Annotated in this window: 51 protein-coding genes, 3 tRNA genes and 1 rRNA gene (1 of these 55 cut by a window edge); 14 read left to right on the forward strand and 41 right to left on the reverse strand. The window is 40.2% G+C overall.

What is annotated here, in order from left to right:
- On the reverse strand, positions 1 to 452 hold the 5' portion of the coding sequence (locus tag DPV92_RS05610; protein ID WP_111354039.1) for a phosphoribosyltransferase family protein. The gene continues 232 nt to the left of window position 1, outside the view; 452 of the gene's 684 nt are visible here — the first part of the coding sequence; its start codon is at positions 450 to 452; its stop codon lies beyond the left edge, outside the window.
- Between the two features lie 75 nt (positions 453 to 527).
- Positions 528 to 1,625 (reverse strand): molybdenum cofactor guanylyltransferase MobA, encoded by a 1,098-nt coding sequence (gene mobA, locus DPV92_RS05615; protein ID WP_111354040.1) that lies wholly within the window; start codon positions 1,623 to 1,625, stop codon positions 528 to 530.
- Between the two features lie 84 nt (positions 1,626 to 1,709).
- Here mobA and DPV92_RS05620 point away from each other — a divergent pair, with 84 nt between their 5' ends.
- From DPV92_RS05620 to DPV92_RS05635, 4 genes are all read left to right on the forward strand, one after another.
- Complete coding sequence (locus DPV92_RS05620) at positions 1,710 to 1,979, forward strand: YihD family protein (RefSeq protein ID WP_111354041.1); 270 nt, start codon at positions 1,710 to 1,712, stop codon at positions 1,977 to 1,979.
- Between the two features lie 41 nt (positions 1,980 to 2,020).
- Positions 2,021 to 2,659 carry a thiol:disulfide interchange protein DsbA gene (gene dsbA, locus DPV92_RS05625; protein ID WP_111354042.1) on the forward strand — a complete coding sequence of 213 codons (639 nt, stop codon included), beginning with the start codon at positions 2,021 to 2,023 and terminating at the stop codon, positions 2,657 to 2,659.
- Between the two features lie 68 nt (positions 2,660 to 2,727).
- Positions 2,728 to 4,191: a surface lipoprotein assembly modifier gene (locus DPV92_RS05630; RefSeq protein WP_111354043.1), complete on the forward strand. Its 1,464-nt coding sequence runs from the start codon at positions 2,728 to 2,730 to the stop codon at positions 4,189 to 4,191.
- A gap of 10 nt (positions 4,192 to 4,201) precedes the next feature.
- The gene (locus DPV92_RS05635; protein ID WP_005708310.1) at positions 4,202 to 4,939 is read left to right on the forward strand and encodes an ABC transporter ATP-binding protein; all 738 of its coding nucleotides are present in this window, start codon (positions 4,202 to 4,204) and stop codon (positions 4,937 to 4,939) included.
- Positions 4,940 to 5,049: 110 nt separating this feature from the next.
- On the opposite strand, the gene metG is transcribed toward DPV92_RS05635, so the two are convergent.
- On the reverse strand, positions 5,050 to 7,107 hold the full coding sequence (gene metG, locus DPV92_RS05640; protein WP_111354044.1) for a methionine--tRNA ligase: 2,058 nt from the start codon (positions 7,105 to 7,107) through the stop codon (positions 5,050 to 5,052).
- Positions 7,108 to 7,452: 345 nt separating this feature from the next.
- On the opposite strand from metG, the gene adhE reads away from it, so the two are divergent.
- A complete protein-coding gene (adhE, locus tag DPV92_RS05645; protein WP_111354045.1) occupies positions 7,453 to 10,068 on the forward strand; it encodes a bifunctional acetaldehyde-CoA/alcohol dehydrogenase in 2,616 nt (871 codons plus the stop codon).
- Between the two features lie 387 nt (positions 10,069 to 10,455).
- On the opposite strand, the gene ssb is transcribed toward adhE, so the two are convergent.
- The 6 genes from ssb to DPV92_RS05675 all read right to left on the reverse strand — a co-directional run bounded on the left by ssb (position 10,456) and on the right by DPV92_RS05675 (position 13,716).
- Positions 10,456 to 10,758, reverse strand: coding sequence for a single-stranded DNA-binding protein (ssb, locus tag DPV92_RS05650; RefSeq protein WP_225791966.1), 303 nt, complete (start codon positions 10,756 to 10,758; stop codon positions 10,456 to 10,458).
- Between the two features lie 139 nt (positions 10,759 to 10,897).
- On the reverse strand, positions 10,898 to 11,140 hold the full coding sequence (locus tag DPV92_RS05655; RefSeq protein WP_111354046.1) for a hypothetical protein: 243 nt from the start codon (positions 11,138 to 11,140) through the stop codon (positions 10,898 to 10,900).
- Between the two features lie 66 nt (positions 11,141 to 11,206).
- On the reverse strand, positions 11,207 to 11,431 hold the full coding sequence (locus tag DPV92_RS05660) for a hypothetical protein (RefSeq protein WP_111354047.1): 225 nt from the start codon (positions 11,429 to 11,431) through the stop codon (positions 11,207 to 11,209).
- Between the two features lie 38 nt (positions 11,432 to 11,469).
- Positions 11,470 to 12,114 (reverse strand): adenylate kinase, encoded by a 645-nt coding sequence (gene adk, locus DPV92_RS05665; RefSeq protein WP_005709021.1) that lies wholly within the window; start codon positions 12,112 to 12,114, stop codon positions 11,470 to 11,472.
- Between the two features lie 56 nt (positions 12,115 to 12,170).
- Positions 12,171 to 12,767 carry an aminotransferase class IV family protein gene (locus DPV92_RS05670; RefSeq protein ID WP_111354048.1) on the reverse strand — a complete coding sequence of 199 codons (597 nt, stop codon included), beginning with the start codon at positions 12,765 to 12,767 and terminating at the stop codon, positions 12,171 to 12,173.
- Entirely contained in the window at positions 12,745 to 13,716 is a 972-nt protein-coding gene (locus DPV92_RS05675) for an aminodeoxychorismate synthase component I (RefSeq protein WP_111354049.1), read from the reverse strand. The genes DPV92_RS05670 and DPV92_RS05675 overlap by 23 nt, the downstream gene beginning before the upstream one ends.
- Before the next feature lie 385 nt (positions 13,717 to 14,101).
- Here DPV92_RS05675 and DPV92_RS05680 point away from each other — a divergent pair, with 385 nt between their 5' ends.
- A complete protein-coding gene (locus tag DPV92_RS05680; RefSeq protein ID WP_111354050.1) occupies positions 14,102 to 14,989 on the forward strand; it encodes a transcriptional regulator GcvA in 888 nt (295 codons plus the stop codon).
- A gap of 8 nt (positions 14,990 to 14,997) precedes the next feature.
- Complete coding sequence (gene yjjG / locus DPV92_RS05685; protein ID WP_111354051.1) at positions 14,998 to 15,672, forward strand: pyrimidine 5'-nucleotidase; 675 nt, start codon at positions 14,998 to 15,000, stop codon at positions 15,670 to 15,672.
- Positions 15,673 to 15,726: 54 nt separating this feature from the next.
- Here yjjG and dnaQ read toward each other — a convergent pair whose 3' ends face one another.
- The 12 genes from dnaQ to mglB form a co-directional block, all read right to left on the reverse strand.
- Positions 15,727 to 16,491 carry a DNA polymerase III subunit epsilon gene (gene dnaQ, locus DPV92_RS05690; protein WP_111354052.1) on the reverse strand — a complete coding sequence of 255 codons (765 nt, stop codon included), beginning with the start codon at positions 16,489 to 16,491 and terminating at the stop codon, positions 15,727 to 15,729.
- Positions 16,492 to 16,497: 6 nt separating this feature from the next.
- Positions 16,498 to 16,998 carry a recombination regulator RecX gene (recX, locus tag DPV92_RS05695; RefSeq protein WP_111354053.1) on the reverse strand — a complete coding sequence of 167 codons (501 nt, stop codon included), beginning with the start codon at positions 16,996 to 16,998 and terminating at the stop codon, positions 16,498 to 16,500.
- Positions 16,999 to 17,055: 57 nt separating this feature from the next.
- Positions 17,056 to 18,231, reverse strand: a complete 1,176-nt coding sequence (recA, locus tag DPV92_RS05700) for a recombinase RecA (RefSeq protein ID WP_111354054.1) — start codon at positions 18,229 to 18,231, stop codon at positions 17,056 to 17,058.
- Positions 18,232 to 18,498: 267 nt separating this feature from the next.
- On the reverse strand, positions 18,499 to 19,749 hold the full coding sequence (gene lolE / locus DPV92_RS05705; RefSeq protein ID WP_111354055.1) for a lipoprotein-releasing ABC transporter permease subunit LolE: 1,251 nt from the start codon (positions 19,747 to 19,749) through the stop codon (positions 18,499 to 18,501).
- Positions 19,749 to 20,429 (reverse strand): lipoprotein-releasing ABC transporter ATP-binding protein LolD, encoded by a 681-nt coding sequence (gene lolD / locus DPV92_RS05710; protein ID WP_111354056.1) that lies wholly within the window; start codon positions 20,427 to 20,429, stop codon positions 19,749 to 19,751. Before lolD ends, lolE begins: the two co-directional genes overlap by 1 nt.
- Positions 20,429 to 21,157: a hypothetical protein gene (locus tag DPV92_RS05715; RefSeq protein ID WP_111354057.1), complete on the reverse strand. Its 729-nt coding sequence runs from the start codon at positions 21,155 to 21,157 to the stop codon at positions 20,429 to 20,431. The genes lolD and DPV92_RS05715 overlap by 1 nt, the downstream gene beginning before the upstream one ends.
- On the reverse strand, positions 21,132 to 22,739 hold the full coding sequence (locus DPV92_RS05720; protein WP_111354058.1) for a TaqI-like C-terminal specificity domain-containing protein: 1,608 nt from the start codon (positions 22,737 to 22,739) through the stop codon (positions 21,132 to 21,134). Before DPV92_RS05720 ends, DPV92_RS05715 begins: the two co-directional genes overlap by 26 nt.
- Complete coding sequence (locus DPV92_RS05725; RefSeq protein ID WP_111354059.1) at positions 22,732 to 23,904, reverse strand: lipoprotein-releasing ABC transporter permease subunit; 1,173 nt, start codon at positions 23,902 to 23,904, stop codon at positions 22,732 to 22,734. Before DPV92_RS05725 ends, DPV92_RS05720 begins: the two co-directional genes overlap by 8 nt.
- A gap of 274 nt (positions 23,905 to 24,178) precedes the next feature.
- Positions 24,179 to 25,126: a 2-hydroxyacid dehydrogenase gene (locus tag DPV92_RS05730; protein ID WP_111354060.1), complete on the reverse strand. Its 948-nt coding sequence runs from the start codon at positions 25,124 to 25,126 to the stop codon at positions 24,179 to 24,181.
- A 126-nt stretch (positions 25,127 to 25,252) separates the two neighbouring features.
- On the reverse strand, positions 25,253 to 26,263 hold the full coding sequence (gene mglC / locus DPV92_RS05735) for a galactose/methyl galactoside ABC transporter permease MglC (RefSeq protein WP_111354061.1): 1,011 nt from the start codon (positions 26,261 to 26,263) through the stop codon (positions 25,253 to 25,255).
- Positions 26,264 to 26,277: 14 nt separating this feature from the next.
- On the reverse strand, positions 26,278 to 27,777 hold the full coding sequence (gene mglA / locus DPV92_RS05740) for a galactose/methyl galactoside ABC transporter ATP-binding protein MglA (protein WP_111312551.1): 1,500 nt from the start codon (positions 27,775 to 27,777) through the stop codon (positions 26,278 to 26,280).
- 62 nt (positions 27,778 to 27,839) lie between these two features.
- The gene (gene mglB, locus DPV92_RS05745; RefSeq protein WP_005709023.1) at positions 27,840 to 28,832 is read right to left on the reverse strand and encodes a galactose/glucose ABC transporter substrate-binding protein MglB; all 993 of its coding nucleotides are present in this window, start codon (positions 28,830 to 28,832) and stop codon (positions 27,840 to 27,842) included.
- 244 nt (positions 28,833 to 29,076) lie between these two features.
- On the opposite strand from mglB, the gene DPV92_RS05750 reads away from it, so the two are divergent.
- The 3 genes from DPV92_RS05750 (at position 29,077) to DPV92_RS05760 (ending at position 31,898) form a co-directional block, all read left to right on the forward strand.
- Positions 29,077 to 29,775 carry a ribonuclease T2 family protein gene (locus DPV92_RS05750; RefSeq protein ID WP_111354087.1) on the forward strand — a complete coding sequence of 233 codons (699 nt, stop codon included), beginning with the start codon at positions 29,077 to 29,079 and terminating at the stop codon, positions 29,773 to 29,775.
- A gap of 228 nt (positions 29,776 to 30,003) precedes the next feature.
- Positions 30,004 to 30,495 carry a SprT family zinc-dependent metalloprotease gene (locus DPV92_RS05755; protein ID WP_111354062.1) on the forward strand — a complete coding sequence of 164 codons (492 nt, stop codon included), beginning with the start codon at positions 30,004 to 30,006 and terminating at the stop codon, positions 30,493 to 30,495.
- Positions 30,496 to 30,617: 122 nt separating this feature from the next.
- The gene (locus DPV92_RS05760) at positions 30,618 to 31,898 is read left to right on the forward strand and encodes an NAD(P)/FAD-dependent oxidoreductase (protein WP_111354063.1); all 1,281 of its coding nucleotides are present in this window, start codon (positions 30,618 to 30,620) and stop codon (positions 31,896 to 31,898) included.
- Positions 31,899 to 31,952: 54 nt separating this feature from the next.
- On the opposite strand, the gene tyrS is transcribed toward DPV92_RS05760, so the two are convergent.
- Positions 31,953 to 33,143 carry a tyrosine--tRNA ligase gene (gene tyrS / locus DPV92_RS05765; RefSeq protein WP_111354064.1) on the reverse strand — a complete coding sequence of 397 codons (1,191 nt, stop codon included), beginning with the start codon at positions 33,141 to 33,143 and terminating at the stop codon, positions 31,953 to 31,955.
- Between the two features lie 357 nt (positions 33,144 to 33,500).
- Here tyrS and cpdA point away from each other — a divergent pair, with 357 nt between their 5' ends.
- Positions 33,501 to 34,340, forward strand: coding sequence for a 3',5'-cyclic-AMP phosphodiesterase (gene cpdA / locus DPV92_RS05770; protein WP_111354065.1), 840 nt, complete (start codon positions 33,501 to 33,503; stop codon positions 34,338 to 34,340).
- 14 nt (positions 34,341 to 34,354) lie between these two features.
- Here cpdA and nudF read toward each other — a convergent pair whose 3' ends face one another.
- The 3 genes from nudF to DPV92_RS05785 are packed head-to-tail and all read right to left on the reverse strand — an operon-like array spanning position 34,355 to position 36,132.
- Positions 34,355 to 34,975, reverse strand: coding sequence for an ADP-ribose diphosphatase (nudF, locus tag DPV92_RS05775; RefSeq protein ID WP_111354066.1), 621 nt, complete (start codon positions 34,973 to 34,975; stop codon positions 34,355 to 34,357).
- Entirely contained in the window at positions 34,968 to 35,699 is a 732-nt protein-coding gene (locus tag DPV92_RS05780) for a 4'-phosphopantetheinyl transferase family protein (protein ID WP_111354088.1), read from the reverse strand. The genes nudF and DPV92_RS05780 overlap by 8 nt, the downstream gene beginning before the upstream one ends.
- A gap of 4 nt (positions 35,700 to 35,703) precedes the next feature.
- Positions 35,704 to 36,132, reverse strand: coding sequence for an EamA family transporter (locus DPV92_RS05785; protein ID WP_111354067.1), 429 nt, complete (start codon positions 36,130 to 36,132; stop codon positions 35,704 to 35,706).
- 186 nt (positions 36,133 to 36,318) lie between these two features.
- Here DPV92_RS05785 and nhaA point away from each other — a divergent pair, with 186 nt between their 5' ends.
- Both nhaA and DPV92_RS05795 read left to right on the forward strand, forming a co-directional pair.
- Entirely contained in the window at positions 36,319 to 37,500 is a 1,182-nt protein-coding gene (gene nhaA, locus DPV92_RS05790; RefSeq protein WP_111354068.1) for a Na+/H+ antiporter NhaA, read from the forward strand.
- Positions 37,501 to 37,687: 187 nt separating this feature from the next.
- Positions 37,688 to 39,238, forward strand: coding sequence for a phosphoethanolamine transferase (locus DPV92_RS05795; protein WP_111354069.1), 1,551 nt, complete (start codon positions 37,688 to 37,690; stop codon positions 39,236 to 39,238).
- A 64-nt stretch (positions 39,239 to 39,302) separates the two neighbouring features.
- Here DPV92_RS05795 and DPV92_RS09855 read toward each other — a convergent pair whose 3' ends face one another.
- The 8 genes from DPV92_RS09855 to DPV92_RS10070 form a co-directional block, all read right to left on the reverse strand.
- The gene (locus tag DPV92_RS09855; RefSeq protein ID WP_005709024.1) at positions 39,303 to 39,440 is read right to left on the reverse strand and encodes a hypothetical protein; all 138 of its coding nucleotides are present in this window, start codon (positions 39,438 to 39,440) and stop codon (positions 39,303 to 39,305) included.
- Positions 39,441 to 39,471: 31 nt separating this feature from the next.
- Positions 39,472 to 40,881, reverse strand: a complete 1,410-nt coding sequence (gene mltF, locus DPV92_RS05800) for a membrane-bound lytic murein transglycosylase MltF (protein ID WP_111354070.1) — start codon at positions 40,879 to 40,881, stop codon at positions 39,472 to 39,474.
- Between the two features lie 81 nt (positions 40,882 to 40,962).
- Positions 40,963 to 42,261: an NAD(P)/FAD-dependent oxidoreductase gene (locus DPV92_RS05805; RefSeq protein WP_111354071.1), complete on the reverse strand. Its 1,299-nt coding sequence runs from the start codon at positions 42,259 to 42,261 to the stop codon at positions 40,963 to 40,965.
- Positions 42,262 to 42,375: 114 nt separating this feature from the next.
- A tRNA-Arg gene (locus DPV92_RS05810) sits at positions 42,376 to 42,452 on the reverse strand.
- Positions 42,453 to 42,520: 68 nt separating this feature from the next.
- Positions 42,521 to 42,597, reverse strand: a tRNA-Arg gene (locus tag DPV92_RS05815).
- Positions 42,598 to 42,610: 13 nt separating this feature from the next.
- A tRNA-Ser gene (locus tag DPV92_RS05820) sits at positions 42,611 to 42,705 on the reverse strand.
- 206 nt (positions 42,706 to 42,911) lie between these two features.
- Positions 42,912 to 43,337 carry a YidB family protein gene (locus DPV92_RS05825; RefSeq protein ID WP_111354072.1) on the reverse strand — a complete coding sequence of 142 codons (426 nt, stop codon included), beginning with the start codon at positions 43,335 to 43,337 and terminating at the stop codon, positions 42,912 to 42,914.
- A 109-nt stretch (positions 43,338 to 43,446) separates the two neighbouring features.
- Positions 43,447 to 43,644 (reverse strand): helix-turn-helix domain-containing protein, encoded by a 198-nt coding sequence (locus DPV92_RS10070; RefSeq protein WP_404810741.1) that lies wholly within the window; start codon positions 43,642 to 43,644, stop codon positions 43,447 to 43,449.
- A 157-nt stretch (positions 43,645 to 43,801) separates the two neighbouring features.
- On the opposite strand from DPV92_RS10070, the gene DPV92_RS05835 reads away from it, so the two are divergent.
- Positions 43,802 to 44,317: a hypothetical protein gene (locus tag DPV92_RS05835; protein WP_111354074.1), complete on the forward strand. Its 516-nt coding sequence runs from the start codon at positions 43,802 to 43,804 to the stop codon at positions 44,315 to 44,317.
- Between the two features lie 114 nt (positions 44,318 to 44,431).
- Here the strand turns inward: DPV92_RS05835 and DPV92_RS05840 are convergent, their stop codons facing one another.
- The 8 genes from DPV92_RS05840 to rrf all read right to left on the reverse strand — a co-directional run bounded on the left by DPV92_RS05840 (position 44,432) and on the right by rrf (position 50,460).
- Complete coding sequence (locus DPV92_RS05840; RefSeq protein ID WP_111354075.1) at positions 44,432 to 46,372, reverse strand: heme lyase CcmF/NrfE family subunit; 1,941 nt, start codon at positions 46,370 to 46,372, stop codon at positions 44,432 to 44,434.
- Positions 46,369 to 46,914: a cytochrome c maturation protein CcmE gene (ccmE, locus tag DPV92_RS05845; RefSeq protein ID WP_111354076.1), complete on the reverse strand. Its 546-nt coding sequence runs from the start codon at positions 46,912 to 46,914 to the stop codon at positions 46,369 to 46,371. The genes DPV92_RS05840 and ccmE overlap by 4 nt, the downstream gene beginning before the upstream one ends.
- 61 nt (positions 46,915 to 46,975) lie before the next feature.
- Positions 46,976 to 47,170 (reverse strand): heme exporter protein CcmD, encoded by a 195-nt coding sequence (gene ccmD / locus DPV92_RS05850; RefSeq protein ID WP_111354077.1) that lies wholly within the window; start codon positions 47,168 to 47,170, stop codon positions 46,976 to 46,978.
- Positions 47,171 to 47,181: 11 nt separating this feature from the next.
- The gene (locus DPV92_RS05855; RefSeq protein ID WP_111354078.1) at positions 47,182 to 47,922 is read right to left on the reverse strand and encodes a heme ABC transporter permease; all 741 of its coding nucleotides are present in this window, start codon (positions 47,920 to 47,922) and stop codon (positions 47,182 to 47,184) included.
- A 47-nt stretch (positions 47,923 to 47,969) separates the two neighbouring features.
- Positions 47,970 to 48,632, reverse strand: coding sequence for a heme exporter protein CcmB (gene ccmB, locus DPV92_RS05860; RefSeq protein ID WP_111354079.1), 663 nt, complete (start codon positions 48,630 to 48,632; stop codon positions 47,970 to 47,972).
- Positions 48,629 to 49,255 (reverse strand): cytochrome c biogenesis heme-transporting ATPase CcmA, encoded by a 627-nt coding sequence (gene ccmA / locus DPV92_RS05865; protein WP_111354080.1) that lies wholly within the window; start codon positions 49,253 to 49,255, stop codon positions 48,629 to 48,631. The genes ccmB and ccmA overlap by 4 nt, the downstream gene beginning before the upstream one ends.
- Positions 49,256 to 49,376: 121 nt before the next feature.
- Positions 49,377 to 50,093, reverse strand: coding sequence for a DnaA regulatory inactivator Hda (hda, locus tag DPV92_RS05870; RefSeq protein ID WP_111354081.1), 717 nt, complete (start codon positions 50,091 to 50,093; stop codon positions 49,377 to 49,379).
- A gap of 251 nt (positions 50,094 to 50,344) precedes the next feature.
- Positions 50,345 to 50,460 (reverse strand): 5S ribosomal RNA (gene rrf, locus DPV92_RS05875).
- Positions 50,461 to 50,464: the final 4 nt, after the last annotated feature.

A 50,464-nucleotide genomic window follows, 5' to 3' on the forward strand; every position in this document is an offset into this window, starting at 1 on the left:
TGCGTATCAAGTGGAATATCCAACCATTGAGAAAGATGCCGAGCGATCAACTCCGATTGATTATAGCCTCGCCGCCAATGGCGCTGCCAAAAAAGTGGCACGGGCAAAATGGCCTCTGGGAGAGCCAAACCATGCTCCCGTTGAGCCTGTTTTACGGCTAATAACAACAGCCTTGCTAATGGTTGATCCAACCAATATTGCTGATGAAATTTAAAGCGATGAATCCAATCTGTAAGCGGTTTTTTATAGACAGAAATTTGCACCATTCGCTGCCATTTGGGCTCATTTTGCAGACATTCGCCGCAAGATAGTGCATTTTCCGCCAACAAGCTGCCACAATGCCCGCAATAAGGCGAACGTGCTAAAAGCTTGACGCAGCGGCTACAAAAGCCGTGATGCACTATCGCCAGCGGCTTATCACAATGAAAACAGCGGAAATCTAATCTATTCATATGCCCTCCGCTATTTACTTTACCAAATTGGCAAAAATGATTTTTCGAGCACGTTCGAAAAATGAGGAAATATTTTTATTTTAACCAGCTTTTCACAAACTCTGCCACTTCATCCACATCATTGATATCCAATCGATTTTCCCGTTCAATCGGGTAATCAGTGGCAGTGGCAATCGTCCATTTATCGAGCTCTGGCAATGGCTTTTCAATCCCTTTTCGATGAAGCTGAATTTTTGGTAAGGCTTCGTGTTTAAAGCCTTCAACCAGCACCAAATCCACATCTTTGAAATTGGCAATAATTTGCTGAAAATCGACCGCTTGTTCGGGCGTTTCGGTCATTAATGCCCAACGTTCATCGCAGGCAATTGCTGTTGGATTCGCTCCTGCTAAACGCAAGCGGTGGCTATCTTTGCCTGGTTTATCTACATCAATATTATGGTGCGAATGCTTGATTAAACCGACTCTGAGGTTGCAAGCGGTCAATTTTGGGATCAGTTTTTCCAACAACGTGGTTTTGCCCGTGCCACTGTAGCCAGTGATAGCAAGCACGGCGGTTTTTGTGCGAGGTACTTCTGCCGTGGCTAATTCGGCTAATGTATTGAAATTTCGGAATGCCACTTTTTGATCGGAAAAGTCTACGGCAATACTTTTTTGTTGTCGGAAGAACTGGTATAAGCGGCGTTCGCCCGTTTGCAGGTAATCATTCAGCGCTTTTACGACATTGCGATGGATTAACGCAAAAGTCGGGTGCGGTCGTTCACCATCGTGGGCGTAGGCAATCTCGACTTGGTTAATTTGCAAAGCCGTAAGTAGTTTTTTTAGCAGATTTTCAGGCAAAAATGGAGAATCGCAAGGTACGAATAGCAGATAGTCACTTTCAATCTGATGAAAGCCTGTGAGCATTCCGCTCAACGCCCCTTGGAAATCAGGCATTTCATCTTGGTAAAAAGGTAGGTGAGGGAAAAGCTGCTGATATTCCGCCTGTGAGCGGTTGATATTCAAATAAACTTTGCCATTTACTGCTGATAATTGCGGGCTAAGACGTTGCAAAATATGTGCGATAAGCGGGCGATGTTGTAGCTTTTGTAAGCCTTTTTCTACGCCATTCATTCGGCGAGCTAAACCGCCTGCGAGAATTACAGCATGAATTTGAGGTGAAATTTTTTCTGTCATAAATGAGGGCTTTTCTTTGCAAAAAGAGTACTAAAAGTATATGATCCGAGCCAATTTTCAACAAGATTTTTTAAGGATTTTCCAATGAAATGCAAACGTTTAGAAGAGTTATTAGAGCTATTAGGCGTCCACTGGCGTAAAAATCCAGATTTACACTTAATGGATATTTTACAACAGCTTTCGGTAGAAGTAGGTGAGCCAGATAACTACCCAGCGTTACGCGATGAGGTGTTGATTTATCAATTAAAAATGCGTAATGCTGATAAACACGATCCCATCCCTGGCTTGAAAAAAGATTACGAAGATGATTTCAAAACTGCATTATTACGTGCTCGCGGAATTTTAAAAGACTAATGTGGTCGAACGGAAACCATTATTTTTACAAGGAACACAAAATGAAAAAAATGTTATTAAAGACCACATTCATTGCATTTTCTGCACTTTTCGCGGTAAATTCGACCACTTTCGCAACAAATCCTGTTGAAGGTAAAGAGTACAATATTATTCGCCAAGCACCATCAGCTCAAAAAGAAGTGTTAGAATTTTTCTCATTCTATTGCCCACACTGCTACGATTTTGAATTGAACTACAAAATCCCTGCTCAAATCAAAGCAAACTTACCTGAGGGCACAAAATTAGTGCAATATCACGTGAATTTCTTGGGTCGTCAATCTGAAAACTTAACGCGTGCGTGGGCATTTGCTATGGCTCAAGGTGTGGAAGATAAAGTGAAAACCGCATTATTTGAAGGTGCTCAAAAAAATGCATTTAAGTCAATGGACGACATCAAGGCAGTATTCGTGGCAAATGGCGTGAGTGCAGCAGATTTCGATAACGGCATTAACAGCTTTGTGGTAAATGGCTTGGTAAACAAACAAGTGCAAGCAGCAGAAGAGTTTAAAATTCGTGGCGTACCCGCTTTCTTTGTAAACGAGCAATATGAAATCAATTTAAGCGGTTTCTCAGATTCAACTTCAACCAATGATTTCATCAAACATTATGTCGATGCAGTCACTTTCTTAATTAAAAAATAAATCTGAAATATGATCATAAGGGGCATTTGCCCCTTTTTTGCAATATTCCCCCTAAGAGAGAAAGAAAAATGAAACTTTCCCCCGCTGTTCTATTTGCAATCTTTGGCTTAAATCTGACCGCTTTTGCGCAGGCAAAAGTGGCACAACCGCAAGAAAAGAAAATTGCCGAGCCTAAAAATGATTTAACTGAACATTTCCAGGTGGCTCAACCCAAGCCAAAAGCCCAGCCTGCCACTGAACCAGCAGAGAAATCTGGCACGGTGTCGATGACCAAAGAAGAGTTGGCTCAGCACCCCGATTTAATTGTGCGCGGGTTAATTCCAGCTGTGTTGCAAAACAACGAACAAGCGGTTGAATTATTACTGCCGATGTACAAAAACTTGCCGAATCAAGATCCATTCTTGCGTGACTGGGCAGAGGCGATTTCAGCCAAATCACAGGGCAATTTTGCGGATGCTGTAGCACGCTATCGTTCTCTTTTTGCACAAAAATCAGATATTCCTGCCTTGCGTTATCAACTCGCTCAAGCCCTTTTTTTAAATAACAATAATGAGGCGGCTAAAGATCAATTCCAAAAATTGCGTGCAGAAAATTTATCGCCCGATTCAGTTGCAATTATCGACCAATATTTGACCGCTTTAAATAAACGCGATCAGTGGAAATTTAGCGGTGGAATGAGCTTCCTTAATGAAACGAACATCAATAACGCACCGAAAGCGGGTACAAAAGTAGGCAGTTGGGAAGCCTGGAAAAAAGAGAGTGCACAAGGTTTTTCTTACTACTTCAATACTGAGAAAAAATGGTCGTTACCAAATCAATTTTTCACCAAAATGGAACTGGATGCTTCGGGTAAATATTATTGGAATAACAAAAAATATAATGAACTCAATGTACGTGCAGGTGCAGGCTTAGGATATCAAACTGCACGTTTTGAAATTGCCCTCACTCCATTTACCGAAAAACGTTGGTATGCGGGTGGTTCATCCGGTAGTGAATCGCTTAAACAATATTCAAAAAACTCAGGCGTTCAGCTTGAAAGCAGTTACTGGTTGAATGAAAAATGGCAACTTTCAAGCGTGTTGGAATATGGCGAACAGCGTTATGATTGGCGTAAGCACTTAAACGGCAACAACTATTTGTGGTCAAACACGCTCTTATATGTACCAAAAAGCGGGCAATATTGGTTTGTTGGCGTAGATTACAACCGAGAAAATACCCGCGATAAAGACAACGCTTACCAACGCACCAGTGCTCGTTTAGGCTGGGGGCAAGAGTGGGGCTGGGGCATCTCAAGCCGTGTTTCCCTTTCTTATGCGAAACGGACTTATCAGGCTCATCCTGCACCCGATTTAATCGGTAAAATACAAAAAAATGATGAATATTCAACTGCTTTAACCTTTTGGCATCGTGATTTACACTTCTTTAGTGTGACGCCAAAAGTGACTTGGCAATATCAGAAAGTAAGCAGTAACCACCCGTTTTATAGCTATGACAAAAATCGGGTTTATTTTGAGATGAGTAAAACGTTCTAGGGTTGATGCGATGTTAAAGATAGAGAATCTTTCTCAGCCTTACGGACTAAAAAAGATAACCTGCTCTTTTCCTGAAGGAAAGTTGATCGGCATTATGGGAGCGAATGGTGCAGGCAAATCGACCTTGCTTAAAACGATAGCGGGTATTTTACCCATTACAAGCGGTGAAGTTTGGCTCAAAAATACCCAATTGAGCCAAATGAATGCTCTTCAGAGAAGTCAGCAAATAGCTTATTTGGCTCAAAATACCAATATTCATTGGGATCTTTGTGTTTATGATGTAATTGCACTAGGTTTAGAGGTGCCGCATTCTTTTACTAAAGGGCAGTCACTCATTTATCGCATTGCACAAAAATTTTCTGTTGAGCATCTGTTAGATAAATCATTTCAGAAACTTTCGGGCGGCGAAAAAGCACGAGTGCAGCTCGCCCGCTGTTGTATAAAAAACGCCCCATTGTTACTTGTGGATGAACCGATCGCTCCGCTCGATCCTTATTACCAAATCGATATTATGGAGCAACTAAAATCCCTTACGCCAAATCAAACTTGTGTAGTTGCCATTCATCACTTATCGCTTGCCTATCAATTTTGTGATGAAATCATTTTGCTTAATAAAGGCAGAATTATTGCAAGTGGCGAAACACAAGCGGTTTTAAATGCAGAAAATTTAGCAGTTGCGTTTAATGTGAAAGCAGAATTTGATACAGAGAAAAGAGAGATTCTGGGGATAAGAAAATTAGAGAAGTAATAGTAAAAAAGCTAAGTCCTATAAATTACAAGACCTAGCTCTTATATTGAAAATGCTTTTGGGATTAGATCATAACAACTATTTTCTATTTCCCACCATCTTTCAAAAACCTATTTCACCTGCATACCAGGGCGAATACCTTCATCGCCTGAAAGTAAGAATAGATCCGCACCGCCAGTGCCTGCCGATAAAATCATCCCTTCTGATACGCCGAATTTCATTTTGCGAGGGGCAAGGTTTGCGACCATAATTACAAAACGCCCGTTCAGCTCTTCAGGGTTGTTGTAGGCAGCTTTAATGCCTGACAACACTTGGCGTTGATGGTCGCCTAAGTCTAATTGGAATTTTAACAATTTATTCGACTCTGGCACGGCTTCGCAGCTGATCACTTTCGCTACGCGTAAATCTAATTTCGCGAAATCATCAATGGTGATTTCTGGAGCAATCGGTTCGATTGCAGAATTTTCTTGATTTTCCACCGCTTGTTTTCCTTTTTTAGGTTCATTTTTAGTTTGTTCGGCAAAAAGCTGTTTCGTTTCTTCAATCACCGCATCAATCTGTTTTTTCTCAAGACGAGAGAACAATGATTTAAATGGTGCAACTGTTTTGCCTAATAATGGTTGGGCAATGGTTTCCCAGCTTAATTCTGTTTGTAAGAACGCTTCAGCTCGTTCTGCAAGCTGTGGTAAAACGGGTTTTAAATAACTCATTAACACACGGAATAATTCAATACCCATTGAACAAACCGCTTGTAATTCCGCTTCACGCCCTTCTTCTTTAGCAATAACCCAAGGCGCTTTATCGTCCACATATTTATTTGCACGGTCAGCTAAATCCATAATTAAACGGATTGCTTTATTATATTCACGTGCTTCAAAATGTGCTGCAACTTGCTCTGATTGTGCAACAAATTCTGCGAAAAGCACTTCATCTTCAAGTTTATCCGCTAATTTTCCTTCAAAACGTTTTGCAATAAAACTTGCATTACGAGAAGCTAAGTTCACTAATTTGTTTACGATATCGCTGTTTACACGTTGGACAAAATCATCCAAGCTTAAGTCTAAATCTTCAATACGCTCGTTTAATTTTGCCGCATAATAGTAACGTAAACATTCAGGATCGATATGTTTTAAATAGGTGCTAGCTTGAATAAAGGTTCCTCGAGATTTCGACATTTTCACGCCATCCACCGTCACATAACCGTGAGCAAACACATTGGTTGGTTTACGTTGTTCGCAGCCATCTAACATCGCTGGCCAAAATAAGCTATGGAAGTAAACAATATCTTTACCAATAAAATGATAAAGCTCTGTTGTTGAATCTTTTTTCCAGAACTCGTTGTAATCAATATCTGTGCGGTCGCAAAGATTTTTGAATGATGCCATGTAGCCAATAGGCGCATCTAACCACACATAGAAGAATTTGTTCTCTGCACCTGGAATTGGGAAACCAAAGTAAGGTGCATCACGGCTGATGTCCCATTGTTGTAATCCGCTTTCAAACCACTCTTGCATTTTGTTTGCAATTTCAGGTTGAAGTGAACCAGAACGTGTCCATTCTTTCAGCATACTTTCAAAACTTGGTAAATCGAAGAAGAAATGTTCTGATTCTTTCACAATAGGGGTTGCGCCTGAAACGGCAGAGCGTGGATTAATTAAATCCATTGGGCTGTAAGTAGAGGCACACACTTCACAATTATCGCCATATTGATCTTCTGCTTTACATTTCGGGCAAGTCCCTTTTACAAAGCGATCTGGTAAGAACATCTCTTTTTCTGGATCGAAAAGCTGTGAAATCACAAGACTTTTAATAAAACCTCTCTCTTTCAGCTTTAAATACATTGCAGTCGTAATTTCACGGTTTTCTTCGCTGTGGGTCGAGTGGTAGTTATCAAAACTGATGTTAAAACCTTTGAAATCAGCAACGTGATCGGTTTTTGCTTTTTCAATCAATTGCTCAGGGGTGATGCCTTGTTTTGCTGCGTTCAACATAATCGGTGTGCCGTGTGCATCATCTGCACAAACAAAATGCACTTCGTTGCCACGCATACGTTGGAAACGCACCCAAATATCCGCTTGAATATGCTCAAGCATATGACCTAAGTGAATTGCCCCATTCGCATAAGGTAGGGCACAAGTGACCAACATTTTTCGTTTTTGATTTGACATTGTTCTTCTCATAAATCTAGTAAAAAATCGTTCGGATTGTAGCTCAAAAAGGGCGTTTTTTCTAGGTGGAAGAAGGAATAAGCGGTCTTTTTTCTGTAAAAATTTACGAAATTACGACCGCTTGAAAATGGCAGTTGGCATGCTGAATTGCTCGTTTGCTTTTTCCTAAAAGTTATCTAATTGTAAATTTTTAGTTTCAGTTTTTTTACCACTTGAAACCTTCTTGATTAAGATCAAAAATACCTCTTGTGAGTGAGTAAATTTAGGTGCAAATCTTTTACAGTTGGATAATAATTTCATCAGTTAAAGAATTTTAGATTTTTAATTTTTAGAGGAAACCAAACTATGGCTAAAGCAACTCAAACTGCTCAACCTTATGATGCTCAAGCGGAAGTGAATGTACTTGTCGAAAAAGGCTTGAAAGCCCTTGATGAGTTCCGTCATTTAAACCAAGAGCAAGTCGATTACATTGTCGCAAAAGCGTCTGTAGCAGCATTAGATAAACACGGTGTGTTGGCAATGCACGCATATGAAGAGACGGGGCGCGGCGTATTCGAAGATAAAGCCACTAAAAACTTGTTTGCCTGTGAATATGTCGTGAACAATATGCGTCACTTAAAAACAGCTGGCGTAATCAGTGAAGATGATGTCACAGGTATCACTGAAATTGCTGATCCAGTCGGCGTTATCTGCGGTATCACACCAACCACTAACCCAACTTCAACCACTATCTTCAAAGCGTTAATCGCCCTTAAAACACGTAACCCTATCGTTTTTGCTTTCCACCCATCTGCTCAACAATCTTCAGCTCATGCGGCACAAGTTGTACGTGATGCGGCTGTCGCTGCGGGTGCACCAGAAAACTGCGTGCAATGGATTACCGTTCCATCTATGGAAGGCACCTCAGCATTAATGAAACATCCAGGCATTGCAACCATTCTTGCAACTGGCGGTAATGCAATGGTGGAAGCAGCATATTCCTGCGGCAAACCAGCATTAGGCGTAGGGGCAGGTAACGTGCCAGCTTATGTGGAAAAAACCGCAAAACTTAAACAAGCAGTTTACGACATTGTGATGTCAAAATCATTCGACAACGGGATGATTTGTGCTTCAGAGCAAGCAGCAATCGTGGATAAAGAAATCTATGCGGATTTCATCAAAGAGATGCAATCTTACGGCGTGTATTTAGTAAACAAAAAAGAGAAAGCCTTACTTGAAAAATTCATTTTTGGCGTGGATAAAGCTCACGATGAAAACTGTGCTGGTGCGAAATTAAATGCGGCTGTGGTAGGTAAACCTGCAGCGTGGATTGCAGAACAAGCGGGCTTTACCGTTCCACCAAAAACCAACATTCTTTTAGCAGAATGTGCTTTCGTGGGAGAGGGCGAGCCGCTTACTCGTGAAAAACTTTCTCCAGTGCTTGCGTTATTAAAATCTAACAGCACAGAACAAGGCTTGGAATTAGCCGAAGCGATGGTGAACTTCCACGGTTTAGGTCACTCTGCAGCAATTCACACGCAAAATGCAGAATTAGCAAAAACTTTCGGTGAACGCGTTAAAGCGATTCGTGTAATTTGGAACTCACCATCAACATTTGGTGGTATCGGTGATGTGTATAACTCCTTCTTGCCTTCATTAACGCTTGGTTGTGGCTCATACGGTAAAAACTCTGTGGGCAACAACGTGAGTGCAGTGAACTTAATTAACATCAAACGTGTAGGCAGACGGAGAAATAATATGCAATGGTTTAAAGTGCCATCAAAAATCTACTTTGAGCGTGACTCAATTCAATACCTCAAATCTATGAACGACGTTCACAAAGTGATGATCGTAACCGACCGTTCAATGGTAGATTTAGGCTTTGTGGATCGTATTACCGAACAATTACGCCTACGCCGTAACAAAGTGATGATCCAGCTTTTCACTGATGTTGAACCAAACCCAAGCTTGCAAACTGTACAACGCGGTACTGAATTAATGCGTAGCTTCCAACCTGACACCATCATCGCATTAGGTGGTGGCTCACCAATGGATGCAGCGAAAATTATGTGGTTATTCTATGAACAACCAGAAGTAGATTTCCGCGATTTAGTGCAAAAATTTATGGATATTCGCAAACGTGCGTTCAAATTCCCACAATTAGGTCGCAAAGCGAAATTCGTGGGCATTCCAACCACATCAGGTACAGGTTCTGAAGTGACTCCATTTGCAGTAATTACGGATGGCGACATTAAATATCCATTAGCGGACTACTCATTAACCCCAACAATCGCGATTGTTGACCCAGCGTTAGTGATGTCTGTGCCTTCACATGTTGCCGCTGACACAGGTTTAGACGTATTAACCCACGCAACAGAGGCTTACACCTCAATCCTTGCGAACGATTATACCGATGGCTTAGCATTACAAGCGATTAAATTAGTTTTCGAAAACCTAGAAAAATCGGTGAAAGAGTTTGACGAACACGCACGCGAAAAAATGCACAACGCTTCAACAATGGCAGGTATGGCTTTCGCCAATGCGTTCTTGGGTATTTGTCACTCAATGGCACATAAAATCGGCGGTAAATTCCATACCATTCACGGTCGTACCAATGCGATTTTACTTCCGCACGTAATCCGCTACAACGGCACACGCCCAACCAAAGTGGCAACCTGGCCGAAATATACCAACTATGTAGCAGATATTCGCTTCCAAGATATTGCACGTATGCTTGGCTTACCCGCTTCAACTCCAGAAGAAGCAGTAGAATCTTACGCAAAAGCAGTACACGACCTAGCTATTCGTTGTGGCGTGAAAATGTCTTTACGCGATCAAGGCGTAGATGAAAAAGAATTCATCGGCTCACTTCGTGAATTGGCATTAAATGCATTTGAAGACCAATGTACGCCAGCGAACCCACGTTTAGCAATGGTTGAAGATATGGAAGAGTTAATGCGTAAAGCGTATTATGGGGAATAATAGACCTTAATAATTTAACTTGATAACAAGCGGTTAAATTTCTTTTGTAATTTGCAAAAATCTGAAGGAATTTGACCGCTTGTGGTTTTAATTATTATCATCCAAAATATATTAAAATAACTATAAAAAGGAGATTTTATGGCTATTTTAAGGATTAGCGGTAATGTAAGAATTGGCTGTATCTATGAATATGATTTCAGGTTATATAAATCATTCCTTATTAAATCAATTGTACAAGACGAAGCAAATAAGCTAAATGCCCTCGCTTCGCTTTCGTTGTTCAAATTTTTAGTCAAAGGCAAAAAGACGGGATAATCCCACATAGAGAAACATCAACATCTTCTGGCCCATATCCGGAGCTTTTTGCCTTCGCCTAAAAATTTCAGATTAAAACTCTATATCATCAAAATTGTTTGGCTGTCCTTGATATGGAGGATATTCACCAGGCTCATTATTTTGAGCAGTAGGCTTCGATTGAGAACTTGTATTAGACAACATGAGCAGATTACGCCCTTGAATGTCTGTCACATAACGCTTAATATTTTGTTTGTCGGTATATTCTTTATTACACAACTTTCCTTCAACGTAAATCAGTCCACCTTTCTTAAGGTATTGCCTATCAATCTCAGCTAAACGACCATAGAAAACAATACGATACCATTCTGTTTTCTCTTTTTTCTCTCCGCTGATTTTATCAGACTAACTTTCACTTGTTGCAACGGAAAGCGTTGTAATTGCTTCACAGTTAGGCACTGCACGCAGCTCTGGGTCATTACCAATTACAACCAATAAGCTCAACTTTATTTAAACTCAACATAAAACCATCCTTTTAGTAGGTAATAAAAAAGTATATCCACGCAGACACATTAACAATAATCAAGAATAGGAAAACCCAAAGACCAAAGTTTCCTTCTCCCCCTTCGGCAAATTCTTTTTTAGAATCAGAAAATCCATTTGTCATATCCTGTATAGAGCCTGAACCATATCCATTCCCTCCTACATCGACGCTAGAACTATTTATCATTGGCAATCCTGTCGCAGGGTTTATATCATAATTATTATATTCATCCATATATCCTCCTATTATCTATGGTTTATATTCCTGATTATTTTTCTTTGTATTTTCTACCTGTTCATTCTATATCATATTATTTTGATTTTTCCGATCTTGATGCAAATTCTCAAATTCTTGAGAATCTAGATTGTGTTTATCCCTTAGCTCTTTTGATTTTTGCGTTGGATCTTTCACGCCTTGTTCTTGGGCCATTTTTTCAATACGAGCTGAGTCAGCTTTATCAGCCCTGTGCCGTAAAACTCCGTCCTTCAGGGCGGAGATATAAGGCACAGGGCTGAAAAAAAGCATAGTAAATGGTTTTACTATGCCTCAAATGTAAGATTAAATTAGCCTAAAATTTTTGCTAATTCAGCACTTACTTCTTCAACTGGTTTTGTACCATCTAAACGCTCATAGCGGGTATTGCCTGCTTCGGCTTCAGCGGTGTAGTAAGCAATAAGCGGTTTGGTTTGTTTGTGGTAAATCGCTAAACGCTCTAACACGGTTTCAGCTTTATCATCTGGACGAATGATTAAATCTTCGCCAGTTACATCATCTTTACCTTCCACTTTTGGTGGATTGTAAACCACGTGGTAAGTACGGCCAGATGGTTGGTGTACGCGGCGACCGCTCATACGTTCTACGATCACTTCATCAGCCACATCAAACTCTAATACTAAGTCAATTTTAACGCCTGATTCTTTTAATGCGTCTGCCTGTGGAATGGTACGCGGGAAGCCATCTAATAAAAAGCCATTTGCACAGTCTGGTTGAGCAATGCGGTCTTTCACTAATGCAACGGTTAATTCATCTGGTACTAATTTACCTTCGTCCATCAACGCTTTGGCTTGTTTGCCAAGCTCCGTGCCTTCTTTGATTGCAGCACGGAACATATCGCCTGTTGAGATTTGTGGGATACCAAATTTGTTCATAATGAACTGTGCTTGCGTGCCTTTGCCTGCACCTGGTGCACCTAAAAGAATAATTTTCATAAAAACCTCTTTGTGATTAAAAACGTCTCTATTTTATAAGGGAATGGCACATTAGTCTATAAAGTAATATGCTGAGTAGATATCGCTCGGCTCTCGTCAAATGGGTTCATAGCGTTAATCATCATCACTTTTTCATATTGATGAATTTCATCGGTGTAGATCTCTTTTAATTGAACTTGATTTTCACTTAATAATCGGCTTAATTGTGTGCCTTTTAAAAGATAATTTTTCGGGCCATACCAAATTCCATCTTTTAAAAAAATCAGATTACCAATTCGGCAATCAGTAACTTTTTTATCTTGAATAATAACTGCCTCATCTTTTGTCACCTTTATACATTCAAATATTGTTCTGTTAGTATATTTGAAAGTATAATCTAAGTCATCCAAATAAACACATTGATAGTTTCTTATTTCTCTTCTTTGGTAAGCCGAAAAAATAATATTAAAATCTTGTTGATTATAATCAATTCGGCATTTTATCAATCCATTCTGATATTCTGTTGGCACCTGTATAATTTCTTCTAAATTAAATACCGACATTTTCTGAAATAATTTCTCTATCGTATTATCCATTCTTGCCTGATGGAAAGCTAAATTTTGCGGAATGCCATCTATAATTGCAATGGTTTCAAACACAGGAAATAGGGACATACACTTTCTCCAAAATTTCTTGATACTCTTCTTCTAGGCTACTTTGTGAAGTAATGCCACCGCCGCTGCGGAATTGCATTTCACCTTGCTCGTTCTTTTCAATGTAGCGAATTGCCACCGCACTTTCTAAACTTTCGCCATCAAAATAACCAAAAATACCCGTGTAGTAGCCTCGTTTTTCACCTTCGGCTTGTTGAATAATCCGCATAGTTTTCTCTTTAGGAGCACCGCTAATAGAACCTGCGGGCAAGAGCTTACTCAAAAGTGAGCCTATTTCTATCTGCCAATTTTCATCTAATTCGCCACAAATTTCAGAACTCGTTTGATAAATTGCCCCACGGTGGGTTTCAATTCTTTCAACATAGCGATATTTTGTCACTTGAATATTTTGGGAAACAATAGCTAAATCATTTCGAATTAAATCAACAATGGTGTTATGTTCTTCAAATTCTTTTTTTGAATCTAATAATTTTTGTTTTGCATTTTCTTCACTTTCATTAATTGTGCCTTTCATTGGGTAAGAATAGATTTTATTATCTTTAATATGAATAAAAGTTTCAGGCGAAAAGCAGACAAATTTATCTTGATAGAGTAATTTATATTTTGCTTGGCTTTTAATAAAAATCTCTTTAAGCGAATAATTTGTTTGAATTTGGGTAGGGAAGGCAAGATTTAATAAATAACTATTACCTTTTTGAATTTCATTTTTTACCAATTCAAAGGCAGTTTGATAGCGGTCGAATTTTAATGGTCTTCTGCTAAATTCAAATTGCTTATCAAAATCAGAGAATGAAACGTTATTGCAGGTCGGAAATTGAAAAAATATTTGATGTGAGGAGCATTCTGCTAATGGCAGCAAAACGGGCTGCTTTTGTTCAAAATCAATCAAGAAGAAAAACGGTTTTCTGGCTGAACTAAAGGCATTAGCTTGTTTAATAAAGGATTGCATAGATAAAACCTAAATTGATACCATAAAAAAAGCCCCTCAAAGTGAGGGGCATAAAACCAAAAGGGTTAAAAAAATATACAGGAAGTGAAACGAGTAAAAATCAAAGATTTTCACTCTAGTCTAGTTTCCTAGACCAATATGCAAACACAACATCATACTTAAAATTAGAAATAGTAAAATCACTATCACTATCCGTCTAAGTACGGCAATGATTATAGAGATATCGGAGCAGTTAAACAAGCGAGAATTTTTTATTTAGACTATTAGAAAAAATAATGCAATAATAGCAGGGATAATAAAGAAACGCTATTTTATTAGGAATAGCAAAAACGAGTTTGATTATGCGCCTTTATAAGTGGCGTTTCAAGCTGAAAAAGGAAATTTTATGAATAAAAAACTCCCACCACTCAATGCATTAAAAGCCTTTGAAGCGGCAGCACGCCACCTTAACTTTACAAAAGCAGCGGAAGATCTTTTTGTAACTCAAGCTGCGGTGAGTCATCAAATTAAAATTTTGGAAGATTTTTTAGGCGTGAAACTCTTTCATCGTAAAAATCGTTTACTTGAACTTACTGAACTAGGTTCGCAATATTTTGCTGAAATTCAACCGCTTTTAGAGAAAATCGCGATAGCAACGGAAAAGGTTAAACTTAAAACTGCTCGCCAAATTTTGGCAATCAGCACCACGCCTTCATTTGGTATGCACTGGCTTGTACCACGTTTAAATGATTTCCACCAACGCTATCCAGATATTGAAGTACGTTTAACCACAATGCCACAAGATGAAGGCTTATTCGGCAAAGATACCGATGTTGCAATTTATTACGGCAACGGTAATTGGAACAATTTAGAAGCGATTGAGCTGGTAAAAGCACGCATTATGTTACTCGCTTCGCCAGAATATTTGAAAGATAACCCTATTGAAAAACCAGAAGATCTGGCGGGTAAAAACTTGATCCACGTTTGCTCTTCAACCAAATGGAAACAGATGGTAGAGCATCTCAAGCTCGATATGGACATAGAAACAGGTCCCATGTTCGGCACAACCTCAATGGGCATCCAAGCAGCAAAACACGGGCAGGGCGTCGTGGTCGCAAACCGAATGCTTGCTCAAGATGAGATCGAAGAAGGTTCAGTGGTTGAGCCGTTAATGACCAATGTTTACGATGAAAAAGCATTCTACGTGGTTTATCCTCCACAAATGGCGGAAAGCACCAAAGTGAAATGCTTTGTTGATTGGATTACTGAAGAGATTAAAAATAGCTATAAATAAGGAAAATAATGAGATATAACTGGGTTCTTTTTGACGCGGATGAAACGCTCTTTTCGTTCAACTCCTACTTAGGCTTAACCGCAATGCTCAAGCGCTATGGCATTGATTTTACGCGTGAAGATTACGATGCTTTTCAAGCGGTCAATAAATTGCTTTGGGTTGCATACCAAAATAATGAAATCACCGCAGAAGATATTCAAATGCGTCGTTTTGCCAAATTAGCTGAGCAAACAGGCGTGCACCAAATTCAGCTTAACCAGGAATTGATGGCAGAAATGGCAAAAGTCAGCAAGCCGCTTGATGGCGTTATGGAAATGCTGGAAGCACTTTATCCTGAAGTTAAAATGGGTATTATTACTAATGGTTTTACCGAACTACAACAGCAACGTTTGCAAAACACCCAAACCGAAAAATTCTTCGAAATTGTCGTCGTTTCTGAACAAATTGGCGTGGCAAAACCAGACCGAAAAGTGTTTGATTATGCCTTTTCGCAAATGGATGAGCTAGATAAAACCAAGATTCTTATGGTGGGTGATACCCTCGCTTCCGACATTCTAGGCGGCTACAATTCCGGCATTGATACTTGCTGGTTTAATCATGCGAATCTTGTAAATGACACAAAAATCCAACCAACTTATGAGGTTAAAGATATTCGTGAGTTGGTGGGGATTGTGAAGGGGTAAATTCCAAGCATATAAAAAATGGCTTAGTACTTTAAGTTCTAAGCCATTTTTAGTTTACTGTATGCTTTCCGTTTCCATTCGTTTCAGCCAAATGCAATTCTCTTTTGACTTTTTATTGATCAACGCCATAAAAGCCTCGTGGGCTTCAAGCTCAGAAGAGGTGGCTTGGAAAACAATAGTTCCGCTGGAATCCACGTCTTCTCTTGCAATTTCTTCTTGAGATTCAACCGCTTGTGCGTTCTCTTCTGTTTCATCTGCTAGCAAGGCAATTTGACCGCCTGTCATCATTAGGAATACATCAGCCAGAATTTCCGCATCCAGTAATGCCCCGTGGAGGACACGCTTGCTATTGTCGATGCCTAAGCGATCGCAAAGTGCATCCAAGTTGTTTCGTTTACCAGGGTACATTTTACGAGCCATTGCAAGGCTGTCGGTAACGGTGCACATCTCAGCTGTTTTTGGTGGCGGATTTTTCAAGAATGAAAATTCATGATCCATAAAGCCCACGTCGAAGGGCGCATTATGAATAACAAGTTCTGCACCTTTAATAAAATCCACGAACTCGTGAGCAATTTCGGCGAAAGAGGGCTTATCTTGCAAGAACTCGTTAGTAATGCCGTGAACTTTAATCGCCTCTTCTTCAACTTCGCGAGGTGGCTTGATATAAACGTGATAGGTTCGCCCTGTTAAGCGGCGATTGATGACCTCAACTGCTCCAATTTCGATAATATTGTGCCCAATGTGCGGTGCACCGTTAAAGTTCATCCCCGTGGTTTCGGTATCTAGCACCACTTGTCTGTGTATTTCTTGTTCTTGCATTATTCTTTATTCATCGAATTCATCATCGTTGTCATTATAATCTATTTCCATCAAATGACTAAAATGATCCTGATAAAATCCGCGGCTGACCATAAATCGCCACATTTTCTGCTTTGCTTTGATGTCCCAAACATGTGGGCGTTTTCGCTCAAAAACTTGCTCGGCAATTTTATAAAAATCAATCTCTTCTTCGGCTTCGTCCATCGCAGCTGCAATTAAGTATTCTGGCACGCCCTTCATTTTCAGTTCTTGCTTTAAGCGACGCGGTCCAATTCCTTGTTGGGAACGATAGCGAATAAAAGAGGTACAAAAACGTTCATCGCTTTGCCAGTTGTGCTCTTGTGCTTTTGTAATGGCTTCATCAATTTCAACCGTGTCATACTCTTTAAGTTTGAGCTTTGAACGGAGCTGCTTCTCGGTGTAATCTCGTTTCGAAAGAAGATAAAGCGTATAGTTTAAAGCACTGTATTTATGTACTTTTTTATCGGTAATTTTTTGTTCTGTCATTATTGATTTGGTATAGAAAAAATGCGACATTTCTGTCGCATTTGATCATGACTATGATTAAAGCTCTTCTTCGTTGAATTCTTCTTCGATTTCTTCAATATTTTCTAATTCTTCGATATCAGTATCTACTTCTTCAACATCATCTGCACCTTTGTCTTTTTTGCCTTTTTTCGGACTAGGAGCTAATGCAGTGTTTGGATTTTTCATAAATAATTCGCGAAGATCTGCTTCAATTTTCGCCGCCACTTCAGGATGCTCGGCTAACCATTTAATTGCATTATTTTTACCTTGACCGATTTTCTCGCCTTCGTAAGAGAACCAAGCACCAGATTTATTGATGAAGCCTTGTTTTTCAGCCAAGATAAGTAATTCATTGGTGCGTGCAATACCTTCGCCATACATAATATCAAAGTTTACTTCACGGAATGGCGGAGCCACTTTATTTTTCACCACTTTTACTTTCGTTTCGCTACCAATGATGTTATCGCCATCTTTCACCACACCTGAACGACGAATATCTAAACGCACAGAAGAGTAGAATTTCAACGCATTACCACCTGTCGTGGTTTCTGGGTTACCAAACATCACGCCAATTTTCATACGGATTTGGTTGATGAAGATTACCAAGCAGTTAGTGGTTTTGATGTTAGCCGTTAATTTACGTAATGCTTGAGACATCAAACGAGCTTGTAACCCCATATGTGAGTCGCCCATATCGCCTTCAATTTCTGCTTTTGGTGTTAATGCCGCTACAGAGTCCACGATAATCACATCCACTGCGCCAGAACGTACTAATGCATCACAAATTTCTAATGCTTGCTCACCGTTATCTGGCTGAGAAATCAATAAATCATCGGTGTTTACGCCTAATTTCTGTGCATAAACTGGATCAAGTGCGTGCTCCGCATCAATAAAGGCACAAGTTTTACCCGCTTTTTGTGCTTGAGCAATGGTTGATAACGTTAAGGTTGTTTTACCTGACGATTCTGGCCCGAAGATCTCAACGATACGCCCCATCGGTAAACCGCCAATCCCTAACGCCATATCTAAACCAAGTGAACCAGTTGAAACCGCTTCAATATCCAAGTTCTCTGTTTGACCCAATTTCATAATTGAGCCTTTACCAAATTGCTTTTCAATTTGCGCTAATGCCGCTGCAAGGGCTTTCTCACGTTGTGCTGGATCTGTCTGCTTTACTACAACGTTTTTATTGCTTTTTTTCTCTGCTGCCATAGGTTAATCCTTGTATCATAAATTAGTTTAAAAATGGTTATATTCTGTTCAATTTTGAACAACTTAACTGGATGCCAGTATAGTGGTTTACTATACAGTTTCAAGTTTTTTTGAAGAAAAAACTAGAAAATGGAGAGTGTTTGATTAGATAACAGGCAAAATAGTGGATAAAATGATTAAATTTCAATCTTTTTATGTTCGGAAATTTATCATATTTTAAATAAATCCCCTCTCCCTTAATCGGAGAGGGGTAAGGATAGGGGGAAATCAATACCCACTCAACACCTTCGCAGGCTCTAATTTTGCTGCGCGTGATGCAGGGTAGAGGCTTGCGCATAAGCTCAAGACAATGGTGGCAAGCAACACATAAGCAATATCTTGCCAATGCAATTCGCTTGGTAGGAAATTGACAAAATAAACGCCTTCAGAAAGCACCTGAATGCCAAATAGGTTTTCCAGCCCCTTGATAATACTGGTTAAATTTAAAGCTAACCCCACACCAAGCAGAATGCCTAATACCGCCCCTTTCATGCCTGAAAGTAAGCCATACCAGAGGAAAATCCGTTTAATAAAACCGTTATTTGCCCCAAGTGTTCGCATAATCGCGATATCACCTTGCTTATCTTTTACCGCCATCACCAGCGTTGAAATAATGTTGAAACACGCTACACCTATGACAAGCACCATTGCAATATACATCACTGTGCGAACTAGCTGGATGTCGTTATACATATAGCCAAATTTATTGACCCAAGTGTTCAAATAAAGCGGTTGATTAAAGTGATTTAATTGCGAAAGATCCAACTGCTGCACATCAAAGGGAGAACGCAAAGCCAACTCCACGCCCGTCACTTCGCCTTGTTCGTAATCTAACAATTCTCGTGCTTTTTCAATCGGTAGCAAGGCATAGCTGTAATCCAACTGCCCCTCTAATTTCAAAATGCCTGTAATTGGTAAGTTAAAACGCAACGGCTGAGCCAAGCGGTCGTTTTCACTTGCTTGTGGCAGCAACAAAGTCACCTCATCGCCTACATCTACTTCGAGTGCTTTCGCGATGCCTGCTCCTAAAATCAAACCGCCTTCTTTTTTAAAAACATCCCATTGATTACCTTGCACAAAATGCCCAAGCTGGCTCACGCTCTCTTGCTTTTGCGGATCAACACCTCGCACTTGAGCAATTTTGAGCTGCGTGCCGTTTTCAATCAAAGCTGTAAAGGTAATAAATGGGGCGGTGGCAAGCACGTTTTCACTCTGTTTAACCAATTTTTCGAGCTGAACAGGATCTCTAATTACGCCCTCTTTATTGCCATCGTACGCATAAACTTCCGCGTGTGGCACAACGGAAAGCACACGCTGATTAAGCTCACGCTCAAAGCCATTCATTGCACTTAAACCAATAATCAACACTGCCACGCCCAAGGCAATTCCTATTGTAGAAAACCACGAAATCAGAGATACAAGGCGATTTTTCTGCTTACCTTTTTGATAACGCCAACTAATAAAAAACGGAGTGTTCATCAGCCTTCCTCACGCAATACACCATCTCGCATCACGAAACGACGCGAGAGTTTTTGGGCCAAATTTAGATCGTGGGTCACCAATAAAAACGCGATATTTTGTTCTGCATTGAGCTGTTTAATCAGATCAAAAATGCTCTCGGTGGTTTTTTGATCCAAGTTCCCTGTTGGCTCATCTGCAAGTACTAAATCAGGATTATTCACTAAAGCACGAGCAATTGCCACACGCTGACGCTCACCGCCTGAAAGCTCTGATGGACGATGAGTAATTCGGTGAGATAATCCGACCGCCTGCAACATCTTTTCAGCAAGATCTTTTGCTTCCGATTTGTTCTGTTTTCCAATTAACATCGGCATCATCACGTTTTCCAATGCAGTGAAATCCGCCATCAAATGATGGAACTGATACACAAAGCCTAAATGCTGATTTCGTAAGCTCGCAAGTTTATTCGCACTCAGTTTTTGCAAGGATTGATCTTGAATCCACACCTTGCCCGAACTCGGTTGGTCTAATCCGCCAAGCATATGTAAAAGCGTACTTTTGCCCGAACCTGAACTCCCTACAATTGCCACCAGCTCGCCACCATTCATTGAAAAAGAAACCTCTTTCAATACCTGAACTTTGTGATCGCCCTCGTCATAAAATTTACTTATGTTTTCACAGCGGAGTAATGTTGTCATTACGATTTACCTTTTCTTGCTACAGCATCTTTAATCGCTTTTTCGATATCATTGTCACTTAATTTATATTCATCAAACAGATTTATATTGTCATTTTTTATATGTAACTGACCTTCATTACCATAATTTCCGCGATGATGTCCTTTTGAAAAGGACTTATGAGAGGCAACTTCATCTGAATTTAAAACCCATAGAATAATTTCATCACGAAATACCGCTAGCCAAATAAACACATCACAACATTGAGGCTTTAATTGTTGAAAATTCATTAAAAAGCGTTTATGAGTATTACTTGATAATGCTTTAATATATAAAGGTCCATCGCTATCAGAATCTACAGCTCTTGAAGCCTTAACTTCAATTTTGATTCCATCTAGCCATAAATCATATTCACCTTTAAAATCAGCATCTAATTTTTTAGATGGAGAAAGCAATTTATTACTTTTCCCTTTTACATAAGTTTGTGCAAATTTCTCGCCAAAATCTCGAGGTGCTGAGATTTCAAATATCCATAAGTTTGGATTTGAATTGATATATTCTGTTCTAATATCAATGTATTGCTCGTAAGTTAAACCTTTCTTTTCAATAAGAGAAATAATAAGATGCTCATACTCATTGAAAGGATAGACTGCTCCATCATCTTCTATCATTTGTAAAACATCCATAAGATCTTTTTCACTACCAGAGAAAGAAGAGATAATTCTATTTTTTAATTCTGAAAGTTCCATTTTTTTCCTTAACTAAACCTAATAATGATAAATATTCAATTTCATTAAATAAGTTATCCTTTATAAATTGAGGGTAGATAGGCAATTGCTCTAAATCACCTCTTAATACTTTATGGGTATTAAATAACTTATTAAAGACCCAATTCATAAAACTGCTATTAAATAAATCAGATAATACTTGCATAGAAACAGGAAAACCTTTCTCAACTATTATCATATTAGCGCTATTCAATACATAATACTTGTCTTTATCATAGTAGAAACATAAGTTAGAAGAAATAAATTTATAAATTAACTTTTGTTCTGCTTCAAATATTTCTCTAGGTGCAACCTGCTGATATTGTGAGAAATCCTTTGATAAAAAATTGGTTGCAGATTTTAATCCTTCTTTCGTAATATCAGACCCTTTAAACACAGGAATAGAATCAGTAAATGGTTGTTTTTTCAGGAATTTTGCATTATTTCCAGTTACAATACCTAATCCCCATTTAGCTCTATGTTCTAATGTTTCATATGGTAAACTGAATAAATATTCAATAACCTTGGATTCTTGAGCATCACAATTTAAATTAAAAATTAATTTTGGATTAGAAATAAACGATTTTGCACTTCTATTAAAGATATTGCCTTTATAATTACAGATAATATCTTTATCTGAATTTGATTTTCTTTTATTCAAAACAAAAGAAACTGCCCCAGTTTGTAAACCTTTAAATGCTTTACCATAATCTGTTAGGTTTAAAATATCATACTTTAACATTTCTTGTCTGGCTGCTTCGAATGCCGCAACATTGAAAAATGCTTCTGGTAAAATCAATCCTAAATTACCATTTTTCTTTAGCAGAGAAAGAGATGCGAAAAAGAATAAAGAGCAAGTGTCATTACTTGTTCCTGCATTTAATAAATTTGCATAAAACTCTTTATCTTTCTTATCTATTTTTTTACCCCATGGAGGATTAGTATAAATAAGGTCATATTCTTCTAAACCATTTTCTTTATACTTTTCTAAGAAATCAGCACAAATAATATTTTCTGAAATATACCCTGTCTTTTCTTTTATACGTTTCTTAGTAATTTCTACTGCAAGTGGATCAATATCTATGCCATAAATATTTTCTGGCTTCACACCTAGTTCTATAGCACGCATAATAAAGTTTCCAGAACCACAACAAGGATCTAGAAATGTTTTTTTTGATAAATCACCTTTTATATTGAGTAAATCATTAACTATTTCTTCAGGAGTGTAGTAAATTCCTTCTTTATTTCTATAAGAATCAGATAAACTTTCTTCATATCTCTTACCAAGATAGGCAATATTATTACTCTCTATCTCTTGAAGAATAAATTTGGTAAGTTCTTGATGGTTATGGCTATCCTTCTGGGATTTGTTTGCCCGAGAAGTTAATTTCTCTTTTCCTAATTTATTCGCTTTAAATTCAAATACAGATTGTTTATCAATTTTCCCTTTTTCGATTAAAGATAGATAGCCAGTTTTAACCCAATTTCGAATTGTTGCAGTTGATACAGAAAAAAATTCAGCGGTTTCTGCAATAGTAAAAGCATTATTCTGCATTTTATTCATACCTCAACGCCTGAGCTGGCTCAATTTTCGATGCGCTAAATGCGGGATAAAGCGTACATGCGAGCGATAATAAAATCGATACCACCGCAATCACCGTAATTTGCGTTGGAGAAACCAAAGTTGGCAACACAATCGCAGGGTTAATTATTGCGATCAAGACATCTAAATTCATCGCAGCAACTACGCCTAATATTACGCCTAAAATTGAGCCGATAATTCCCACAATCGAGCCTTGGAAAATAAAGATTTGCATCACTTGCGGTTTTGTTAAGCCTTGAGTTTGCAAAATCGCAATTTCTCCCTGCTTATCCACCACCATTAAGCTTAACGAGGTAATAATGTTAGAAATTGCGACCACGATAATGAGACTTACCAACAAACCCATCATATTTTTTTCCATTTTCACCGCTTGGAAAAACTCGCCTTTCTGCTCACGCCAATCGTGGATTTGGTATTGTTCTTCAGGGAAGTAACGTCTTAATTCGGTAACTTGGAACGGATCGTTTAAATACAAGCGTATGCCTTGAATATGCTCGTTATCGATCCTGAGCAGTCGCCCCACATCTGCTAAATTCGCAAACAGCGTATATTCGCTGCCATTACTATTCGCATAATAGAACCCTGAAATATGAAACAGACGTTGCATCGGTACGCGTCCCATCGGTGTGTATTGGCTGTTTTCAGTAATCATAATGCGGATTTTTTCGCCTACATTCAGATTCAATTTTTGAGCCAATTGCCAGTTAATTAGCACGTTAAATTCGCCTTCGGGCAGAAGCTGCGCCACATTTTCGCCATTTAAAAGCGGATCATCTTGGGCGTTTTCCACGCCAATTAGCGAGCCTGCTTCAATCCCTTGCTGACTTTGAATAATGATATTCGTGCTGTTAATTGGGTTGGCTTGAATCACAAAATTTGGTTGGGGCAGTTGCTCATTTTTTGTAAAATGCCCATCAATTGGCATCACAACCGCATGTGGCAGTGTGGAAAGCAAATTACGCTTTTGCATATTTTCCAAGCCGTTCATAATGGAAAGCACAACCACCAATGCCATTACACCTAGCACAATGCCAAAGCTGGCGAGGTTGGTCACCAGTCGCCCAAAGCGGTCGGTACTTTTCGTTCGCCAATACCGCCAAGCGATAAATAGGGGGGTAAAGTTCATCGTTTTCTATCAATAATGTTATGTTGAAAGATTAGCCTCTCCCCTTGTGCGAGAGGGTGAATTTCGCTTTATTCAGAAGTAAAATTCGGGAGAGGGGTAAGCTGTCAATTTTGACCGCTCTTTTACAAAAGCGGCTTCGTACTCCGTTTTCAGTCCCCCTCTCTATGATTTTCACAAAACCGTTGCTTTGTAAAAATCTGTCTCTCTCACAAGGGGAGATAGTAAAAAAGGGAAGACCATCTTACCATCTTCCCTCTTTTTGCTAAAACATTAATTACTTGCCAGTTTTCACAAACTCTTCAATATTTTGCGCAACTTTATTCACCAAAGTCGTTACCGCTGAATCACTTGCCCACGCAATGTGTGGCGTAATCAACAAGTTTGGTAAATGTTTTGCAGCTTGAATGAGTGGGTCATCAATCGCTGGGGGCTCTTTTACCAGCACATCTAACGCAGCACCTGCAATTTGGTAAGTTTCTAACGCATTCAACAATGCTTTTTCATCTACCACGGGGCCACGGCTGCAGTTAATCAAATAAGCTGTTGGTTTCATCAATGCCAAGGTTTCTGCGTTAATTAAGTTTTGAGTTTGTTCCGTAAGCGGGCAATGCAACGTGATCACATCCGCATGTTTGAACACCTCTTCAAATGGGGTGTAACCTTCACGAATCGTGCTCGCACCTTTGTGCTCTGCAAAAATTACTTTCATTCCGACCGCTTGTGCAAGGCGTGCCACCTCAGCCCCGGTGTTCCCTCTGCCGAATACGCCAAGCGTTGCGCCACGAATATCGGTAATGGGATAATCGGTGTAACAGAACTGCCCGCAAGTTGCCCAACGGTCGCTACTCACTTGATCATGGTGGTAGCTCATTAAGCTATGTTTGAGCGAGAAGATCATTCCCAACACGTGTTCTGGCACGGTCACAGAAGAGTAACCTGTGACATTTTTCACACAAATTCCAAACTCTTTTGCGGCCACTAAATCCACATTATTTGTGCCTGTTGCAGTAATCGCAATCAGTTTTAATTTGGGTAATTTCGCCAATAATTCACGCCCAAGCAACACTTTGCTTGTCACGATAATATCCGCATCTTTGGTACGCTCGAAGGTTTCATCCGCGCTAGTTCGGTCATACTCCACCCAATTATGCGGAAAACTTGGACGAGGAATATCGTGTGTGGCAGGAATACCTGTGCGGTCTAAAAATACAATGTTTAGCATAGCAAGCTCCTTTTTCTTTCGTGTTGTAAGGGATATGCAAGCGGTCGAGTTTACAAAAAATATTGCAAATTCGACCGCTTGTCATTGATGTGTAAGGGTAAATTGCCCTTACTTTATTCTGATTAACTATTTTTTCTTCGCGTATTTCAATGAGTCAATTGCTACTGCTAAGACGATAATGCCACCTTTGATGATGTATTGCCAGTAAGGGTTTACGCCGATGTAGGTTAAGCCGTAGTTGATAACGGTGAAGATTAACACCCCTGTTACTACACCGATAATTGTACCCACACCACCTGCGAATGACACACCACCTACTACGCAAGCTGCAATTGCGTCCATTTCATACATAAAGCCTAAGTTGTTGGTTGCACTACCGATACGACCTGCTTCTAACATACCACCGAAGGCGTAGAAGATACCAGATACCATATAGATGCCCATTAAGTTCATTGCCACGTTTACGCCTGAAACTTTTGCAGCTTCTGGGTTACCACCAATCGCGAATACATTTTTACCAAAGCGAGTTTTATTCCATAAAATCCACATAATCACGGTTGCAATCGCTGCATAAATAGTGATGTATGAGAGCTTAAAGCCACCAATTCGGAAGAAACCTTGTGCGAAGTCAGAGAAGCTTCCACTAAAGCCTGCGATTGGTGATGAACCTACTGCATCATAGTAAAGTGAGTTGATACCATAGATGATGATCATTGTCCCCATTGTGGCAATGAATGGCGTTACGTTTAAGTAAGCAATCACAAAGCCGTTAAACAAACCGATAATTGCACCGATACCGCATATGATAAGCACCACCACTGGGATTGGCATTTCAGCAAGGTTCGGGAATACTTTGTTCATATTATCCATTGCTTGTAAGAGCGTAGCAGAGATTACCGCAGCAAGACCGACCTGACGACCAGCGGATAAGTCGGTACCTTGGGTAACAATCAGCCCTGCGACACCAAGAGCGATAATTAAACGTACTGAAGATTGGGTTAAGATGTTACTAAAATTTCGTAAACTCAAAAAGCTAGGATCTTGTGCGATGATGATAATAAGTAAGATCAATAACACAAAATAGATGGCATTTTGTTTCAGAAAATTAAGTGCTTTGTTAGGTTGTACAGCAGACATAATTCACTCCTGATTTATAAGTATTTTGCCGCAAGTTGTAAGATTTCTTCCTGGGAGGTTTTTGCCGTTTCGACAATGCCCGCCACTTTACCATTACTCATCACAATAATTCGGTCGGTAACACCAAGTAATTCTGGCATTTCCGATGAGATCATAATGATGCCTTTTCCTTTATTGGCAAGTTCAAGGATCAGTTGGTAAATCTCAAATTTCGCCCCGATATCGATACCACGGGTTGGTTCATCTAGCATTAACACTTCTGGTTGGGTTAATAACCAACGTCCGATGATCACTTTTTGTTGGTTACCGCCTGAAAGTGAGCCAATCGATGTGCCGTGCGATGGGGTTTTTACGTTCATTGAGTCAATTACCCATTGGGTATCGCTTTTCATTTTTTTGTTACTCAATAAGCCGAATTTGCCTAAGTACGATTTCATATTTGAAATGAGGGAGTTAAATTCGATACTTAAATTAGCGTAAATCCCTGTTGAACGACGCTCTTCGGTAACCAAAGCAAAGCCGTTGTTAATCGCTTCAAAAGCGTTGTGGTTACGAATTTCTTTGCCGTGAAGTTTAATCACACCGCTTGCTTTTTCACGCACACCAAAGATAGTTTCTACAATATCGGTGCGTTTCGCACCCACTAAGCCGGCTACACCAAGAACTTCGCCTTTGCGTAGCTCGAAGCTGACATCTTGAATAGACGGTTGGTTTTTCGCGGTTAAACGTTCCACTTCTAAAATCACTTCTTGTGGTATGTTGGTTTTTTCTGGGAAACGTTGGGTTAATTCACGCCCTACCATCATAGAAACCACTTGATCCATTGAAGTGTCTTTAATTGCAACCGTGTTAACCCATTTACCATCACGTAAAATCGTAATTTCATCACAAATTTTGAAGATTTCATCCATCTTGTGTGAAATATAGATGATGCCACAGCCTCTATCTTTTAATTTTTGGATAATTTTAAATAAATGCTCTACCTCTTTTTCTGAAAGTGAAGAAGTCGGTTCATCCATAATGACAATTTTAGCATTGTAAGAGAAAGCTTTGGCGATTTCGATCATCTGCATTTCAGACACAGAGAGTTTTGCCACTTTTTCTCTTGGATCAACATCAATGTCTAATTCATCAAAAATTGCTTTGGTATCACGATACATTTTATCATGATCCACAAAAGGGCCTTTTAGTGGATAACGTCCGAGCCAAAGGTTATCCATTACGCTCACTTGTTTAACTAGGTTCAACTCTTGGTGAACCATTGAAATACCATTTTCAAGTGCCTCTTTAGAAGTTTTGAAATTAACGGGCTTACCTAAAAACAGTATTTCACCTTCATCTTTTGCATAAATACCAAACAAGCATTTTAAAAGAGTCGATTTCCCCGCACCGTTTTCACCCATTAAGGCGTGTACGCTGTGCGATTTTACCGTTAAATTGGCGTGGTCTAAGGCTTTTACCCCAGGAAACGACTTACTAACGTTTGTCATTGTGAGTAGTACTTCGCTTGTCATATCTCACTCCGTGTAAAAAATTGAGGCACAGCGAACACGCCTGTGCCTCGTGTTTTAATAATTTATTTTAAGAATTTATCTAAGTTGCTTGCATCAACACCTAAATAAGGAATACGAGCGACTTTATCTTTTAATTTAATTTCTGTGCCTGCAGTTGCATCTTTACCTGCTGCAAGGTTAGTTGATAATGCGATAACAGCTTTCGCTTGACCCACACCATCATTTAACACAGTACCTGCAATTTCACCTTTTTTGATAAGTTGTAATACTTCAGGTAACGCATCCACACCGAAGATTGGTAATTTTTTACCGTGTGCTTTAGTCGCTTCTAATGCACCCATTGCCATACCATCGTTGTTTGAAATAATCACTTCAATTTGGTCTGCTTTCGGGCTAGTTAACCAAGCGTCAGTTTTATCTTTCGCCATTGCCGCATCCCACATACCAGTGTCGATGAATAATTGCTCAGTTTGAATACCTTGTTTGTTTAATTCATCTACAACGTATTTTGTACGTGCTTCCGCATCTGGGTGACCTGGTTCACCTTTTAATAATACGTATTGGATTTTACCGTCTTTATTTAAGTCTAACGCAGGGTTCGCTTTCCATTGTTTCGCAATTAAGTCACCTTGAATCACACCTGATTCTTTCGGGTCTGTACCCACATAGTAAGCGTGTTCATAACTACCAATCGCTTTTGCACCTGGGTCTTTGTTGAAGAAGATCACCGGCACATCATCCCCTTTCGCTTTACCAATAATGGTTGGTGCTGCTGATGGGTCTACTAAGTTGATAGCTAATGCTTTCACACCTTTAGAAAGTAAGCCATCAACTTGGTCGTTTTGGATAGATTGTGTGTTTTGAGAGTCATTCATTAACAACTCGACATCTTTATGTTGAGCCGCTTCTTTTTCGATTTCTTTACGCATTAACGCCATAAAGTTATCGTCATATTTATAAATGGTCACACCGATACGATCTTTCGCTTGAGCAGTACCTACTGCTGAACCTAATGCAACCGCGAATGCTACAGCACTTAAAATCATTTTTTTCATAGAATTTCCCCTTAAGTGGAATGACATAGAGAGATTTTAGAGAGTCATTAAATTGTTATACCCTAACAACTTGCTCCAGATAATATAGATTTGTGGAGGAATAATCCGTGATCTGCTTCACAAAATTTAACATTTGATTTTCTTTTTGCTGAAATTTTCGCCAAATTTGCAAAATTTTTGGCTTTTTCAACCACTTGTTTTATAGTACAAGCCTTTAATGATTGGCTTTTACCCTATTTATTTTATGAAATTAACCAAAAAAACGATTAACCTGCTGATTTTTCTCTTTGCGATTATTGTTTCTTACTTTTTAAATCAGCAAGAAAAATCAAAATCTGCTCAAACAACCACTTCCAACACCGCTCAACAAGCGGTCAAAAATAGTTACGATATTGTAATGGCAGACGACAAATACGGACAAAATGCCACCGCACCTGTTGATTACTATATGCTTGTACTCTCGTGGTCGCCTTCCTTTTGCGAGGCTCAACGTGAAAAGAACAATGGTAAAATTCCTGAAAAGGCGACCTATCAATGCGCTAGCGATAAAAAATTTGGTTGGGTCATTCACGGGCTTTGGGCACAGAATAAAAATGCTAGAACAGTTGAAGATCACCCTCGTTTTTGCCAAGGCGACTTACCGTCTGTTTCACCACAGATTATCGAAAAATATTTGCCCGAATCCCCTGGAGCTTCACTCTTACAAGGTGAATGGGAAAAGCACGGTGCTTGTGCTTTCAACGATCCTGAAAGCTATTTCGCCAAACAAAAAGCCTTGTTTGATGATTTAGTCTTGCCTGATACGTGGATGCGAAATAATGAACTTTTCCGATGGATGCGTAAAAATAATCCACAATTAGACCGCGTGTATTTGGGCGCAAGCAAGAATGAGCTTTATATTTGCTATGACAAAAAATGGAATGTGATGGATTGTCCGAGGTAATATAAAGTAATTTCTTCGTTAATTAAGACTGCCACAAATGCTTGCATTTGAACGTTACTTTAGCAACGGCACGAAGTGTTAGCGATCTCCCCCTACCCCTCTTTGCTAAAGAGGGGAATGTTTTTGATGAGGAATAAAGATCTTCATTTTCACTTAGATTCCCCCCTCTTTAGCAAAGAGGGGTAGGGGAGATTTGGCAGAATAAAATCCAACTAGATAAATAATTTTATGCCAGACCTAAGAATCCTCAAACTCCAAGCCCAACGCCAGCTAAAGCAAAGCCTTGTGCTAGCCAACCAATTCTTTAACAAAGAATTTACAATCCCCGTGATGAATTTTGAACTCCGCGGGCAAAAAGCGGGCGTGGCGTATTTACAGCAAAATGAAATTCGCCTAAATCCTGTTTTACTTGTAGAAAACGGCACAGCATTTATCCAACAAGTTGTGCCGCATGAGCTTGCTCATTTACTCGTTTATCAACAATTTGGGCATGTGCAACCGCACGGCAAAGAGTGGCAAATGATGATGGAGCAAGTGCTTGGCGTGCCTGCAGAAATCTACCATCAATTCAGCACAGCAACTGTTGCAAAGCAATTTTCTTATCAATGCGACTGCCAAACACATCTGCTTTCAGTCCGCCGACACAATGCTATTCAATGCAACCAACGTAGTTATATCTGCCGAAATTGTAAGCAACCATTGCGATTTTTGCCCACTTAACATCTCCTACAAGCGGGAAGATTTCGTTAAAAAATCGTTAAAATGGCTAGACATTCCGTTCAAAGTCCTTACAATTCACGCCAGTTTATTTTTTTAATTTCTAAAATATTTCGGAGTATAAAATGGAAAAAATCGTGATTGTCGGCGGTGGTGCTGGAGGTTTAGAACTGGCAACCTATTTAGGTAATAAATTAGGCAAAAAAAAGAAAGCAGAGGTGCTTTTGATCGACCGCAACGCAACCCACCTTTGGAAACCGTTATTACACGAAGTTGCAACAGGTTCTTTAGATGATGGTACAGACGCAGTGAGCTACCGTGCTCATGCGACTAACCACTATTTCCACTTCCAACAAGGCACGCTTACAGGTGTAAATCGTGAGCAAAAAGAGATTGTGTTAGAGCCGCTTTTAGACGAAAACGGTGAAGTGTTAGTTGCCGAGCGTCATATTGCATACGACAAATTAATTCTTGCCATTGGCAGTAAATCAAACGATTTCGGCACCAAAGGTGTGACAGAACACTGTATTTTCTTAGACAGCTCTGAGCAAGCAAAACACTTCCAAAAACGTATGCTTGAGCTATTTTTACGCTTCTCACATAGCCAAGATAAAGATGTAAAAATCGCAATCGTGGGCGGTGGGGCAACAGGGATTGAACTTTCTGCCGAACTTTACAACGCAGCTTCACACTTAAATGAATACGGTTTCGGTAAATTAAACCGTGCAAGCTTAAAAGTAGCACTTGTGGAAGCCGGCCCTCGCTTGATTCCTGCATTAACTGAAAAAGTGTCTGCTTCAGCTCTTTCAGAGTTACGCAAAGCAGGCGTCGATGTGCATTTGAACACAATGATCACAGAGGCAGTAGAAGATGGTTTAATTACTAAAGATGGTGAAAAAATTGAAGCCGATTTAATGGTATGGGCAGCAGGCGTGAAAGCACCAGATTTCATCAAAGAGTTGGATTTTGAAACTAACCGCTTAAACCAAATCGAAATCACCGATTTAATGCAAACCACGGTAGATAAAGATGTGTTCGTAATTGGCGACTGTGCTGCACTGATTCAAAACGGTAAACCAATTCCACCACGTGCACAAGCTGCTCACCAAATGGCAACTCAATGTGGTAAAAACATTGTGGCATTATTAGAAGGCAAAGAGATGAAACCGTTTAAATTTAACGACAAAGGTTCATTACTTTCATTCTCACATTTCGGCACGGTGGGTAACTTGATGGGTAACTTAATGAAAGGCGATATGTTTATTGAAGGTAAAATTGCACGACTTGCCTACCTTTCACTTTACCGTATGCACCAAGTTGCATTACACGGCTGGTTTAAAACAGGCTTGATTTTATTAGTAGGACAAATCAACCGCTTCTTGCGCCCTTCAATGAAATTACACTAATGCCATAATAAATTACATAAAATAGGCGAGATTAACTCTCGCCTTTTTTCTTTCTTATTTCACCGTCACACGAGCAAATTTACGTTTACCCACTTGGTAAACAAAAGTGCCTTTTTGTGCGTTTTGGCGAACATCATCGACTTTCTCGCCATCAATTTTTACGCCACCTTGTTGAGCAGAGCGGATGGCTTCAGAGGTTGATGGCACTAAGCCCGCCTCTTTTAATAAGGTTGCTAAACCAATTTCGCCTTCAAAGGTAAATTCAGGCATTTCATCTGGCATCGCTCCTTTTTGGAAGCGGTTAATAAATTCCTGTTCTGCAGCGTTTGCCGCATCTTCGTTGTGGAAACGTGCAATGATTTCTTTCGCAAGTAAAATCTTCACATCACGTGGGTTTTTGCCTGCTTCCACGTCCGCTTTTAATTGTGCGATTTCTGCAAGCGGTCGGAAAGAGAGTAAATTATACCAATCCCACATTAACTCGTCAGAGATTGACATAATTTTTCCAAACATCTCGCTTGGAGCTTCGGTGACGCCGATGTAGTTCCCAAGCGATTTCGACATTTTTTTCTCGCCGTCTAAACCCACTAAAAGCGGTAAAGTCATCGCCACTTGCGGCTTTTGACCCGCTGATTTTTGTAATTCACGACCGATCAACAAGTTGAAGGTTTGGTCTGTACCGCCGAGTTCCACATCGGCTTCTAATGCTACCGAGTCGTGACCTTGCAATAATGGGTAAATGAACTCGTGGATCGCGATAGATTGTTGGTTTGCAAAGCGTTTTTTGAAGTCATCACGCTCAAGCATACGTGCAACGGTGTAGTTTGACGCTAAACGAATCATACCCACCGTGCCGAGTTCGCCCAACCATTCTGAGTTAAATACGATACGCGTTTTTTGCGGATCTAAAATTTTGAAAATCTGCTCTTTATAGGTTTCTGCGTTGCGTAATACATCTTCACGAGAAAGCGGCGGACGGGTGGCATTTTTGCCTGATGGATCGCCCACCGTTGCGGTAAAGTCACCAATTAAGAAAATCACTTCGTGTCCAAAATTTTGGAATTGACGTAGTTTATTTAACACCACCGTGTGACCTAAATGAATATCGGGTGCTGTTGGGTCTGCACCTAGTTTTACACGTAATGGACGGTTTTCTTTAAGTTTTTCGATTAAATCGGCTTCGGAGTAAATATCTTCTACACCACGCTTAAGCTCGGCAAGAATCGTTTCGATTGATTGGCTCATAATATTCCTTAAAATAGGCTGAAAAATGGCTCTATTATAGCGTTTTTGAAAAAAAAGTGAAAAAAAACGCCGTATTTTGTGGGGGAATACGGCGCAAAGAGTTGGAGTGATTACCTATTATTATTTGGAATTTTTATAAATAATAATGATTATCATCAAAGAGATCAAGTGATTTCTAAATAAAAATAATTCTCAACTAACTGATAGGATAAAAAACGAACAACCTTTTACTTTCGAAGGCCGTTCACATTGCAAAATGAAAAAAAAATCCAACATACTTCTCATTTTTGAAAATTGGTTGCTGATCTTCGTTGCATAAATCAGTAAAGTATCGCCATCAATTTAGGGAATTATAAAATGAATACTTTTTATCCACTTGAGCCAAAGAAGTCGGTCATAAAATTACTCCAAATCACCGACCCACATCTTTTCTCAGATACGACAAAAGATCTACTCGGCGTGAATACTTACGCAAGTTTTCAAGCTGTATTAGATGAAATCCAAGCGGAAATACAAACACAAGCAGTTGATTTTGACGCCATTTTAGCAACGGGCGATTTAATCCAAGATCATGAATTTGAAGGCTATTTGCATTTTGCTGAGATGATTCAACCGCTTGCAAAGCCCCTATTTTGGTTGGAAGGCAATCACGACCAACAACCACAAATGAGCTTGCAGTTGGGCAAATTCGATTATATTCGCCCTGAAAAACAGATTTTTGCAGGCGAGCATTGGCAGATTTTGATGCTCAATAGTCAAGTGGCTTCTGCTCCAAATGGTTTTTTATCTAAAGGGCAATTGGCGTGGCTTAATCAAAAGTTGAGCGAAAATCCTGAACGCTTTACGCTGGTGGTTTTACATCACAATATTTTATTTACCAATTCAGCGTGGCTGGATCAACACAGTCTTAAAAATAGTGATACATTGGCAGAAATTTTAGCACTTTACCCGAACGTAAAAGCGATTTTACACGGGCATATTCATCAAGAAGTAGATGCGATTTGGAATGGTATCCGCATTCTTTCCACGCCTTCCACTTGTATTCAATTTAAGCCAAATTGCGATGATTTTACCTTAGATAATCTCCCACAGGGTTGGCGAGAACTTTCCTTGTTTGAGGATGGACACATTGAAACGGAAGTCAAGCGGTTAAAAACGCAAGCATTTTTACCAAATTTTGATTCGCGAGGTTATTAACCGCTTTAGGATTTTTATTGATATCTCTTATAATTCAGTTCTAACCACTGTAAGCCAATGACTGCGATCACGTTATCGATTTTTCCCTCAACAACCCATTGGTAGGCTTGGGTTCTAGGAACTACGTGTACTAAAATATCTTCGTTTTCTTCTTCCAAACCATGGATTGAACCGTTGCCGACTTGGGTACTGTCGATTAAACCAAGGAAAAGATGCAAACGTTCGAATTGTCCACCTGGGCTGTCCCAAACACTTAAGGCGTGTTCGACCTCTTTGACTTCAATCCCTGCTTCTTCAAAGGCTTCACGTTTGGCAACTTCAGCTGGGTTCTCTTCGCCTTTATCCACCATTCCTGCCACTAATTCGAGCAGCCACGGGGTTTGGTCTGAATGTTTTTGATATGCACCAATGCGAACTTGCTCAACCAACACCACATTATCCAATTTTGGATCGTAAGCAATCAGTGCTGCGGCTTCGCCTTTAACAAGTAATTCTCGCACCACTTCGCCGCTGAATTTGCCTGAAAAAAGTTTATGGCGGAAATGGATTCTCTTCAACTCAAAATGTCCTTTATAGACAGTCTCTTCCTTAATAATTTCGAGGTCTTTTTGACCAAATTGTAAGATATTACTCATACGATATTCCTTCATTGACTGAATAAACAAGCGGTTGAAATGTGCAGTTTTTTTGCAAACCGCCATTTTTCCATTCCCATAAATCTAGCTGGTATTTGTTGCAAAATCCAAAGAAATAGGCAAGAAAAAACGGGAATTGATGATAAAAATGCAAAATACCTTGCGGGCAATGCTGGCTTTTAATCGTTTTCTTATTAGGGCGGTGGGTAACTTCAGAGAGTTTAATAATCCCCACGCCTTGCGATTTTAGCACCGCTTCACGTAAACACCAGCTTAAATAAAAGCGTTCGGCTAAATTCGTTAAAACCTGCGGTTTTTCAAGTAACTGTTCCACCTCAATTGCATCGGCATAATGGCGAATAAGCGGTTCAAAACGGCGAATTTTTTGCGGATGCTCTAAATCAATACCGACTACTGGGCTTCGTTCTCCACCTGCTGATTTCGCAAAAATAATGGCGACATAATCGCCCGAATGTGTGATGTTAAAATCAATCTCTTGCTGTGCGAAATAAGGGCGACCATTTTTTGCTCTCTGAATCTGTTCGGCTAAATTTGGATTAAAATTGTGCTTTTTGAGCAATGTTTTCAGCAGGAATTTTGCCATTCGTCGGCTTTTCCAACGCTTTAGCTGGTGTTCGGTTAAATGTTCAGGTGGTGAAAATGGTTCGGCAATAGATTCATCATTGTGAGCGAATACCACATCAATATTGCAAATCTTGCCCATCATTCTACCGCTTGAAAGCAAGTGTTAAAACGCCTGCAACTACTAAGCCGATGCCTAGCCACTCTTGTTGGCTTGGGCGTTCGCCTAAAAACAGAAAAGCAAAAACAGCAACCAGTGCAAGGCTCAATTTATCAATCGGGGCGACTTGTGAGGCGTTGCCCATTTGCAAGGCTTTGAAATAAGCCAACCACGATGCTCCCGTTGCCAAGCCTGAGAGGATTAAAAATAGCCAGTTTTTACCGTTGAGCGAGCTAAGTGGCTGCCATTTGTTGGTGTAGGTTAAAAAAAGAATAAGAGCAAGAATGATAACGATGGTGCGAATAAAAGTTGCAAAATCGGAATTGACGCCTTGTAAACCTATTTTGGCAAAAATTGCGGTGAGTGAGGCAAAAACTGCCGAGGCGAGTGCCCAATAAAGCCAGTGATTTGACATAAATAAATTTCTTTTAGTTTGATATTTTCGATAGACGATATTTTATCAAAATTATGGATAAAATAACTTTTCTTTTATGATAAAAAAATGTTATAAGATAATGGAATAAGTGTGCAAGCGGTCAATTTTACCGTTTGTGTTGCAGTTTTGTTTTCCGATGTTTTTTGCCAATATAAGGAGTGAATGATGATTAGGCAAATTAAGAATTTCCTTAAACTTGAATCTTCAGGCGGTATTCTGCTTTTTACTGCGGCTATTTTAGCGATTATTTGTGCCAACACGAGCGTACAATCTGTCTATTTTGATTTTTTGCAAACCCAAGTGGTGTTGAAGGTTGGGGCTTTTGCGATTGATAAACCACTTTTAATGTGGATTAATGACGGCTTTATGGCGGTCTTTTTCGTGTTAGTGGGGCTTGAAGTCAAACGAGAAATGTTTGAAGGCTCGCTTTCAAGCGTGCGTAAAGCTTCTCTTCCCGCCTTTGCCGCATTTGGTGGAATGATTGTGCCTGCGTTGATTTACTATTTTATCAATCATCATGATCCTGAACTTGTTCGTGGTTGGGCAATTCCAATGGCGACGGATATTGCTTTTGCATTAGGTATTGTCGCATTACTCAGTAAGCAAGTGCCATTACCATTAAAAATGTTCTTGCTTGCGTTAGCAATTATTGATGATATTGGTGCTATTGTGGTAATTGCTATTTTCTTCTCACATGAAATGAGTACGCCTGCGTTAATTGTGGCGAGTCTTGCGATTATTACGTTATTCACGATGAACCGTTATAAAGTGGTGAGTATGATTCACTACTTAATCGTCGGCTCAATTTTATGGGCATCTGTGCTGAAATCAGGCGTACATGCGACATTGGCTGGTGTAATCATTGGTTTTGCAATCCCTCTACGAGGTAAAAATGGTGAAACACCTCTTTACCACTTAGAACATATTTTAGCCCCTTGGTGTTCATTTGTGATTCTACCGCTCTTCGCATTTGCCAATGCAGGCGTTTCATTTGATGGTATGAGCTTAGAAAAATTGACTTCACCCGTGCCACTAGGTATCGCATTTGGTTTGTTTATTGGTAAACCAGTTGGTGTATTCTTATTCAGTTATGTTGCAGTGTTGTTTCGCCTTGCAGGTTTACCACAAGGGGTCAATTTCAAACAGATTTTTGCGATTGCGGTGCTTTGCGGTATTGGCTTCACGATGTCTGTTTTTATCGCAGGCTTAGCTTTCGGTGCGGATAATAATAGCAACAATATGCTTCCATTAGCTCAATTAGGTATCTTAATTGGAACGAATTTATCGGCAGTTTTGGGCTATATTCTATTGAAAGCTACCACGAATAAGAATAAAGTAACGGCTTAATGATTGCCCTCGCTCCTTGTGGGAGAGGGATAATTTCGATGTGTTCAGCATTGAAATTTGGAAGAGAGGTAAGCGGTCATTTTTGACCGCTTTTTTGCCACCTCTCTCTGGCAAAATTACTCAATGCAATTTTCCCTGTCTCTCCCAAGAGGGGAGAGAGTAAACGTTTTTCTTATCTATTCGTATTATGAAATTCACTAATCTTTCTAAACCTACAGCACTGATATTAATTCTTGCAATTACCCTACTCAGCAGCTATTTCCTCCTCATCGGCTCAGGAATGTTCCCAGAACCTGATTTCGGGCAAATTCTGCTGACCAGCGTACTGATTATTTTCCTCAGCTCTAGCAAAAAAGGCTTCTATTTTTTACTGCTTCCGCTAGCAATCATTCACGCAATTTATACGCCAACGGGCTTAAATTTTGGGGCACCAAGTTACCAGTATATCGCCTCAATTTTTGCTACGGATTTGCTTGAAACTAAAGAGTTTTTACAGCAAATGCCAATCAGCAGCTACCTCATCGCACTTGCGATTCCTTTGCTTATCTGGTTGCAATATAAAATCCGTGTGAACGCAGGTATTCAATTTCAACGTAACCGTACCCTCGTAGCACTTTCTGGCTTGCTCTTTGCTTATTATTTACCGATTTCTGAACCACTTAAACAAGCGATCGATTCTGCGGTAAAAATTACCAAAGAGATGCACACGCTTAAAGAGATGGCAAAAGCGAATAATTGGGGCAGTTCAACGCTCGAAAATTCGAAATATGATGATTATGTGATTGTATTAGGCGAAAGTGCTCGCAAAGACTACCACCACGCCTACGGCTACCCTGTGGAAAACACCCCTTTTATGTCGAGTGCGAATGGTACGTTGATTGACGGAATGACCTCCGCAGGTACAAACACCATCGCGTCATTGCGTTTAATGCTTACGTTGCCAAACAAAAAAAGTTGGGAACCACACTATGATTTGAGCTTGCTTGACCTCGTAAAATCCGCAGGCGTAAAAACCTATTGGATTTCTAATCAAGGCTTTTTAGGCGAATATGACACGCCAATTTCCTCTCTTGCCTCCAAAGCGGATGAAACCATTTTCCTCAAAAATGGCGGTAGCTTTAACTCTACCAATTACAGCGACTTTGACCTCTTGCCGAAATTCGCTCAAGTGTTAGAAGCCCCCACACAAGGCAAACGCTTTATCGTATTACACCTTTACGGCTCACATCCATTAGCTTGCGACCGTGTGGAAGATTACCCGAAAATCTTTAAAGAAGGCGAAATCAAATCACAGTATGACTATTTGAATTGCTACATTTCATCCATCAAGAAAACCGATGATTTCTTAAAACGTACCTATGAAGAATTGAAGGCAAATGAACAAAAAACGCAGCGTTCATTCTCAATGATTTATTTTTCCGACCACGGTTTATGTCACCAAACTAACGAAAAAGATGGAGCAATTTTGTTCAACCAAAACTGCCACAGCCAGTTACACCATAATATTCCGCTATTTAAAATTTCGTCCGACGATACTGAACGCCACGAATATAAGGTGTTCAAATCAGGCTTAAACTTTTTAGAAGGCATCGCTCACTGGGTGGGGATTCAAAATCCAAAACTTGGCAAGGAAGATCTGTTTTCAAACCAAGCAGATAAAGACGACTATGGTTTGCAAAAACAGATTAAAGAGAAATATCGTAAAGATGCAGATCCTGCACTGGATGTGAGAAAATAAATAATTTATATAAGATTACCCTCTAAAGCAAAATCTTTAGAGGGTAATTTATTTCAAAATCTTATCATCCTTCAGCCATCAACGTAAACGCGATTTCTCGGCGTTCTTTAATTAGGCGTTTACGTTTCCAAATATGCATAATTCGACGATTCTTATTCGTTGTTAATGTTCTCTTCTGCTTCAATCTTCCTTTACGTTTCATTTTGTTTCTCCTGATTTAAATTTTCTTCAGTTTATTTATCTAATTCTTTTTGTTCTTGTTGAAGTTTTTGCTCTTCAATACGTAAATGATTTACGAGACTACTGTGATATTTACGGATATTTTCAACATAACTAAATGCCTCGAAGCCTCGTGCATAGCCATATTTTAAATTGGCGTAATGACGTTTTTCCGCCAAAAGCGGTAAATTTTTCTTCACATCTAACCAATTATCGGGGTCACCACCAAGCTGTTTAGTTAAACGGCGAACATCCAATAAATGCCCCAATCCCATATTATAAGCCGCTAAGCCATACCAAATACGATCTTCTGCAGGCACAGTTTCGGGAATTTGTCTAATGAGCATATTCAGATATTCTGCTCCGCCACGAATACTTTGTTCTGGATTCGTACGATCTAACACCTTCATGCGATCTGCAGTATCACGTGTCAACATCATCATGCCACGAACACCTGTTGACGAAGTTGCAGCAGGATCCCAACGCGATTCTTGATATGCAATTGCCGCCAACATCGGCCACTCTAGCTCACCTTTGTGCTTCTCAAATAAAGCACGATATTTGGGCAACACATTTTTGACCGCATTAAGGTAAATGGTGGCATCAGCATAATCAAAGCGGTTCAAATAGTTAAAATATTTTTCTTCAATCCTCGCAATCAAGCCCGTTTCGTTGGCGTTATCCATAAAATCCAGGACGGATGCCTGCAATTCGCTAAATGAGCTCTTGCCAAAATACCATACCACTGGCATTTCATCGGTTAAATCAAAACCGACTGCAAGATTAGGGTTGATATATTGTGCGGAAGAAATATCCACCGATGGTGCAATGGTGTAAGGAATTTTTCCCTCAGCCACTTGTAAAAGAAGCTCTTCTTGAGTGAATTTATCCATCGTTTGCCATTTTACAAGCGGTTGATTTTCTTTTAATTGTGCCAAAATTGGGAGCACTGGCGAACCAACAGGTATAAGGATTTCCGCTTGCAACTCATTTAATTTATACGGGCGCTGCGTACCTTTTTTATACGCGACTTGCCAAGAAGCAGAGTAATAGCTTGTGCCAATTTGAAACTGTTCACCACGTTCAGGCAGATAAAGCAAGCCCGCAGCCGCCATATCAATACTGTTCTCTTTTAAGGCTTGGAAAAGCTGTTCACTGTTATCAAATAGCGTAATATTCAACTCCACCGCTAAATAATCAGCAAAAGCCTTGCTGAGTTCATACTCGATCCCAGCTTTTCCTTCTGCATTGACAAAATAAGAGAGCGGATGATTTATCATCCCTACTCTCAATTTTTTCGTATGCTGAATTTGCGTATAACGGTTTTCTTCGGCCTGCATCAATTTTTGCCACGGGTAAACCATATCCCACGACCATAAAAAGAGAGCAATAGCTACCGTTAAGAGAAGAAATAGACCTTTCAAAAATACCTCTTTGAATAATGAAACTAAAAGAGTCACACTTTGACAAGCTCAGAGACCGTCATTTCAGTTAAAATCTCAGATTTAACGATATTTATCTAAAAACCGGTAGTAAGGAACGCCTACCTTCAACGCCATTTTCTTAATCCACTTTCCACCATAAAGATGGGGCACTTTCAATCCTTCAAAAATCGCAAGGCGTTCATCATTACCACAAATCGCTTCGCTAATAATTCGCCCAGCTAAACCCGTGAGAGCCACACCGTGTCCTGAGAAACCTTGTGCGAAATAAACATTTGGTTTCGCTCGCCCAAAATGTGGGGAGGAATTCATCGTCATATCAATCGGGCCTGCCCAGCCGTAATCGATTTTAGCATCTTCTAACTGAGGGAACACAGCCAACATTTCTGAACGCATTTTAGCGATCATATCAACATTAGTGCTAGAATCCGAGCCAAACAGCAAACGGTTATCTGCCGACAAGCGATAATAGTCAAGCAATAAATTGTTATCGCACACCGACATTCCATTGTTAATCAGGCTATCCGCCATCGTTTGAGAAAGCGGTTCAGTCGCGATAATAAAACTTTCCACAGGCAAAATGGTATTTTCAATGCCAAAAGTGATTTTTTTAGAAAGCGCATCAATGTAAGCATTCACTGCCAACACTACATTTTCACAGCTCACGGTAAAGTTTTCGGCAAAAACGAGCGCTTGTGTATCACTTTTTACTTGAATTTCAGTGGCAGGCGAATGCTCATAAATTTCAATACCCGCTTCAACACAAGCTTTTGCCAAGCCTAAGCAATAATTAAGCGGGTGTAAATGCCCAGAATTGCTATCATATAAACCGCCCACGTAAATATCGCTACCCAAATGCTGCTTGAGTTGTGCTTTATCCCAAAGTTGCATATTGGTATAGCCACATTGCTCCTCGCTCGCTTTTTGCATTGCGATTAGGTCATCCATTCGACGATTATTGAGGGCTAATGTTGCGTAGCCTTTCTTCCAATCGCATTGAATGCCATACTTTTGCACTCGTTCGTCAATAATATCGATCGCTTCAAGAGACATATCCCATAATTTCCGTGCTTTCTCAAAGCCGATATGATCGATATATTCATCAATACCTTCTTCAAAGCCGTTAATTGCTTGCCCCCCCGAACGCCCCGATGCACCAAATCCCACACGAGCGCCTTCTAAAACAATGACTTTTTTGCCCTTTTCAGCCAGTTCTAAAGCAGTAGAAATCCCTAAAAAGCCTGCGCCAATCACGCAAACATCAGCAGATTGATTCGCAGAAATTTTCGGGAATTGAAGATCGAGATTACGGGAATCGTAATAATAAGAAGAACGATGTTCTTGATAAACAAAATTTAGCATAAAAAAATAAGATTGATTAAATAAAAATAGGTGCGATCGTAATCACAAAAGCGATTGAAATCAACGAATATTTTATTTAAGAAATTTCAAGAAAAAAGAGATAGAAGTGAAAAATGGCGCACCCGAGAGGATTCGAACCTCTGACCGCTCGGTTCGTAGCCGAGTACTCTATCCAGCTGAGCTACGGGTGCGTATTGAATTGTTGTGAGAATTTATTTTATCAACGACCATTTCAAACTGAATAGAGCAAAGTTTAAAATGGCGCACCCGAGAGGATTCGAACCTCTGACCGCTCGGTTCGTAGCCGAGTACTCTATCCAGCTGAGCTACGGGTGCGTGATAAAGTAAATGGCGGTGAGAGAGGGATTCGAACCCTCGATAGAGCTTTTGAACCCTATACTCCCTTAGCAGGGGAGCGCCTTCAGCCTGCTCGGCCATCTCACCACTCACTGTGTCTTTGTGCGGTGCATATTACTAGATTTAAAAAATATGTCAAACGCTTTTCTGAAAAAAATCTTGAATTTGTTTACACTTGCCTACTGATTAGGCGAAATGTTTATTTTTTAGGAATTTTAAAACAAAAACGGTGAAATTTTGCGAAAGGTTCGTAAATCTTCCTCAAAATTCCACCGCTTGCTTAAATTAAATGATTAGCTAAATAATTTACCTAACATCCCTTTTGCCGCTTGTGCCATCAAATCATTCACGTTTAGATTATTTAAATCAGGCAATTGACCGTTTGGCGTGAGCATATCCACCATTTTCGGTAAATATTCCGCAAGTAAATTGCTCGCATCGAGTTCAGATACCCCCACTTTCTCCGCTGCTTGGCTCATATTTTCCTGCCCTACAACCTCAACGACTTGATTAGCAGAAATTGGCTGATTTTCCTCATCAGTGCTAATCCACGATTTCAAAATACCTTCCAAACCGCTTTCTTGAAAACGCTTAATAATGCCTTCAATTCCACCTTGAGATTGTAACAACGCTTGAATTAACTGCATTGCAGTAGATTGACCATTCCCACTATTATTCAAAATAGATGACGCGACCGAGCCTAAAATATTACCTAACATAAAAATACTCCTAAAAGAAATGTCCTTTAAAACGAGGGCATTCTAACTGATTTCTTAGTATAAAACTGTCAATTTACAAAAAGTTGTGTAAATTTGACCACTTGTTGAACTACTTATTTTCTCCTCGATTTATCTCTTCCGTTTGCTGAATAAGTTCACTAGCTGAACATTGTAACCCATTTGCGAGTTTAAAGATTGTCGTTAAAGAAGGTTGTTGTTGCCCTAATTCTAATTTACTCACATAAATTCGCTGAAGATCAGCCTCAAATCCTAATTGTTCTTGCGAAAGTTTTCTTTCTTTTCTCAATTGGCGTATTACTTTACCAAAACAATCACTATATTTTCCAAAATAAACCTACATTGATAAAATTCCTATAATTGTATGAATTTCATCAATATGTTATATTTTAGTCTTCATATAGTAATATGAATTTATCAAACTTTAGGAAATTAAGGAGCATAAAATGAAGCAGCTTTCTTGTGCACTATTACTTTGTTTAGGATTAACAGGTTGCCAAGCGGTAACCGACACACTATCTACGGTAAATAGCGCCCTTGGTTCTGTTAATTCTGCATTATCTGGGACAATGATTAGTGCTAATGCTCAAAACTCTGCCGATAACTCAGTGCAAAATGCAAAACCCAATAGCGGAGCGAAAGCATTGTATAACGAAGCAAAACCAGCTATTTCCAAATATGTAGCTGCCGTTGCCTGTAACAACGAAAACCTGCTTAAAATTTATGCAGATCCAGACAGTACCGCTCCAAGTGAAACCATTCTTCCTCAAATACATATGCGTCATCATAAATCAGGTTGCTTAAATGTATCGCGTATAGAAAAAATTGAAAAAAAAGCAGCTAATGCAATCCTATTCCAAGTTGTCTATGTCTCTCCTCAAAGTGAAGAAGTTGATAGAGTCAGACACTCAGCTATCAAACAACCAAATGGCGAATGGCTTTTCAATTACTTCGGCTATTAAATAAGCGGTGAAATTCCTCAGAAAATTTGCAAATCTTCCTAAAAATTTCACCGCTTGAGCCTATGGCTGACGCCATAGGTTACGTATAAATCAGCCCCTCTGGGGCTGTTTAATTTATTCCCTCACCCGAATTCGATAACGTTTATCGAGCATACAGAGCAAGCCGCCTAATGCCATAAATAAGCCACCAAGCCAGATCCAGCGGATAAACGGTTTATAGTAAAGGCGTAACCCCCACGAGCCGTCATCTAACTGCTCACCAAGTGCGGCATATAAATCACGGGTGAAGCCCCAATCAATAGCCGCTTCGGTCATCCCCATTTTACTGACGTTGTAAAACCGTTTTTCTGCGTGAAGCGTAGCTTCTAGTTTGCCATTGCGGGTGATTTCAATATCTGCCGTACCGCCTTGGTAGTTCGCACCATCAGTAATTTTCAAGCCTTTAAAGGTGAAGTTGTAATCCAAAATCTGCACACTATCACCTTCACGCATTCTCACGTCTTTTTCGATGCTAAAGTTGTGGCTCATAGCAATGCCGAACACGGTCATCGCCACACCTAAGTGAGCGAATACCATTCCCCAGTGAGAACGAGAAAGTTTTAACATGCCCGTCAAAAATGAATGACGATGTGTGGCACGGGTGTGCATTTCATATAGGCTAAGAATGACGATAATCGCCGACATCATCACGCCCATTACCGATGTAGCAGTAATGCGGTCGCCCACCAAATAAGGCAAGCCGAAGCCGAGTGCAATCATCATCACCAGCGAAATCATCACAGGCGTGCGGATTGCCGAGATTTGATCACGTCGCCATTTTACCAACGGTCCGATGCCTAAAATAAAGGCGAATGGCACCATTAAAATCAGGAACATCTGGTTAAAAAACGGTGCACCGATAGAGACAGAGCCCAAGCCGATTTGCTTGTGAATGAGCGGTAAAATCGTACCTAAAAAGACCACCGATAAAAATGCCATTAACATCACGTTGTTCAATAACAACAAGGTTTCACGCGAATAGCGTTGGTAGTTGTCCAAACTTTTGATTTTCGTCCCTTGGAACGCATAAAGCAGTAGCGAGCCGCCAATCACAAACACCAAATACGCCAAAATGTACAAGCCGCGAGTTGGATCAGAAGCAAAAGCATGAACCGACACCAGAATACCCGAACGCACCAAGAATGTGCCAAGTAAGCAGAGCGAGAAAGCAAGAATTGCCAACAACACCGTCCACGCTTTGAAGGTACTGCGTTTTTCAGTTACTGCTAATGAGTGAATCAGTGCCGTGCCTGCCAACCAAGGCATTAAGGACGCATTTTCCACAGGATCCCAGAACCACCAGCCGCCCCAGCCGAGTTCGTAATACGCCCACCAAGAGCCAAGCACAATACCTAGAGTCAGGAAAACCCACGCTGCCATTGTCCACGGGCGAGACCATCTTGCCCACGCGGTGTCGAGTTTGCCCGTCATCAATGAGGCAATCGCAAAGGCGAAAGCAACCGAAAATCCTACATATCCCATATAAAGCAGCGGTGGGTGGAAAATCAAGCCAACATCTTGCAACATCGGGTTAAGTTCACGACCATCGGCAGGGAAATCAGGGAAGGTACGGTTAAATGGGTTCGAGCTGAAAATAATGAACACCATAAAGCCAATGCTGATTAAGCCCATCACGCTCAATACGCGCGCCACAGCTTCCTCTGGCATTTTGCGGGTAAAAGTCGCCACGCCTACCGCCCAGAGTGCCAACAACCAAATCCAGAGCAACAACGAACCTTCGTGTGACCCCCACACTGCGGATAAACGATATTGAAGTGGCAAGGTTGAGTTCGAGTTATTCACGACATATTGCACGCTAAAATCATTCACAGCGAATAAGTAGAACAACGAACCAAACGAAAGCGACAACGCCAAGAACATCGCCCAAGTGAGTGGGCGACCAAGGCTCATTAGCTTCGCATTGCCTTTTTCAGCTCCAACAAGCGGTAGAATTGCTAAGAAAATTGACAAAGCGAGTGCCAAGGCTAAGCCATAATTGCCGAGTTCCGCAATCATTTGCTTTCTCCTTGCAAGGTTTTGAGCGTACGCTCAATTTCGGCTTTATCATGTTCTGATTCACCTTTTAAATCCGCTTCAGAAATTCCCATTGCACCATGTTGTTGCTTCATTTTATCGCCCAACTCAGGTGGCATATAGTTTTCATCGTGTTTTGCCAACACCTCTGTCGCACGCAAACGAGTTGGCTCAATCAATACACCTTGTGCCACAATACCTTGCCCTTCACGGAATAAATCAGGCAAAATGCCTTCATATTCAATTGTAATAGCAGGGCCGATGTCGTTCACATCAAATTCAACTTTAAGCGTTTTCGGATCGCGCTTCACCGTACCTTCCATCACCATTCCGCCCACTCGGATACGTTGCCCTACTTCAGGTTTTTGGTTTGGATCATCATTTTTACCTTGTACAATTTCAGAAGGCGTATAGAACAGGTCGATGTTTTGGCTCAGTGCATACAGCGTTAAGCCAATTGCCACGCCTATGCCCGCGAGCACCGATAACACAACTTTTAATCGAGATTTACGTCTTGGATTCATTTTTTACCCACACAAAAATTAAAATATGCAAAAAGAAACTATAAATTGACCACTTGAAAGGCTATTTATTCGCTTGAGCCTCACGCACTAACTCTTTTTTCACTTGAGCCACAATCTGCTTTTGCTCACGCTTTGATTGCCAAATCAGCCAACCCATTGCCACAAACGATATGCCGTAAGAAAGCCACACATAGAAACCGTAGTTTCCCATTGCGAAGAAATCCGCAAGAGAGTCAAATTTAAATTGAAGTTGCATCGTATTCTCCGTTACTTAAAGTTGCTCACTAAGGCTTTTACCCAAGGGCGTTTGCGTTCATCTTGTAATAATGCGATCCGATAACGCCAGATGCTGAACCAAGCGGTAAATAAAAGGCTGCCGAAAATCGCCAACAATAGCGGAATCAACATTTCAGTTGCCATTGAAGGCTTGTCTAATTTCGTGATCGTCGCGCCCTGGTGCAAGGTGTTCCACCATTCTACCGAGAAGTGAATAATTGGTAAGTTAATCACCCCCACCACAGCGAGCACACCCGCCGCTTTCGCACCTGTTTGTTTATCTTGGAAAGCTGAATAAAGTGCCATTACACCGATATAGAGGAAGAAAAGCACAAGTGCAGAGGTTAAGCGAGCATCCCACACCCACCAAGTGCCCCACATTGGTTTCCCCCAGATTGCCCCTGTAACAAGCGAAATAAAGGCAAATACCAAGCCGATTGGTGCCATTGAAATCATCGCAAGGTTTGCTTGACGAATTTGCCACACCAACGCAATTAAGCCTGCCAATGCCATTGAACCATACACACCCATTGACCAAATCGCAGCGGGCACGTGAATAAAGATGATACGATAGCTGTCGCCCTGTTGGTAATCTTTTGGGGCGAAAGCTAAGCCTAAAACGAAGGCGATTGCCAGCAAGATCAGGCTTAAATAGCCAATCGTAGGCTGAATTTTCCCTAGCAAGCGATATTGCGTTTCAGGCTTAGCGTAGGGATGCAGAAATTTCCACATAGAAAAAGCTCCAAATTGGTAAAATATCAATTAAATCATACCGCTTGCTATTGCAGGCTAATGCGTAATGCCCCAGCAATCGCAAAAGGCGAAAAAGTTAAAGTGATGGCTAAAATCGCCCCAATAATCGCAAGCTGACCACTGTAATTCATATTTAGCGTTGCTGCTTCAAGCACTGCTGCTGCAAAAATCAACACAGGTAAAAAGAGCGGTAAAATCAACAAACTCAACAGCGTCCCACCTTTTCGTAAACCAACGGTTAAAGCCACACCAATTGCCCCTAAACAGCTCAGGATTGGCGTGCCTAATAACAGAGTGAGCACCAAAGCCCACCACACATGAGTTTCAAGCGAGAGCAAAATAGCCGCAATAGGTGAAAGCAAAATCAGTGGTAATCCTGTCAGCAGCCAATGTGCTATGACTTTGGCAAGTGCCACTTGCGGTAAGCCAACCGGCAACAACATCAATTGCTCTAATGAGCCATCTAAATAATCATCACGGAAAAGGCGTTCAAACGAGAGCAATGCCGATAATAATGCAGCAACCCACGCAATGCCTGAAGCGATTTTTCCCAGAAGTTCAGGGTTCGGCCCCATCAACAATGGGAAAAGCGTAATCACGATCAGAAAAAACCAGAGCGGATTCAGAATTTCAGCAGGTCGACGAAATGCGATAGTTAATTCTCGTTGAATGATGTTCAATAAAATCATAGTTTAAATTGATCCAAAGAAATCGCTTTTAAATGAGGATTTTCTACCGCTTGATGACTAGTGAAAATCACCATTCCCCCATTTTGGCAATGTTGCTCAATATGGGCAATTAAATCGGCTACACCTTTTTTGTCAATCGCGGTGAACGGTTCATCTAAAATCCAAAGTTGCTGTTTAGTTAGCCATAATTTTGCTAATGCGACACGGCGTTGCTGCCCCGCAGAAAGATGCGAACAAGGCAAATCTTCCCGACCAACTAATGCAACTTTTTCAAGTGCATGCCAAAGCGCTTCATCACTTAATGCTAAGCCCTGCACTTTTTGATAAAAACGCAAATTTTCCCACGGTGTCAATTCGGGTTTAATCCCTGCGTGATGCCCAAGATAAAACAGCTCACTATAATATTCTTCGCGACATTTTTGGATTTTTTTCTCATTCCAAAGTACTTCACCTTCAGCAGGAAATGCCAAGCCCGCAAGAATGCGTAAAAGGCTTGTTTTACCAATGCCATTATGACCTTCAATTTGCACCCAATCGCCTTGATTGAGCGTAAAAGAACAACCTTCAAACAGACGATTTTCGCCACGTTCGCAAGCAATATTGTTAAGCGTAAGTTGGTTCATTTACATAACACGGATAGGGTATTAAAAGATAGACAAGTTTACCATAATCGATATGGTTAGCGTAAAAAACCAGATACCTATTTAGAGTGATCAATTTGTTTTAAAACAAACTTATGTGAGTTTATAAGCTAAGCACTTCTTTTACAAAAGGCACAGTGAGTTTTCGTTGAGCTTGCAAAGAGGCTCTGTCAAGAATATCTAGCTTTTTGAGCAACACAGTAAGATCATTTCCTACCCGTTTTAATAAGAAATTAGCGACCTCATCTGAAAGCTCCATACCTTTTTGATAAGCATTATTTTGTAACACGATGCGTTTTTGATCATCGCTCAAATCTGCAAGCTGATAGACTTCTCCCCAAATAAGTCGGGAATGTAAATCTGGCAGAGCGATTTTTAATTCGTATGGCGGACAGTTTGCACTAATCAACAACAAGGTTTTGTGTTCGCTACCAAATAATCCTTGCTGTTCGCGAATTTGATTGAAGAGATCGAAAATTGCCAGCTCCCACTCCTCATTACCGGTGATCGTTTGGAAATCATCTAAACATACCACATCCATTTGAGCAGCATTTTCCAGTACTTGAGGTGAAAAGTAGCGAGATTTATCCAGCGGAATATAACTTGCCGATTGTTGATTAAAGAGATACTGATTGGTAACGGCTTTTAAGAGATGACTTTTACCACAGCCCTGATTCCCCCAGATGTAGAAAAACGGCTGTTGGATATCCACGAAATTTTGGCGTAGCGAATCCAACAACACTGGATTGTTTTCTGAATAGAAATTTTCAAATGTTTCATCATCATTTTGATGAATAGGGAGTGAGAGTTGTTGGTTAATGGTCTGATTGCCTTTTTGTTAGAATATTGTGCTAAGGATAGCGGAAAAGGGAGGATTTGGGAAGAGAAAGAAACTTCTCATTATTATTGATATGCGAGGTCAATATATTACTTCTTGATGCCCTTCATGGAAGATATAGATAAAAAAGCGGTAATATTTTAAGGATTTTTTGCAATTTACCCTTAGCTCGATAAAAAGCAAAAAACCCCGGACCTTACGATACGGGGTTATTCACTTTCGCTTTAAATTCAATCTGGCGATGCCCTACTCTCACATGGGGAAACCCCACACTACCATCGGCATTACGGCATTTTACTTCTGAGTTCGGAATGGAGTCAGGTAGAACTACCGCACTATGGTCGCCAGAATAT

The sequence above is a fragment of the Pseudohaemophilus paraphrohaemolyticus genome (genome assembly GCF_003253115.1).
GTDB classification, from domain to species: domain Bacteria; phylum Pseudomonadota; class Gammaproteobacteria; order Enterobacterales; family Pasteurellaceae; genus Haemophilus_A; species Haemophilus_A paraphrohaemolyticus_A.

What these genes read in the sequence shown, in the direction of transcription:
- DPV92_RS05780 (WP_111354088.1), bottom strand. Translation starts at nt 35,699, where the DNA reads ATGGGCAAGATTTGCAATATTGATGTGGTATTCGCTCACAATGATGAA.
- DPV92_RS05670 (WP_111354048.1), bottom strand. Translation starts at nt 12,767, where the DNA reads ATGTCCCTATTTCCTGTGTTTGAAACCATTGCAATTATAGATGGCATT.
- nhaA (WP_111354068.1), top strand. Translation starts at nt 36,319, where the DNA reads ATGATTAGGCAAATTAAGAATTTCCTTAAACTTGAATCTTCAGGCGGT.
- mglB (WP_005709023.1), bottom strand. Translation starts at nt 28,832, where the DNA reads ATGAAAAAAATGATTTTAAGTGCTGTAGCATTCGCGGTTGCATTAGGT.
- DPV92_RS05840 (WP_111354075.1), bottom strand. Translation starts at nt 46,372, where the DNA reads ATGATTGCGGAACTCGGCAATTATGGCTTAGCCTTGGCACTCGCTTTG.
- ccmE (WP_111354076.1), bottom strand. Translation starts at nt 46,914, where the DNA reads ATGAATCCAAGACGTAAATCTCGATTAAAAGTTGTGTTATCGGTGCTC.
- metG (WP_111354044.1), bottom strand. Translation starts at nt 7,107, where the DNA reads ATGTCAAATCAAAAACGAAAAATGTTGGTCACTTGTGCCCTACCTTAT.
- mglC (WP_111354061.1), bottom strand. Translation starts at nt 26,263, where the DNA reads ATGTCTGCTGTACAACCTAACAAAGCACTTAATTTTCTGAAACAAAAT.
- recX (WP_111354053.1), bottom strand. Translation starts at nt 16,998, where the DNA reads ATGACAGAACAAAAAATTACCGATAAAAAAGTACATAAATACAGTGCT.
- DPV92_RS05785 (WP_111354067.1), bottom strand. Translation starts at nt 36,132, where the DNA reads ATGTCAAATCACTGGCTTTATTGGGCACTCGCCTCGGCAGTTTTTGCC.
- ccmA (WP_111354080.1), bottom strand. Translation starts at nt 49,255, where the DNA reads ATGAACCAACTTACGCTTAACAATATTGCTTGCGAACGTGGCGAAAAT.
- dsbA (WP_111354042.1), top strand. Translation starts at nt 2,021, where the DNA reads ATGAAAAAAATGTTATTAAAGACCACATTCATTGCATTTTCTGCACTT.
- DPV92_RS05755 (WP_111354062.1), top strand. Translation starts at nt 30,004, where the DNA reads ATGCCAGACCTAAGAATCCTCAAACTCCAAGCCCAACGCCAGCTAAAG.
- cpdA (WP_111354065.1), top strand. Translation starts at nt 33,501, where the DNA reads ATGAATACTTTTTATCCACTTGAGCCAAAGAAGTCGGTCATAAAATTA.
- recA (WP_111354054.1), bottom strand. Translation starts at nt 18,231, where the DNA reads ATGGCAGCAGAGAAAAAAAGCAATAAAAACGTTGTAGTAAAGCAGACA.
- DPV92_RS05660 (WP_111354047.1), bottom strand. Translation starts at nt 11,431, where the DNA reads ATGCTTTTTTTCAGCCCTGTGCCTTATATCTCCGCCCTGAAGGACGGA.
- DPV92_RS05720 (WP_111354058.1), bottom strand. Translation starts at nt 22,739, where the DNA reads ATGAATAAAATGCAGAATAATGCTTTTACTATTGCAGAAACCGCTGAA.
- adhE (WP_111354045.1), top strand. Translation starts at nt 7,453, where the DNA reads ATGGCTAAAGCAACTCAAACTGCTCAACCTTATGATGCTCAAGCGGAA.
- DPV92_RS05760 (WP_111354063.1), top strand. Translation starts at nt 30,618, where the DNA reads ATGGAAAAAATCGTGATTGTCGGCGGTGGTGCTGGAGGTTTAGAACTG.
- DPV92_RS05655 (WP_111354046.1), bottom strand. Translation starts at nt 11,140, where the DNA reads ATGGATGAATATAATAATTATGATATAAACCCTGCGACAGGATTGCCA.
- nudF (WP_111354066.1), bottom strand. Translation starts at nt 34,975, where the DNA reads ATGAGTAATATCTTACAATTTGGTCAAAAAGACCTCGAAATTATTAAG.
- DPV92_RS05620 (WP_111354041.1), top strand. Translation starts at nt 1,710, where the DNA reads ATGAAATGCAAACGTTTAGAAGAGTTATTAGAGCTATTAGGCGTCCAC.
- DPV92_RS05825 (WP_111354072.1), bottom strand. Translation starts at nt 43,337, where the DNA reads ATGTTAGGTAATATTTTAGGCTCGGTCGCGTCATCTATTTTGAATAAT.
- mobA (WP_111354040.1), bottom strand. Translation starts at nt 1,625, where the DNA reads ATGACAGAAAAAATTTCACCTCAAATTCATGCTGTAATTCTCGCAGGC.
- DPV92_RS05855 (WP_111354078.1), bottom strand. Translation starts at nt 47,922, where the DNA reads ATGTGGAAATTTCTGCATCCCTACGCTAAGCCTGAAACGCAATATCGC.
- adk (WP_005709021.1), bottom strand. Translation starts at nt 12,114, where the DNA reads ATGAAAATTATTCTTTTAGGTGCACCAGGTGCAGGCAAAGGCACGCAA.
- DPV92_RS05680 (WP_111354050.1), top strand. Translation starts at nt 14,102, where the DNA reads ATGAATAAAAAACTCCCACCACTCAATGCATTAAAAGCCTTTGAAGCG.
- DPV92_RS05835 (WP_111354074.1), top strand. Translation starts at nt 43,802, where the DNA reads ATGAAGCAGCTTTCTTGTGCACTATTACTTTGTTTAGGATTAACAGGT.
- yjjG (WP_111354051.1), top strand. Translation starts at nt 14,998, where the DNA reads ATGAGATATAACTGGGTTCTTTTTGACGCGGATGAAACGCTCTTTTCG.
- DPV92_RS05630 (WP_111354043.1), top strand. Translation starts at nt 2,728, where the DNA reads ATGAAACTTTCCCCCGCTGTTCTATTTGCAATCTTTGGCTTAAATCTG.
- ccmB (WP_111354079.1), bottom strand. Translation starts at nt 48,632, where the DNA reads ATGATTTTATTGAACATCATTCAACGAGAATTAACTATCGCATTTCGT.
- mglA (WP_111312551.1), bottom strand. Translation starts at nt 27,777, where the DNA reads ATGACAAGCGAAGTACTACTCACAATGACAAACGTTAGTAAGTCGTTT.
- DPV92_RS05725 (WP_111354059.1), bottom strand. Translation starts at nt 23,904, where the DNA reads ATGAACTTTACCCCCCTATTTATCGCTTGGCGGTATTGGCGAACGAAA.
- dnaQ (WP_111354052.1), bottom strand. Translation starts at nt 16,491, where the DNA reads ATGCAAGAACAAGAAATACACAGACAAGTGGTGCTAGATACCGAAACC.
- lolD (WP_111354056.1), bottom strand. Translation starts at nt 20,429, where the DNA reads ATGACAACATTACTCCGCTGTGAAAACATAAGTAAATTTTATGACGAG.
- lolE (WP_111354055.1), bottom strand. Translation starts at nt 19,749, where the DNA reads ATGAACACTCCGTTTTTTATTAGTTGGCGTTATCAAAAAGGTAAGCAG.
- DPV92_RS05675 (WP_111354049.1), bottom strand. Translation starts at nt 13,716, where the DNA reads ATGCAATCCTTTATTAAACAAGCTAATGCCTTTAGTTCAGCCAGAAAA.
- DPV92_RS05715 (WP_111354057.1), bottom strand. Translation starts at nt 21,157, where the DNA reads ATGGAACTTTCAGAATTAAAAAATAGAATTATCTCTTCTTTCTCTGGT.
- DPV92_RS05635 (WP_005708310.1), top strand. Translation starts at nt 4,202, where the DNA reads ATGTTAAAGATAGAGAATCTTTCTCAGCCTTACGGACTAAAAAAGATA.
- DPV92_RS09855 (WP_005709024.1), bottom strand. Translation starts at nt 39,440, where the DNA reads ATGAAACGTAAAGGAAGATTGAAGCAGAAGAGAACATTAACAACGAAT.
- DPV92_RS05795 (WP_111354069.1), top strand. Translation starts at nt 37,688, where the DNA reads ATGAAATTCACTAATCTTTCTAAACCTACAGCACTGATATTAATTCTT.
- tyrS (WP_111354064.1), bottom strand. Translation starts at nt 33,143, where the DNA reads ATGAGCCAATCAATCGAAACGATTCTTGCCGAGCTTAAGCGTGGTGTA.
- DPV92_RS05805 (WP_111354071.1), bottom strand. Translation starts at nt 42,261, where the DNA reads ATGCTAAATTTTGTTTATCAAGAACATCGTTCTTCTTATTATTACGAT.
- DPV92_RS05750 (WP_111354087.1), top strand. Translation starts at nt 29,077, where the DNA reads ATGAAATTAACCAAAAAAACGATTAACCTGCTGATTTTTCTCTTTGCG.
- ccmD (WP_111354077.1), bottom strand. Translation starts at nt 47,170, where the DNA reads ATGCAACTTCAATTTAAATTTGACTCTCTTGCGGATTTCTTCGCAATG.
- DPV92_RS05730 (WP_111354060.1), bottom strand. Translation starts at nt 25,126, where the DNA reads ATGCTAAACATTGTATTTTTAGACCGCACAGGTATTCCTGCCACACAC.